The sequence below is a fragment of the Corynebacterium sp. genome (assembly GCF_030532965.1).
Classification (GTDB): Bacteria; Actinomycetota; Actinomycetes; order Mycobacteriales; family Mycobacteriaceae; genus Corynebacterium.
The window spans coordinates 57,672-115,342 of record NZ_JAUNKC010000006.1 but is presented as its reverse complement, the minus strand read 5'-3'; the positions used below and the strand labels follow the sequence as shown (position 1 = coordinate 115,342).

At 54.1% G+C, this 57,671-nt stretch carries 56 protein-coding genes (1 of these 56 only partly in view); 16 read left to right on the top strand and 40 right to left on the bottom strand.

The window, feature by feature from the left end:
* Positions 1-31 precede the first annotated feature (31 nt).
* From dapF to Q4D85_RS04790, 3 genes are read right to left on the bottom strand one after another with little or no spacing between them, the layout of a single operon-like run.
* Positions 32-931, bottom strand: coding sequence for a diaminopimelate epimerase (gene dapF, locus Q4D85_RS04800; protein ID WP_303198591.1), 900 nt, complete (start codon positions 929-931; stop codon positions 32-34).
* 60 nt (positions 932-991) lie between these two features.
* Positions 992-1,918, bottom strand: a complete 927-nt coding sequence (gene miaA / locus Q4D85_RS04795) for a tRNA (adenosine(37)-N6)-dimethylallyltransferase MiaA (RefSeq protein WP_303198589.1) — start codon at positions 1,916-1,918, stop codon at positions 992-994.
* Positions 1,915-2,325 carry a hypothetical protein gene (locus Q4D85_RS04790; RefSeq protein WP_303198587.1) on the bottom strand — a complete coding sequence of 137 codons (411 nt, stop codon included), beginning with the start codon at positions 2,323-2,325 and terminating at the stop codon, positions 1,915-1,917. The genes miaA and Q4D85_RS04790 overlap by 4 nt, the downstream gene beginning before the upstream one ends.
* A 595-nt stretch (positions 2,326-2,920) precedes the next feature.
* On the opposite strand from Q4D85_RS04790, the gene Q4D85_RS04785 reads away from it, so the two are divergent.
* Together Q4D85_RS04785 and Q4D85_RS04780 are read left to right on the top strand one after the other, a co-directional pair.
* On the top strand, positions 2,921-4,261 hold the full coding sequence (locus tag Q4D85_RS04785) for a DUF349 domain-containing protein (RefSeq protein ID WP_303198586.1): 1,341 nt from the start codon (positions 2,921-2,923) through the stop codon (positions 4,259-4,261).
* A 44-nt stretch (positions 4,262-4,305) separates the two neighbouring features.
* Positions 4,306-5,448 (top strand): GNAT family N-acetyltransferase, encoded by a 1,143-nt coding sequence (locus Q4D85_RS04780; RefSeq protein ID WP_303198585.1) that lies wholly within the window; start codon positions 4,306-4,308, stop codon positions 5,446-5,448.
* On the opposite strand, the gene Q4D85_RS04775 is transcribed toward Q4D85_RS04780, so the two are convergent.
* Positions 5,445-6,140 carry a hypothetical protein gene (locus Q4D85_RS04775; RefSeq protein ID WP_303198584.1) on the bottom strand — a complete coding sequence of 232 codons (696 nt, stop codon included), beginning with the start codon at positions 6,138-6,140 and terminating at the stop codon, positions 5,445-5,447. The two genes, Q4D85_RS04780 and Q4D85_RS04775, sit on opposite strands and share 4 nt — an antisense overlap.
* 68 nt (positions 6,141-6,208) lie before the next feature.
* The gene (gene miaB / locus Q4D85_RS04770; protein WP_303198607.1) at positions 6,209-7,756 is read right to left on the bottom strand and encodes a tRNA (N6-isopentenyl adenosine(37)-C2)-methylthiotransferase MiaB; all 1,548 of its coding nucleotides are present in this window, start codon (positions 7,754-7,756) and stop codon (positions 6,209-6,211) included.
* Positions 7,757-8,261: 505 nt separating this feature from the next.
* On the opposite strand from miaB, the gene Q4D85_RS04765 reads away from it, so the two are divergent.
* The gene (locus Q4D85_RS04765; protein ID WP_303198583.1) at positions 8,262-8,777 is read left to right on the top strand and encodes a CAP domain-containing protein; all 516 of its coding nucleotides are present in this window, start codon (positions 8,262-8,264) and stop codon (positions 8,775-8,777) included.
* Positions 8,778-8,835: 58 nt separating this feature from the next.
* On the opposite strand, the gene Q4D85_RS04760 is transcribed toward Q4D85_RS04765, so the two are convergent.
* The 3 genes from Q4D85_RS04760 to Q4D85_RS04750 all read right to left on the bottom strand — a co-directional run bounded on the left by Q4D85_RS04760 (position 8,836) and on the right by Q4D85_RS04750 (position 10,996).
* Positions 8,836-9,450: a regulatory protein RecX gene (locus Q4D85_RS04760; RefSeq protein ID WP_303198582.1), complete on the bottom strand. Its 615-nt coding sequence runs from the start codon at positions 9,448-9,450 to the stop codon at positions 8,836-8,838.
* The gene (recA, locus tag Q4D85_RS04755; protein ID WP_303198581.1) at positions 9,443-10,552 is read right to left on the bottom strand and encodes a recombinase RecA; all 1,110 of its coding nucleotides are present in this window, start codon (positions 10,550-10,552) and stop codon (positions 9,443-9,445) included. Before recA ends, Q4D85_RS04760 begins: the two co-directional genes overlap by 8 nt.
* Positions 10,553-10,789: 237 nt before the next feature.
* The gene (locus tag Q4D85_RS04750) at positions 10,790-10,996 is read right to left on the bottom strand and encodes a DUF3046 domain-containing protein (protein WP_303198579.1); all 207 of its coding nucleotides are present in this window, start codon (positions 10,994-10,996) and stop codon (positions 10,790-10,792) included.
* Positions 10,997-11,135: 139 nt separating this feature from the next.
* On the opposite strand from Q4D85_RS04750, the gene Q4D85_RS04745 reads away from it, so the two are divergent.
* The 3 genes from Q4D85_RS04745 to Q4D85_RS04735 all read left to right on the top strand — a co-directional run bounded on the left by Q4D85_RS04745 (position 11,136) and on the right by Q4D85_RS04735 (position 13,093).
* A complete protein-coding gene (locus tag Q4D85_RS04745; protein WP_303198578.1) occupies positions 11,136-11,711 on the top strand; it encodes a biotin transporter BioY in 576 nt (191 codons plus the stop codon).
* 78 nt (positions 11,712-11,789) lie between these two features.
* The gene (locus Q4D85_RS04740) at positions 11,790-12,482 is read left to right on the top strand and encodes an energy-coupling factor ABC transporter ATP-binding protein (RefSeq protein WP_303198576.1); all 693 of its coding nucleotides are present in this window, start codon (positions 11,790-11,792) and stop codon (positions 12,480-12,482) included.
* The gene (locus Q4D85_RS04735) at positions 12,479-13,093 is read left to right on the top strand and encodes an energy-coupling factor transporter transmembrane protein EcfT (RefSeq protein WP_303198574.1); all 615 of its coding nucleotides are present in this window, start codon (positions 12,479-12,481) and stop codon (positions 13,091-13,093) included. The genes Q4D85_RS04740 and Q4D85_RS04735 overlap by 4 nt, the downstream gene beginning before the upstream one ends.
* Before the next feature lie 65 nt (positions 13,094-13,158).
* Here the strand turns inward: Q4D85_RS04735 and Q4D85_RS04730 are convergent, their stop codons facing one another.
* From Q4D85_RS04730 to pgsA, 4 genes are all read right to left on the bottom strand, one after another.
* A complete protein-coding gene (locus Q4D85_RS04730; RefSeq protein ID WP_303198571.1) occupies positions 13,159-13,992 on the bottom strand; it encodes a PspA/IM30 family protein in 834 nt (277 codons plus the stop codon).
* Positions 13,993-14,112: 120 nt separating this feature from the next.
* Positions 14,113-14,436 carry a helix-turn-helix domain-containing protein gene (locus tag Q4D85_RS04725; RefSeq protein ID WP_303198606.1) on the bottom strand — a complete coding sequence of 108 codons (324 nt, stop codon included), beginning with the start codon at positions 14,434-14,436 and terminating at the stop codon, positions 14,113-14,115.
* Positions 14,437-14,514: 78 nt separating this feature from the next.
* Positions 14,515-15,045 carry a CinA family protein gene (locus tag Q4D85_RS04720; protein ID WP_303198570.1) on the bottom strand — a complete coding sequence of 177 codons (531 nt, stop codon included), beginning with the start codon at positions 15,043-15,045 and terminating at the stop codon, positions 14,515-14,517.
* Positions 15,046-15,051: 6 nt separating this feature from the next.
* The gene (gene pgsA / locus Q4D85_RS04715; protein ID WP_303198569.1) at positions 15,052-15,633 is read right to left on the bottom strand and encodes a CDP-diacylglycerol--glycerol-3-phosphate 3-phosphatidyltransferase; all 582 of its coding nucleotides are present in this window, start codon (positions 15,631-15,633) and stop codon (positions 15,052-15,054) included.
* A gap of 65 nt (positions 15,634-15,698) precedes the next feature.
* Here pgsA and Q4D85_RS04710 point away from each other — a divergent pair, with 65 nt between their 5' ends.
* Positions 15,699-16,001: a YciI family protein gene (locus Q4D85_RS04710; protein ID WP_303198567.1), complete on the top strand. Its 303-nt coding sequence runs from the start codon at positions 15,699-15,701 to the stop codon at positions 15,999-16,001.
* Positions 16,002-16,066: 65 nt separating this feature from the next.
* Here the strand turns inward: Q4D85_RS04710 and Q4D85_RS04705 are convergent, their stop codons facing one another.
* The 11 genes from Q4D85_RS04705 to Q4D85_RS04655 form a co-directional block, all read right to left on the bottom strand.
* The gene (locus Q4D85_RS04705; RefSeq protein WP_303198565.1) at positions 16,067-17,170 is read right to left on the bottom strand and encodes a TerC family protein; all 1,104 of its coding nucleotides are present in this window, start codon (positions 17,168-17,170) and stop codon (positions 16,067-16,069) included.
* A gap of 233 nt (positions 17,171-17,403) precedes the next feature.
* On the bottom strand, positions 17,404-17,793 hold the full coding sequence (locus tag Q4D85_RS04700) for a hypothetical protein (protein ID WP_303198564.1): 390 nt from the start codon (positions 17,791-17,793) through the stop codon (positions 17,404-17,406).
* Complete coding sequence (locus Q4D85_RS04695) at positions 17,786-18,310, bottom strand: hypothetical protein (RefSeq protein ID WP_303198563.1); 525 nt, start codon at positions 18,308-18,310, stop codon at positions 17,786-17,788. Before Q4D85_RS04695 ends, Q4D85_RS04700 begins: the two co-directional genes overlap by 8 nt.
* Positions 18,311-18,323: 13 nt before the next feature.
* Positions 18,324-18,740, bottom strand: a complete 417-nt coding sequence (locus tag Q4D85_RS04690; protein ID WP_303198561.1) for a hypothetical protein — start codon at positions 18,738-18,740, stop codon at positions 18,324-18,326.
* A gap of 82 nt (positions 18,741-18,822) precedes the next feature.
* Positions 18,823-21,867: a DNA translocase FtsK gene (locus Q4D85_RS04685; RefSeq protein WP_303198559.1), complete on the bottom strand. Its 3,045-nt coding sequence runs from the start codon at positions 21,865-21,867 to the stop codon at positions 18,823-18,825.
* Positions 21,868-21,942: 75 nt separating this feature from the next.
* On the bottom strand, positions 21,943-22,566 hold the full coding sequence (locus Q4D85_RS04680) for a TIGR03085 family metal-binding protein (RefSeq protein ID WP_303198558.1): 624 nt from the start codon (positions 22,564-22,566) through the stop codon (positions 21,943-21,945).
* A 59-nt stretch (positions 22,567-22,625) separates the two neighbouring features.
* On the bottom strand, positions 22,626-24,599 hold the full coding sequence (locus Q4D85_RS04675; RefSeq protein WP_303198557.1) for a ribonuclease J: 1,974 nt from the start codon (positions 24,597-24,599) through the stop codon (positions 22,626-22,628).
* A gap of 2 nt (positions 24,600-24,601) precedes the next feature.
* Positions 24,602-25,507 carry a 4-hydroxy-tetrahydrodipicolinate synthase gene (dapA, locus tag Q4D85_RS04670; RefSeq protein WP_303198555.1) on the bottom strand — a complete coding sequence of 302 codons (906 nt, stop codon included), beginning with the start codon at positions 25,505-25,507 and terminating at the stop codon, positions 24,602-24,604.
* Between the two features lie 183 nt (positions 25,508-25,690).
* A complete protein-coding gene (gene thyX, locus Q4D85_RS04665) occupies positions 25,691-26,443 on the bottom strand; it encodes an FAD-dependent thymidylate synthase (protein ID WP_303198553.1) in 753 nt (250 codons plus the stop codon).
* 3 nt (positions 26,444-26,446) lie between these two features.
* Entirely contained in the window at positions 26,447-27,190 is a 744-nt protein-coding gene (gene dapB / locus Q4D85_RS04660) for a 4-hydroxy-tetrahydrodipicolinate reductase (protein ID WP_303198552.1), read from the bottom strand.
* Positions 27,191-27,391: 201 nt separating this feature from the next.
* Complete coding sequence (locus Q4D85_RS04655; RefSeq protein ID WP_303198551.1) at positions 27,392-28,231, bottom strand: hypothetical protein; 840 nt, start codon at positions 28,229-28,231, stop codon at positions 27,392-27,394.
* A 291-nt stretch (positions 28,232-28,522) separates the two neighbouring features.
* Between Q4D85_RS04655 and Q4D85_RS04650 the strand changes: the two genes are divergently transcribed.
* Together Q4D85_RS04650 and Q4D85_RS04645 are read left to right on the top strand one after the other, a co-directional pair.
* Positions 28,523-29,104 (top strand): hypothetical protein, encoded by a 582-nt coding sequence (locus Q4D85_RS04650; RefSeq protein WP_303198549.1) that lies wholly within the window; start codon positions 28,523-28,525, stop codon positions 29,102-29,104.
* A gap of 114 nt (positions 29,105-29,218) precedes the next feature.
* Positions 29,219-29,632, top strand: coding sequence for a VOC family protein (locus tag Q4D85_RS04645; RefSeq protein WP_303198547.1), 414 nt, complete (start codon positions 29,219-29,221; stop codon positions 29,630-29,632).
* A 112-nt stretch (positions 29,633-29,744) separates the two neighbouring features.
* On the opposite strand, the gene Q4D85_RS04640 is transcribed toward Q4D85_RS04645, so the two are convergent.
* The 4 genes from Q4D85_RS04640 to Q4D85_RS04625 all read right to left on the bottom strand — a co-directional run bounded on the left by Q4D85_RS04640 (position 29,745) and on the right by Q4D85_RS04625 (position 34,734).
* On the bottom strand, positions 29,745-32,009 hold the full coding sequence (locus tag Q4D85_RS04640) for a polyribonucleotide nucleotidyltransferase (RefSeq protein ID WP_303198546.1): 2,265 nt from the start codon (positions 32,007-32,009) through the stop codon (positions 29,745-29,747).
* Positions 32,010-32,391: 382 nt separating this feature from the next.
* Entirely contained in the window at positions 32,392-32,661 is a 270-nt protein-coding gene (rpsO, locus tag Q4D85_RS04635) for a 30S ribosomal protein S15 (RefSeq protein WP_303198545.1), read from the bottom strand.
* Positions 32,662-32,794: 133 nt separating this feature from the next.
* Positions 32,795-33,757 (bottom strand): nucleoside hydrolase, encoded by a 963-nt coding sequence (locus Q4D85_RS04630; protein WP_303198544.1) that lies wholly within the window; start codon positions 33,755-33,757, stop codon positions 32,795-32,797.
* Positions 33,754-34,734, bottom strand: a complete 981-nt coding sequence (locus Q4D85_RS04625) for a bifunctional riboflavin kinase/FAD synthetase (RefSeq protein WP_303198542.1) — start codon at positions 34,732-34,734, stop codon at positions 33,754-33,756. Before Q4D85_RS04625 ends, Q4D85_RS04630 begins: the two co-directional genes overlap by 4 nt.
* Positions 34,735-34,793: 59 nt before the next feature.
* On the opposite strand from Q4D85_RS04625, the gene truB reads away from it, so the two are divergent.
* On the top strand, positions 34,794-35,714 hold the full coding sequence (gene truB / locus Q4D85_RS04620) for a tRNA pseudouridine(55) synthase TruB (RefSeq protein WP_303198541.1): 921 nt from the start codon (positions 34,794-34,796) through the stop codon (positions 35,712-35,714).
* Between the two features lie 3 nt (positions 35,715-35,717).
* On the opposite strand, the gene Q4D85_RS04615 is transcribed toward truB, so the two are convergent.
* The 9 genes from Q4D85_RS04615 to rimP form a co-directional block, all read right to left on the bottom strand.
* A complete protein-coding gene (locus Q4D85_RS04615) occupies positions 35,718-36,371 on the bottom strand; it encodes a 4'-phosphopantetheinyl transferase (RefSeq protein ID WP_303198540.1) in 654 nt (217 codons plus the stop codon).
* Positions 36,371-37,168 carry a metallophosphoesterase gene (locus Q4D85_RS04610; protein WP_303198539.1) on the bottom strand — a complete coding sequence of 266 codons (798 nt, stop codon included), beginning with the start codon at positions 37,166-37,168 and terminating at the stop codon, positions 36,371-36,373. The genes Q4D85_RS04615 and Q4D85_RS04610 overlap by 1 nt, the downstream gene beginning before the upstream one ends.
* Before the next feature lie 108 nt (positions 37,169-37,276).
* Positions 37,277-38,575: an MATE family efflux transporter gene (locus Q4D85_RS04605; RefSeq protein WP_303198538.1), complete on the bottom strand. Its 1,299-nt coding sequence runs from the start codon at positions 38,573-38,575 to the stop codon at positions 37,277-37,279.
* Between the two features lie 82 nt (positions 38,576-38,657).
* Entirely contained in the window at positions 38,658-39,689 is a 1,032-nt protein-coding gene (locus tag Q4D85_RS04600) for a bifunctional oligoribonuclease/PAP phosphatase NrnA (protein ID WP_303198537.1), read from the bottom strand.
* 32 nt (positions 39,690-39,721) lie between these two features.
* Entirely contained in the window at positions 39,722-40,174 is a 453-nt protein-coding gene (gene rbfA, locus Q4D85_RS04595) for a 30S ribosome-binding factor RbfA (protein ID WP_303198535.1), read from the bottom strand.
* 189 nt (positions 40,175-40,363) lie between these two features.
* On the bottom strand, positions 40,364-43,234 hold the full coding sequence (gene infB, locus Q4D85_RS04590; protein ID WP_303198533.1) for a translation initiation factor IF-2: 2,871 nt from the start codon (positions 43,232-43,234) through the stop codon (positions 40,364-40,366).
* A 116-nt stretch (positions 43,235-43,350) separates the two neighbouring features.
* A complete protein-coding gene (locus tag Q4D85_RS04585; RefSeq protein WP_303198532.1) occupies positions 43,351-43,704 on the bottom strand; it encodes a YlxR family protein in 354 nt (117 codons plus the stop codon).
* A gap of 121 nt (positions 43,705-43,825) precedes the next feature.
* A complete protein-coding gene (nusA, locus tag Q4D85_RS04580; protein ID WP_303198530.1) occupies positions 43,826-44,824 on the bottom strand; it encodes a transcription termination factor NusA in 999 nt (332 codons plus the stop codon).
* A 25-nt stretch (positions 44,825-44,849) separates the two neighbouring features.
* Positions 44,850-45,386: a ribosome maturation factor RimP gene (rimP, locus tag Q4D85_RS04575; protein ID WP_303198529.1), complete on the bottom strand. Its 537-nt coding sequence runs from the start codon at positions 45,384-45,386 to the stop codon at positions 44,850-44,852.
* Here rimP and Q4D85_RS04570 point away from each other — a divergent pair.
* The 3 genes from Q4D85_RS04570 to Q4D85_RS04560 all read left to right on the top strand — a co-directional run bounded on the left by Q4D85_RS04570 (position 45,385) and on the right by Q4D85_RS04560 (position 48,227).
* A complete protein-coding gene (locus Q4D85_RS04570) occupies positions 45,385-46,197 on the top strand; it encodes a DUF4439 domain-containing protein (RefSeq protein ID WP_303198528.1) in 813 nt (270 codons plus the stop codon). The two genes, rimP and Q4D85_RS04570, sit on opposite strands and share 2 nt — an antisense overlap.
* Positions 46,198-46,515: 318 nt before the next feature.
* Entirely contained in the window at positions 46,516-47,703 is a 1,188-nt protein-coding gene (locus tag Q4D85_RS04565; RefSeq protein ID WP_303198527.1) for a hypothetical protein, read from the top strand.
* A 164-nt stretch (positions 47,704-47,867) separates the two neighbouring features.
* Positions 47,868-48,227, top strand: coding sequence for a hypothetical protein (locus tag Q4D85_RS04560; RefSeq protein ID WP_303198525.1), 360 nt, complete (start codon positions 47,868-47,870; stop codon positions 48,225-48,227).
* A 118-nt stretch (positions 48,228-48,345) separates the two neighbouring features.
* Here the strand turns inward: Q4D85_RS04560 and Q4D85_RS04555 are convergent, their stop codons facing one another.
* Positions 48,346-50,103 (bottom strand): proline--tRNA ligase, encoded by a 1,758-nt coding sequence (locus Q4D85_RS04555; RefSeq protein WP_303198523.1) that lies wholly within the window; start codon positions 50,101-50,103, stop codon positions 48,346-48,348.
* Between the two features lie 151 nt (positions 50,104-50,254).
* Between Q4D85_RS04555 and Q4D85_RS04550 the strand changes: the two genes are divergently transcribed.
* A complete protein-coding gene (locus Q4D85_RS04550) occupies positions 50,255-51,442 on the top strand; it encodes an HNH endonuclease signature motif containing protein (RefSeq protein WP_303198521.1) in 1,188 nt (395 codons plus the stop codon).
* A 74-nt stretch (positions 51,443-51,516) separates the two neighbouring features.
* Here the strand turns inward: Q4D85_RS04550 and Q4D85_RS04545 are convergent, their stop codons facing one another.
* Both Q4D85_RS04545 and Q4D85_RS04540 read right to left on the bottom strand, forming a co-directional pair.
* Positions 51,517-53,112, bottom strand: a complete 1,596-nt coding sequence (locus Q4D85_RS04545) for an ABC transporter substrate-binding protein (RefSeq protein WP_303198520.1) — start codon at positions 53,110-53,112, stop codon at positions 51,517-51,519.
* The gene (locus tag Q4D85_RS04540) at positions 53,109-54,950 is read right to left on the bottom strand and encodes an acyltransferase family protein (protein ID WP_303198519.1); all 1,842 of its coding nucleotides are present in this window, start codon (positions 54,948-54,950) and stop codon (positions 53,109-53,111) included. Before Q4D85_RS04540 ends, Q4D85_RS04545 begins: the two co-directional genes overlap by 4 nt.
* Before the next feature lie 126 nt (positions 54,951-55,076).
* Between Q4D85_RS04540 and yaaA the strand changes: the two genes are divergently transcribed.
* Positions 55,077-55,829, top strand: a complete 753-nt coding sequence (yaaA, locus tag Q4D85_RS04535; protein WP_303198518.1) for a peroxide stress protein YaaA — start codon at positions 55,077-55,079, stop codon at positions 55,827-55,829.
* A gap of 13 nt (positions 55,830-55,842) precedes the next feature.
* Here the strand turns inward: yaaA and cobA are convergent, their stop codons facing one another.
* Complete coding sequence (gene cobA / locus Q4D85_RS04530; RefSeq protein ID WP_303198516.1) at positions 55,843-56,574, bottom strand: uroporphyrinogen-III C-methyltransferase; 732 nt, start codon at positions 56,572-56,574, stop codon at positions 55,843-55,845.
* A gap of 33 nt (positions 56,575-56,607) precedes the next feature.
* On the opposite strand from cobA, the gene Q4D85_RS04525 reads away from it, so the two are divergent.
* Positions 56,608-57,671 carry the 5' portion of a YdiU family protein gene (locus tag Q4D85_RS04525; protein ID WP_303198514.1) on the top strand. Its footprint extends 265 nt past the window's final position, so only the first 1,064 of its 1,329 coding nucleotides appear in the window; it begins with the start codon at positions 56,608-56,610; its stop codon lies beyond the right edge, outside the window.

Here is a 57,671-nt window from a genome sequence, read left to right as displayed (position 1 = left end):
TGGAGAAAGAGGGCGACTATTGTCTTTCGTTTTATGGCAAAACCGCTGTTTTCGAAACGACCCCTTCAGCGATGATTTTTGATGGTCCCCGGAGCTGCGATCCCGTTTCTGTTAGGGTTACGAGCACCTCGCCGCCAGGGACAACAACCCGAACACTTCCTAGGTCAATACCAGCATCAGCAAGAGCCGCACGTGCCGCAGCAACTGTGCCGGTGCCACAGGAACGTGTTTCGCCGACACCGCGTTCGTACACCCTCATGTGGCACATTGGAGTTTCCGTGTCAGTGGTCAAAGCAGTTAAAATCTCGACATTGACCCCCGCTGGGAAAAACTCCTGGTCGAAAACGGGCTGAACCAGCTCTAGGTCCGCTAAATCGCTAGCAGTTAAATCAGGAACCACGCACGCCAAGTGCGGGTTGCCCATATCGACACCTAAACCAGCAAAGCTGCGATCGCCGATCTCGCAGGTAGATATTCCAGTTACTACCGGTTCCCCCATTTCCACCGAAACATCAGCGGTGAGGTCGTCGCAGTTAAAGACGGTGGCCTCTTTCCCACCTGCGCGGGTGCCAATCGTAAACGAATCTGTGGTCACCAATCCCCGACTGCGAACGAAATGGGCAAAAACCCGGGTGCCATTCCCGCACATTTCCGCAATCGATCCGTCAGCGTTGTAATAATCCATGAACCAATCGGAACGATCAACACCCGCTGGGATTTCGGTGATCAGGCCAGCGTCGAAAAGCGCACCGGTTCGGGCTACCCGGAGCAATCCATCACCGCCAATGCCTGAGCGCCTATTACAAAGCGCGGCAATGAATTCCGGATGCAATTCCTGGTGGGCATCAGGATCACAAATAATCACAAAATCATTTTCTGTTCCGTGTCCTTTCAGAAACGGAAGAGTACCATGATCGCTACTAGCATTCATTGGGTTTCCTGCATCCTTCTATTTACGCAGCGGCTGTATCTCTGCCTATTGTAACGCTAATTATTTACCTACAGATCTGCGTTCTATCACTGCGGTTGCATGGGCTTGTGTATCCGTCGCCGCTGGTATCCAGGTAATCCGTGGATCCTTTTTAAACCAGCTCTTTTGCCGTCGCACATAGCGCCGTGTTGCGATCGTCGTTCGCTCTTCAACTTCCGCCCAAGAAAGCTCGCCAGCCATCGCCGCCAAAACTTGGGCGTACCCAATGGCGCGTCCCGCCGTTGAATCTGCAATCAAACCTTCCGTGTTGACTAACCGTTGTACTTCTTCGATAAAACCTGCTTGAAACATCTGGCGAGTTCGTTCTTCGATACGTGGATTCAACCATTCCGGAGTGGTTTCTAAACCAAGTAAAATGCTGCCCCATCGCGGCGGTGCGGTTTTGGAGGGCTGACTGGCTTTAAATGGCTGGCCGGTTAGCTCAATTACTTCCAACGCCCGAACGGTCCGGCGGGGATCTTTGTCTTCGATTATTTCGGCAGCTTCTGGATCCAACTTCGCCAATTGATTGTGCAATTCGTCGACTCCATGTTTCTCAAGTCGTTCTTCCCACTTGAGGCGCACGGTTTCGTCTGTGGGTGGAAACTGCCAATCGTCGATAAGCGACTGGACGTAGAGCATGGAACCACCAACTAACACTGGGAGCTTGCCGCGTCGACTGATGTCCTCAACAACCGCAACTGCTTCCGATTGAAAGCGCGCAACTGAAGCTGTCTCTGTAACTCGCCAAACATCAAGCATATGATGTGGTATTCCGCCGCGTTCGGATTCCGGAAGTTTAGCGGTTCCAATGTCCATGCCCCGATAAAGCTGCATGGAATCCACGTTGACGATTTCGCCACCATATTCCTGTGCTATTGCTATCGCCAGTGCGGACTTACCGGAGGCAGTGGGGCCTACAATCACTACGGGGACCTGTGGTTTCATGAGGTAGTCAACTCCCATCGTGCAACGTACCGACCGACGCCTAGCGAAAAATCGCTGGCGACGAGCTCAGCTTTAGTAACGTGCGGCACCAATCTGGTTAATTCGGACCAAATTCTAGGATCCAAAACTCCGGCTTGAACCATGCGTGCACGGTCGTACTGACCGCAGTACTTCTTCGGGTTCCCTAGGAATTGTTCACACCACTGATGAATTTCTGGCGCGTGGTCAAGCAGCGAAAGCGGAGCGCGTGCGGTTAACCCAGCACTACCGTCTACAACCGCCACGATCAGCCCTGGCGACAGCGCTGCAGTATCGGAAGCTGCAGTTTCCGGCACAGTGAAACCAGCCGATTCGAGAAAAAACCTAGCAATGAGTTCCGGCAGATAATTTCCACCTGAAACTGTCACATCAGGCGCACCCCAGGCAGCAAACGACCCAGTAATGTTCGTTTGGTAATCACTATCGTGAGAACACAGAATGCGAACAGATCGCTCCGATCCACGCGAACGTGTAGAAGCCAGAGATGACAAAAGGTCCGATACCGTTTCCCGGATTGCCATGCCGACGGAATCTCCGAAACCAAGACCCGGAATTATTGCAGGGCTTCCTGGAATTATTACCACTGTTGTAGGTATGCGTTCGTCATCGTGTTCCCTCACCTTCACTACCCTACCTTAATGGCCAATCCCCTAATCCGATCGACGGTTGTGGGATGGACGTCCGGTCAAAATTCGCTGGAAGATTGGTTGTTCGCAACACTCTGGCGTCCTATTTTTGACAATTAAACCAATAAAATTTGGGATTTTTCGGCGCCAACCATGACATACCTTCCGATTACGCGGTATGTTGGTCAATAGTGTTTGTTGGCATGTATGTCTGCGGACACGTTGCTCGCGTCATTGTTAGCTTGCAGTTTTGCCAGTAGTAAAAGTGATGCGAATTTCAGGTTAACAACTTCGGCAGCCGCGTCGCGCGGTACGAGATACTTTTAAGGAAACAGCCATGAGCACTCCCAATCCTCCGAAGCCAGGTCCACGTCCTGGTCCCCGGCCTGGTCCACGTCCTGGAGCTTCCGTTGCAGCTCCGGTGGTTTCTGCTCAGCCACCAGCGCAAGCAGCCCCAGCATCCGATCCGGCACAGTGGGGACGCGTGGACGACAGCGGTAACGCCTACGTTAAAACCAAGGACGGCGAACGGCTGATTGGGTCTTGGCAAGCCGGAACTCCCGCCGAAGGTTTGGCGCATTATGGTGCGCGTTTCGACGATCTGGCTACCGAAGTTGTCTATTTGGAAGCGCGGTTGGTCTCCCACCCTGGCGAAGCTAACCACCTAAAGGAAAAAGCCGCACAGTTACAACAGTCTCTGGCAGAGGCAGCGGTCATTGGCGACCTTGACTCGTTACATATTCGACTGCAAACCGTCATCGATAACGCCGATGCCGCAGGGCTCAAGGCCAAGGAAGAAAAACAAGCACGTCGCGCTGCAGCAATTGCCCGCAAAGAAGAGTTGGCAGCCGAAGCCGAATCCATCGCCGAGAGCTCCACAGACTGGAAGCACGCAGGTGATCGGATTCGTGAAATTCTCGAGGAATGGAAGACTATCCGCGGTATCGACCGCAAAACTGATGATGCTTTGTGGCGGCGATACTCTCGTGCACGGGATGCCTTCAATCGACGTCGAGGTGCACATTTCGCGGAGCTAGATCGGGGCCGGGCAGCTGCCCGTAAGGCGAAAGAAGAGCTTGTCGCTCAGGCGGAGCAATTGAAGGACTCGACCGATTGGAACGAGACAGCCCGTGCGTTCCGGCAGCTCATGGATCAATGGAAGAAAGCTGGCCGTGCACCGCGCGAAATCGACGACAAGCTGTGGGATGCGTTTAAAGCTGCACAAGACCACTTCTTCAATGCACGGCACGCGATCCAAGACGAACGTAATCGCGAGTTTGAGGCGAATGCTCAGGCGAAGCAAGCGCTATTAGACGAATACGATCGTTTGATCGATCCGGAAGGTGGTCTCGATCACGCCCGCCAGAAGCTCCGTGAGCTTCAGGAAAAGTGGGAAGAAATCGGTTTTGTTCCTCGGGCCCAGATCCGGGAGTTTGAAGATAAAATCGCCGAGCTTGAAAACCGTGTCACCCAAGCCGCCGACGCGCAATGGCGGCGCACCGACCCTGAAGCCCAGGCGCGGGCTGCGCAGTTCAGCGCACGGGTAGCCGAATTTAATGCTGCCGCTGACGCTGCGGAAGCCAAGGGCAAGACGAAAGAAGCAGAGAAGTTGCGGGCACAGGCAGCTCAGTGGCAAGAATGGGCTGATGCCGCGATCAACGCGGTGGAAACCCGCTAGTCCTGGGTCGTTACTACTTGCTACAGGCAGTTATGATGTTTGTCATGACTGCCTTTTTCCAATTTGAACAACCGCCGCTTGGTATCACAGATTGCGATCCAAGCGACGCATTGTTGTCGTTCGTATTCTCCGCCAATCTCGCCGCGCAGGACGTTTCCGGCGATACAGCAACCTCTACCTCGGCTGGGGCAGTCATCGAGTCACTGAAGGAGAATCCCCAATCGCACACCGTCATTTTGGCGGCAATAACCGGAAGCGCGGCAGCGACCGATTCTGCGATGTCCGCACTGAATTACCCCGTCATTTCGGCGTATACGGACTCGCCTACCTCACCGCTTGTCGACGCCGACCTACTCGGCTATATCGAGGCGTCAGTGCCGCTTCAGGCGCACACCAACGGCATTGACTGCGATGTGATTTTAGATGCCGAGATCGCCCCAATTCCGGGTGAACCTGGGGACGAAACCGAAACCGAGCACTGGTTGACTTTGCTTCATCAGACCAAGGAGTTGGCCAGGCGGTTAGACCGTCAGATAGTTCGGTTATGGCACCCAGTACCGCTCGCCGACGGTGATCTAAATCCACGATTTGCCCAGGCAATAGCTGAAGCTGGCTTCAGCCTCGCCCACGATGAAACCCACGGCTATATCCCCGTTATTGCTAAACGCGGGCTTCCACTGCCCATACTGCCAAACGGATATAGTTTTTGCAGCTATCTCAATCACGATCCGAGCCCTGAACTAGTTTCTGGGATGCTCACGCTTTTCGACGCCGCGAGCACCGATATACCCGTCGGCAACTTGGCGGTAGACCCACAACCATGGACGAAGCAGCGGCTAGAACAAGCGCGGGCCTTATTGCGTCGAAAAGCAAATGAAAACATCACCACGGTACTGCTGAAGGACGGCCACCCTATCGGCTTCTCCGACACGACCAGGCTGGCAGATTCAGATCCCACCGTTGCGGATCAAGGCTCAACCGTGATCGCAGAAAACTTTCGCGGAGCCGGACTCGGCACAGCACTAAAAGAAGCTAGTTTGATAACTACGGCCAACCAGTGGCCAGAGCTGGAACGCGTCTTTACCAGCAACGCCAACTCTAATGTGGCCATGTGCCGAATAAACCAACAACTTGGTTTTACTCCGCAAAGCCGTATCCAGGTGTATCAAGCGACCATCAACCGTTAATCGGCAGCCTCGTTAGTTTTCTTGTGCCGCGCCGCGGCTTGCTGCCGACGATCGTCGATAAACAGCGGATTCGTTTCGGGTGTGTTTTGCTGTTGACTAACCAAAGCAGCACGCTGAGCATAACCAACCTCGTCGAGGTTCTCGTGTTGTTGACGTTGCTGCGCTAACCGTACCTGTTCGTCGGACCGGCGAAGAATCATGTATGACAGCGCAAAGGTAGCAACAATTACCGCAGCTACTTCCAGCAGCAAGCCGATCCCCAACCCGGGACCGCCTGAAATCTCCTTGTCCTGCAGGCGCATCCACATTGCGAGAAGCGAACTGAACAAGGAAATGCCGGTGAGCAAAAACGAAATATTAGCGAAAATCGTGCGCCGTGTGAGGAGCAAACAACCACCGAAAACGACAACGCCCAAGGTGCCGACAATAACGAAGAATTCTTCTACAACACCGATTCGCAAGCCGAGTGCTTCGCCTTGGAGCGTGAGCACTTGCCAGCCACGAACCGCACCGCCATGCGGTAAGAGCAAGCCGATGACAAACAACACCCACGCACCGATCAGGAACTTACCGAAATACTCCAGCGAGAACTTTGCTGCCGCCTTCTTTTCCGCTTCAGCAAGTTCCTGGGCACCTAAAACCTCAGGCGTGGCTTCTTCATGTGCAATCGCACTTTCATTGTTTTCAGTCATTTAACACCTCGCAGGTAGTAAGCCAGTCGTTGAAACATCCGGATGTGTTGCATTCAGACACCAAAGTCTTAACAACCACAGCCACCATCTGAGCAACCAGCAACTGGCGGTGGCGTTGGTGTGCTCGCCGTTGAAATTCGCGGCATGCCCAACCCTACTCCAATTGGCGCGGTAGTAGGTGTCTTACCCGCTTCGCTCATATCGCCGGCTCGGGTACGTCGATGCGATGTCACACCGCTATCGGCGATCAGGTAATGAGGTTTCGCATCGGTAATGACTGTGCTGACGATATCGCCCGGGCGAATGGCACCATCGATGACGCCTTCCGATGCCGCAATAGGCATGAAATGCACTAACCGCCCGTCCCGAGATCGTCCAGTGAGTCGGTGTGTACGGTCGTTCTTTCGGCCGCCGTCAGCTTGAACGAGGAGTTCGACTTCCGTATCGACAAGATTGCGATTCTCTTCCAAACAAATTCGCTCTTGAAGCGCAATCAGTCGTTCGTAACGCTCTTGAACAACTTCTTTAGGAATCTGCTCAGCGTACTCCGCTGCTGGTGTTCCCGGCCGTGGTGAGTATTGGAAGGTATAAGCGCTAGTAAATCTTGCCTTTTCCACCACATCGAGGGTTGCCTGGAAGTCTTCTTCAGTTTCGCCTGGGAATCCCACGATGATATCGGTGGTGATAGACGCATGCGGGATCTTTTCCCGCACCTCGGCCAAGATATTCAAAAACTTCTTCGACCGATATGACCGACGCATTTCCTTCAAAATACGATCAGAACCCGACTGCAACGGCATGTGTAGCTGCGGACACACGTTAGGCGTTTCCGCCATTGCATCAATGACGTCTGAAGTAAATTCTGCCGGGTGCGGTGAAGTAAACCGCACCCGTTCCAAACCTTCAATATCGCCGCAAGCACGGAGTAGTTTAGAAAACGCCGACCGATCCCGATCTTCCGTTGGGTCGGCAAAATTAACCCCATACGCATTCACATTCTGCCCGAGCAAAGTCACCTCGATGACACCCTGCTCGACCAGCGCAGAAACTTCAGCTAACACGTCGCCTGGCCGACGATCCACTTCTTTTCCACGCAAAGACGGAACGATACAAAACGTACAAGTGTTATTGCAACCTACCGATACCGAAACCCACCCTGCGTAGGCGGATTCCCGTTTTGCGGGCAGAACCGATGGGAACTGCTCCAGCGAATCCACAATTTCAACTTCCGCCTGTCGATTGTGAGCCGCCCGATCCAGAAGAGTCGGCAGGGAACCAATATTGTGAGTCCCGAAGACTACATCGACCCACGGGGCTTTTTCCACGACGCGGTCTTTATCTTTCTGCGCTAAACAGCCCCCTACGGCAATCTGCATGCCAGGATTTTCCTGTTTTACACTACGAAGATTGCCTAGCGTGCCATATAGACGCATGTCCGCGTTTTCCCGAACAGCACAGGTATTAAAAACGATGAGGTCAGGAGTGTTGTCCCCCTCAAGCGGGACATATCCCGCTTCCTCTAGCAAACCCGATAAACGTTCAGAATCATGAACATTCATTTGGCAACCAAACGTACGCACCTCATATGTCCTGGGTGCGGTTTTGGCATTATCCACGGTTTTTTCTTCGCTAACAGCTGAAATCACAATTGCCCAGTTTAATCGGCGATCCACCTAAAACCCAAAGGCAATACCTGACACCACCAACGTTTCAAGGCGCCCTAAAAAATCCCCTCCCCCAAAATTCTTATTTAAAACTAAGGTTCGTTAAAGGTTAAGCCTTAAAAACCGGGTCGCACATTTAGGAAAAACCTGCATTATTTGCGATTGGCCCAATACTTTTAACAAAAACCAAACGCGGCCCACACGGACGCTGCCTGCCGATTTATTCCCTCCACCCCCACAAAGGGGGTTATAAATTTTTTTAGAATTTTCAATATATACAGGTAGTGGCACACTATTGCGATTTCCGTTATGAAAGTTGATATTTCAACCTATTCATTAATATATTTCTCAGCTTGACTTAATTTTTTAATCAGGCAATTATTCCTATTAGCAGGTTAACTACCGAATCAACCTGGTCTTTTAAAAGTCACGCCCTCAACGGAAGGACGTTCCGCCAATGCGTAATGTAAGTAAACTTAAGAAATTCACAGTTTCTGCACTGACGTGTTTTTCGATTGCCGCTTTCAGCCCTGCAGCACATGCGCAAAACCCATTCGACGCAGCGCTTCAGCAAGTACACAGTCTCGGCAACCAAGTGCGGTTTACCGCTTTTCCTGGTCAAGCAACCTCAATTGAACAACTTAAAGTTGATACATTCAATGAAATGAATCGCGTGCGCATCGCTCACGGCAAACGTCCTATCGCACGCGATCTTGGTTTTGAGCCGCAAGCCCAAGGGTGGGCACAGTACATGGCCGCCACGGGAACCTATGCGCATAGCATCCGTAATGATGGATCCGGAGAAGTAATCTGGACTACCGATCAGTGGAATGCCCAACTAATCATTGCCACTTTCATGGCTTCGCCTAGCCATAACCGTGCGTTAATGAGCGATGTCCCTAATATCGGCGGTATTGGCATTGCTCAAGGTTTCGGAAACCAGATCTACATCGTTATCCAAAACCGCTATTAAGCCAGCACTAGATCATGGCGCCCACCGAGCAAAAGGAGTGGGCGCCAATTTCGTTACGCTAAAGACTATTGCTTTCTAAAACACCAATTCTTTCCTCAATGGCCTGTTGGGCAATAGCGTAACTGTACCCTTCTGAGAATCCTCTTCGGGCTAGCATCCCTACAATTCGCCGCAGGTACTTATCCCGCTGTTTGTGATCGCAGGGGATCTCTTTAATCGAACTAGCCTTTTTCGTTGCTATTCGTTTAGCGACGTCTTTTTCGTCGTCCTCAGAGATTTGGGCCAAAGCAGCTTCGCGCTCGCTGCGTGAAACTCCTTTGGACTTTAGTTCGCGATCGAGCACCACGCGGCTTTTCCCACTGCGCTGGTGGCGTTGCCGCACCCATTCAGAAGCAAAAAGCGCGTCATCGATCAATCGGCATTCCGCTAGGTCGTCTAACACACTCTCCACTAACGTCGAATCGAAATCCAGACGCAGCAACCGGTCACGTAACTCCGAGCGGGAGCGGCCCCGCTGGTCCAGTAATAACAATGCCCTACGGCGTATTTCTTGCTTTCCCTTTTCAACAACAGGGTCGAACAAGTCACTGCCGTTTTCAAGATAATCAGCGAAAGCTTGTTGTGCTCGTGCCAATTTCTCCTGTTGAACTGAGGAACGAGACCTATTAGTCATCAGTCTCGTCGTCGAAGTCAATATTAGGGACCATATCGACAGGTTCGTCGGAAAGCTCATCAGCAGCCTGCGCGTATTCGCCAACTCCGAGCTTCTTCAGAATCTTCTGCTCGATCTCATTTGCCAATTCTGGATTGTTCTTCAAGTGCATACGCACTTTTTCTTTGCCCTGGCCTAGTTGGTCTCCTTCATAAGTGAACCACGAACCGGATTTCTTAATAATGCCATTGTCGACACCCATATCGATCAACGAAGATTCCCGAGAAATTCCCTCGCCATACATAATGTCGAACTCTGCAACTTTGAAAGGCGGTGAGACCTTATTCTTGACAACCTTCAGCTTTGTCCGGTTACCAATTGCATCTTGTCCGTCTTTCAACGTCTGAATCCGACGCACATCACACCGCACTGAAGCATAAAACTTCAATGCCTTACCACCGGTCGTAGTCTCCGGGGACCCGAACATCACGCCGATTTTTTCGCGCAACTGGTTGATGAAGATGGCAGTAGTACCGGAGTTATAGAGGGCACCCGTCATTTTGCGCAGCGCCTGGCTCATAAGGCGGGCCTGTAAACCCACATGGCTGTCGCCCATTTCCCCCTCGATTTCGGCCTTCGGGGTAAGCGCAGCCACCGAGTCAATAACAATAATGTCGATAGCACCAGATCGCACCAACATGTCTGCGATTTCAAGAGCCTGCTCACCGTGATCCGGCTGTGAAACCAGTAACGCATCGGTATCAACGCCGAGTTTACGGGCATATTCTGGATCAAGCGCGTGCTCCGCGTCGATAAATGCCGCGATCCCGCCTTCCCGCTGAGCACTGGCAATTGCATGCAACGCCACCGTGGTTTTACCAGAGGATTCCGGCCCATAAATCTCTACGATACGTCCGCGTGGGAAACCGCCGATCCCTAGGGCAACATCGATCGCGGTATTTCCCGAGGAGATCGCACGAATCGGCGGACGATTGTCGTCCCCAAGACGCATCACGGCACCTTTGCCAAAATCCTTTTCAATCAATGCCAATGCAGCATCGAGTGCTTTCTGCCGGTCGCCGCCAGCCGAAACTGCGGTTTTGGTGCTTTTCTTTGCAGCCATATCAAAATCCTTAATTTATATCTTGGTTGTTTGACACTGGAGGATTATCTGGGTCCTCATATAGTTAGACTCAACTTCTATACCGTTTGGTTCCCTAATGTTTAAGAAAACTTTCCGTGCTGGGTTGATCTATGTTGTTAAGATAATCAATCACTCTGACACGGAGTTATATTACACGCACAACTGTTCGAAATTCAACCGAAACGCGGCAAGCTAATCGAGGAATTACAACGGATTTTAGTCGTCGTTACCAAGGCGGCGCTCAGCTGGAATCTGGAAATCGTCACACATCTTTTCCCATACTTCCGCGGGATCCATCCCCTCTTCTATGAGGACATTTGGCGTTTTACCGGTTCCGGAAACAACATGGGAATGCACTATCCAGGCACCATACTGGTCCCCGAATTCGTCAGTTATTAGTTTCTGAAACTGAGTAAGCCGCATGAACCCCATTGTATCTATCGAATGAATCGGCCCGCTGATCCAAGGTGGCGTGTTAACTCCGACATTCACTACCCCCTTTTGTGTGGGGCAGGCGCCCCTGAAGTGGCTTGAACAATGTTTAGCAGTAATGTGTCCAGGTATGACAACACAAAAAACTTCTTCAAATACATTGCTTGATGTCGCATACATCGCAGTATTTGCAGCGCTGATCATCGTATTAGCCTTTGTTGCCATTCCCGTTGGTGCCGCTGGCGTCCCAATCGTTCTGCAAAATGCAGCCGTCATTTTGACTGGTCTCGTCCTCGGCCCCAAACGGGGGTTTTTGGCCGTCGCGCTATTTCTTGGTCTTGGACTAATCGGGCTTCCGGTACTTTCTGGCGGTAAAACGACACTTGCTGCCATCGCCGGCCCTACTGTCGGATACCTTGTTGGCTACCTCATCGCAGTTATCGTGGCTGGTTTGATCAGCTACGCGAGCCCTAAAGGAAAGTCCAACACACTTATCGCTTTCCTCATCGTAGCTGGGCTGGCGGCACTTGCAACTCAATATCTGTGCGGCACCATCGGCCTGATGATCCGTTCCGATATGACATTGACCGCAGCGGCAGCTGTTAATCTCCCCTTCATCATCCCTGATCTGGGCAAACTAGCAGCTGTCGTCGTAATCGCTTATAGCGTATTGATGGCGCTGCCTGACATTCGTAATCGTCGTTAAGTAAATTAATGTAAACCCAAGGCAATAAAATCTGCCTTGGGTTTTGTGTTTTACAAATTAAGTCGCGAAAGAAATCTTGTGCCGGAAATCTGTTTCGAAAACGTCAGCGTCCAATACGAAGAACGCGAAGTCCTCCGCAATGTCGATCTCACCCTCAGGGAGCATCGCATCGGGGTCATCGGGGCTAACGGTGGCGGAAAATCCACCCTCATCCGATTAATCAATGGCCTCGGCACACCCACGGAAGGAAAAGTGACCGTCAATGGCCTTGATGTCGCCAAAAATGGTAAACAAGTCCGGCGCCAAGTGGGATTTGTATTTTCTGATGCCGAAAACCAAATCATTATGCCTACGGTCGAAGACGACGTTGCCTTTTCACTTCGACGACTTGGCATAAAGAAAGCAGAGCGCCTAGAACGCGCTCACCACATGCTGGAACAATTCGGGCTTTTAGGACACGCGCAACACTCCCCTCACCTTTTATCTGGCGGACAGAAGCAACTGCTTGCATTAGCCGCCGTCTTGGTTTTGGAACCAGACATCATCGTGGCAGACGAACCAACTACTCTGCTTGACATGCGAAACCGCCGCAAAATCCGCGCCGTATTTGATGGCTTAGCACAGCAAATGATCGTGGTGACGCATGATCTCGATTTTCTTTCCGGATTCGATCGGGTGTTATGTGTCCATGACAATGGCATTGTTGCCGACGGCAATCCAGACGACGTAATCAGCTTTTATAAAGACCTAATGGCTGCGGAGGAACTATGATGCGGTCAATACCCTTAGGTGTCTATGTCGCTAGCAACAGCGTCATTCACAGACTTCCGCCGCTGCTCAAGTTCTGTTTTTTGATCGTCTTTATCGTCGGGACCAGCATTCTAATCTCCACGCCAACTGCCGCTGTCCTAAGCGTCGTCTGCGTCGCCGGACTATACGTTCTGGGAAAAATACCAGCCCGCATCGCATTCCAACAGTTATGGCCACCGCTACCAGTCTTGTTAGCATTGGGTGCGTTTCAGTGGTGGCAAAGCGGCATCGAAAAAGCCCTCGTCACCGTTTTCGTGATCTTCGCAGCAATTATGCTCGCCATGCTACTGACATTGACGACAACGATCGACGAAATGATGGAAGCCATGGAGCGAGCACTTCAACCCCTGGCCCGATTCGGTGTACCCGTTGACATTATCGTTTTGGCGTTCTCCCTCACGATGCGACTCATACCATTAATGTTGGCTACGGTTTATGAGGTTCTTGATGCACGAAAAGCCCGCGGCGCAGCCTTTTCCATAACGGCATTCGGCACCCCAGTGCTTATTCGATCCATAAAACGGGCCCGAAACATAGCAGATGCCCTCATGGCCCGAGGAGTCGGTGACTGAATAACCCCTTGTCAAACCTCGTAACTGTTAGAGGTTTGACAAGGGGTTATTTTACTGGTGAAAATTTAGCTTTCGCCGCGTAGCTCACGCATACGCTGCGCCACGGCGTCATCGGCTGCCGATGGTTGATCAGCCGGTGCTTCAATGGATTGCTGTGCGGAAGAAGAGCCTGAAGCCAGTTCGCCAGCCATCTGAGCACGGATCTGTTCAAGACGGGAATGGCCAGCTAACTGAACACTAGCTTGCTCAATCTCGACCATGCGTCCTTGGACAGAATTTTCTGCAAGTTCGGCGGTGCCAAGAGCATTTGCGTAACGACGTTCGATTTTCTCTCGAACTTGCTCCAGGTTAGGAGTATCACGCGAGGTAATAGCATTCATGGACTGGATCGACTCTGCGACCTTTTCCTGCATCTTAGCCTGCTCAAGCTGGCTAAGGAGCTTGGTGCGCTCCGCTACTTTCTGCTGCAATGCCATCGAGTTACGCTCGACCGCTTTCTTTGCTGCCGCAGCCTGCTGCAAAGCCTGATCGTGGAGTTGCTTCGTGTCTTCGACGGATTGTTCTGCTGTAACCAACTGGGCAGCGAAAGCTTCCGCAGCGTTTTCGTATTCAGTAGCTTTCTGCACATCGCCTGCTGCGCGTGCTTTATCGGCTAACTGAATCGCCTGCCGAGTGTTCGCCTGGAGCTTCTCAATATCTGCTAGACGACGGTTAAGCTGCATCTCTAATTGGCGTTGGTTACCGATCACCGCTGCTGCTTGCTGAGACAGCTCTTGATGTTGACGCTGTGCATCTTGAATTGCTTGTTGGATTTGAACCTTAGGATCAGCATGCTCATCGATCTTGCTGTCAAACAAGGCCATCAAATACTTCCAAGCCCGCACGAATGGATTCGCCATTACTGTTAAGCGCCTTTCTACTTTTGTATTTTATTTCTTAACCGGTGCCCATCATAGTGGAAAATGATGGCCTTTTTAGAGGAATGATGCGACTTTCTCGACGCAGCCACCAGATCCAAACTAAACGTGCGCCAATTCCTTTTCCACATTGCGCACCGCCATGGTACCTGCGGCTTCAATGAGAACATCCGAAACACTGGTACCCAACGCGTGGCATACGCTGGCTAAAAGTTCAGACGATACTTCCTTGCGTCCTCGCTCCAGTTCAGAGAGGTAACCAGGCGAGACTCGCGACGCTTCAGCAAGCTCACGTAACGTAATCCCTTTGTCTGCACGGAAGGCCCGTAAAGCCGAACCTAGCGCCTGACGCAGAAGAGGCTCAGGAGTTTTGGGGGTAGCTGTTGGTGCTACTGGCTTTTCAAGAACTGCGGTGTATTTCATCATCACTTAGTGTAACGGTAAACGCCGTCAGTTTGTTCCCGACAACCAAAAGTTCTTGAGTCTATACCGCTCAAGAAAGAATCACGTCGAATAAGACGATAGTTCCCTGATTAATAAACCAAGCGCGGCCGAGACTGCGGTGTGTCGAATCGTCGCCCGGTCGCCGATCAATAGCCGATGCACCGATTGCGGTGCTTCCGTCAGGAGATCGCCCGCGAGATAGGCGGAAATACTGTTGTCTGGTCGGGCAAGGCCTATCCACACCTCTCCCACCGGGTGCCCATCCTGCATATCAGGTCCGGCAACCCCAGACAATGAAATTCCCCAATCGGATAGGCAGGTCTTTTTCACGTGCTCTGCCATGTGGCGGACAGTCACTTCCGAAACCGGACCATTAGTAGCGAGCACGTCTTGCGGAACTCCCCCGATAACCGCTTTCAGCGGTGTTGCGTAGGTGACTAATCCACCGGTGAGAACCGCACTCGCGCCTGGAATATTAGCCACAGTCGCACAGAATAACCCAGCGGTCAACGATTCACAGGCGGAGAGCGTGTGCCCCATCCGAGTCATGGTGGAAACCACGACATTTGCTTGAGAGGAAACAGAAAACATTGTCGCTTACTTTTTCTTGATCTGAAATGAATCGTAGATGTATTGCACGCCAGTAACGACGGTTACGACGACTGCAATGATCATGACTGTCAACGCTACAAAGTGGAATGATGGTGGGAGCGGCAAAAGATATAGTGCCACCGCTAACGTCTGCAAGACTGTCTTGAGTTTCCCTCCTTTGGAGGCAGGAACGACATTGCCTTTTCGTAATTCCAGCATGCGCCAGATAGTGATTCCGATTTCGCGGATAAGAATCACCACGGTGATCCAGATCGGTAGAATGCCAGTGATATTTAGACAAATGAACGCAGTCGCCATCAAAGCTTTATCCGCGATCGGGTCTGCTATTTTGCCAAAATTAGTAATCAGTCCACGGGATCGTGCGATATCGCCATCAAGTTTGTCAGTGATCATCAAAGCCACAAAGCACGCGAAGGACCACAGCATCCAGGATGTGTGTTGACTTTCGCTTTTTAAAACCAACCACGCAAACAGTGGAATCGCTATGATGCGCAGACTGGTCAAGACGTTAGGCAGATTAAGATTCGAGGGTTGCTTATCTACCGCATTGGGCGAAGGCGTGTTCATAGCTTCTTAGATTACACAAGTAATTGGCCACAAATTTTTAAGTAGAACCCACTACTATCAGCTACATGACCGTTTTTGCTATTGAATACCAGTACAAAGCCGATAGTGAACTCATCACTGAGATTCGACCGGAGCACCGCAAATTCTTGTCCGGCCTCAAAGACGAAGGAAAGTTGATCGGTTCCGGCCCGTTCACTGATGGCGAAGGAGGTGCGCTCATTGTCATCCAGCTCGCTGATTCAGCAACGGTGGCCGACGCAACTGCCCTCATGGATAGCGATCCTTTTTATGTTGGCGGGGCGCTTGATGGGCGGGTTTTTCACACATGGAACCCGGTGCTAAATGTGTTTGGGTACCAGGCTCCCTAACAACTAATGGTGTGAGTGGCAGCATTGAAACGAACTGCCCCTCACACCACGTGTACACAGCGGGATTAGTCCGCTAATTTACCTTGGTTTTTCTTGTCTGCGACCACACTAGGTTCCCCATCAACTGGAACATCGTGTTCCGCATAATCACGGTTCCATTTGACGGGAACGGCACCTTGAACCTCATCACGCTTGGATTTGAGCAAGGATGCAAGTACCGAGATGGTCAGGATCGCAACGATAACAACCAACGACCATACGGTTGGAATTTCAAACACATGGACTGGTTCGCCACCGTTGATAAAGCCCAGTTTGTTCTCATGAAGTGCGTGAAGAATGAGTTTGATTCCAATGAAACCCAAAACCGCACCCAAGCCGTACGGGAGGTAGACGAGGCGATCTAGCAATCCATCCAAGAGGAAGTACATTTGCCGCAATCCCAAAAGGGCGAATGCATTCGTCGTGAAGACGATATATGGCTCGGCAGTGATGCCGTAAATCGCGGGAATGGAATCAAGCGCGAACATGATATCGACCATTCCAATAGCCACCAACGCGACAAAAAGTGGGGTTAGCGCAAATTGCCCTTTCTTGTGGACATACAGGTGGTCTTTCTCGTAACCTGCGGTAACGGGGATCACGCGCCGCAGCGTTTTAATGATCCACATGTCGTTAGGATCAGTTTCGGGTTTGTCGCGGATTTCATCGGCTATGAGTTTCACCGCGGTGTAGATGAGGAAGATTCCAAAGAGATAGAACACATCCGACCACAAGGAAATGGCGGCAGCACCAGCCAAAATGAAAACGAGGCGGAACACCAAGGCAAGCGCGATGCCGATAAGCAGTACTTTTTGCTGGTATTTCCGCGGGATCCGGAACGACCCCATGATAAGAGCAAACACAAATAGATTGTCGACGCTGAGCGCTTTTTCCGTGATATAGCCGGTGAAGAACTCGATGCCGTGTTGATGGGGATTGCCCGGCTCGCCCCAGGTAAACCATAAGAAGACACCGAAGGCGCACGCTAAGGCGACGTAGAACACCGACCACCACGCGGATTCTTTAAGAGTCGGTTCGTGCGGGGTGCGGACGTGTGAAAAGAAGTCGAAAATAAAAAAGCCAATTACCACGGCGATGGTAATTGCCCATACGGTTAGGTTCACTTCCATTGAAGTTACAATCCTCCGGTCTCATTCGTGAAAATAAACATGCGAATAGAGCCGGAGGTCTCCCCCGGTTAACATTGTGCTTTTCGACGGTTCACGGAATCGAAAAACTCAACATTAACCCAACGGAACCGGATCACCACAGAACCGAAATCCTGCAAGTCACGTGTTGACGATCCACGTTGTTTGTGGGGTACTCCCCTCCAACGTGAAGCAATGTTACCACAGAATAGGTTCTAATCCACCTGCCAGGTCGCGCGTGGTTTTTCGCCATCGATGAACCGTGCGAGCTCATCTAATGCAACGTCCAATTCCACAGTGTCACGGTTTGCATAGCAATCAGATTGCCCATTGGACAGAATATAGCCGCAGCTTTCACCAGTCGCGGATGCATCGATCAGATGCCGATATTCACCGCTATCTGACAACGTGCAGCACACCATAGCGCGTTGTCCATTGGTGACCACCGTGATGCCCCAAGCTGCATTATTACATTCGAAATTCGTCTCATGGAATCCGGATGCTAATCGTCGCCGAACAAGACTACTAGCATCAGCGCCGCTCACCACTGTGGTTACGGCACTTGTTTCCGCTATCCATATCTTCCGATCAGACGAACTAGACATAGTTCTGCATATACTCCGGTGTTCCCACTAAAACCGACTCGTAATACCGAGCTTTTTCCAACTCTTCTAAGTACAAATCCTCCGCGTCATCGTCGATATAATCCTGGCGTTCTTGCTCCACGTCTTCTTCCGTGAATCTCCGCCATGGAGCAATACCCAACCCGATATATACAGGTTCTTCACCTTCAGCATGCACCACCTGCTCAGTTTCTAGCTGCGCCAATGCTGGTGCAATTTCTTTGGCGGGGGTGCTAATAAAATCGATATCGGCTATCACAACGGATTCAAATGGAACATCTCGCAACGACCATTGGGTAGATACTACGCAATCGCCTTGAGTCTCAATCTGGAACGCGTTTTCTGCCGCGTAAACCAGGTTGTCTTCGCAGCTGACGTCGTCGAAAAGCTCCTTGAGCGCCTCAACGACTGGCGCTACCGGCGAACCTAGCGCGAAGGACACCTGTTTATCTTCGACGCTGATGATGACTTCCCGGCTACTTGTTACAAGTAGTTTCATGTTTTTATCACTCCTAATCCCATAGAACGAAAACAATGCGATAACCATCAGGAACAGCGGGAATATCGCATATCTCTTTTAACTTTGCAGGCAGTTCACAAACCCCATCTTGTTCCATATTCCCTACCCTGGCTTCTATATCCTCAGCAAACGCCGAGGTGCAGATAATCGCCGACTCTGCAGCAACTATCCCGTTTTCTTCTTCCATCTCGGTATCCGGGTGAGTTTCAATCCTGACCCACGCCACGTCATCACAAGCGTTGATCGCGCGCAGACGTGATTCGATCTCGGCTAGCGGTGGCCTGCCAAACCCCCATTGGTTTGGGGCGATCGACTCTTCTTCGTTATTGCCGTTAAAGAATTCGTCCAAGGTGATAGCTGGCATCTGGTACCCCACCATCCGGCGACCAACTTCGGCGCTGCTAATCATGCGCGTTCCTCACTTTCTGCAAATCATGCAAATGCCCCTGCATGGCAGTGTAGCCAACGCAAGGGGCACATGTGAGCAAAAACTAAAACGCGTTATTTGATGGGTTATAGGTCGCTTCCACAACCGAGGAGTCGGAATCTGAGGCTATGCCGCTGTCCTCAAATCCGTCTTCTTTTGGCACCTCGCGTGGATCGCCGCCCTTAAGCATCCACACGATGGTGTCCAATTCTTCGGGTTTGATAAGCACTTCCCGTGCTTTAGATCCTTCCGAAGGACCCACGATTTCACGCGATTCCATCAAATCCATCAACCGGCCTGCCTTTGCAAAGCCGATCCGCATCTTGCGCTGCAGCATTGACGTTGAACCGAGTTGCGAAGTCACCACGAGTTCCACCGCTTGCAGCAGGTCTTCCAGGTCGCCTCCGATATCGTCATCAATGTCGCGTTTCGATTCGGCAGCTTTGTCTTCTGTCACACCCTCGGTGTACTCCGGCTCGCCCTGGGACTTGGCAGCCTCAACCACTGCCTGGATTTCTTCATCGGTGACAAATGCACCCTGAATACGCTGTGGCCGACCACCCTGCGGAATAAACAAGCCATCGCCCATACCGATGAGCTTCTCCGCGCCAGCTTGGTCCAGAATAACCCGGGAATCGGTTAACGAACTGGTAGCAAAGGCAAGACGGGATGGCACGTTGGTTTTGATCAGACCGGTGACAACGTCGACCGATGGACGCTGCGTTGCAAGAACCAGGTGAATACCGGCCGCACGCGCCTTTTGCGTAATCCGAACGATCGAATCCTCGATCTCTTTCGGCGCGGTCATCATGAGGTCAGCCAGCTCGTCGACGATACAAACAATGTATGGATACGCTTTGTACTCGCGTTGCGAACCTGGCGGCGTTTGAATTTCGCCGCTATGAATCTTGCGGTTGAAGTCCTTGATGTGCCGCACTCGGGCGGACTTCATGTCCATATACCGCTGTTCCATCTCTTCAACCAACCACTGCAATGCAGCGGCGGCCTTTTTCGGCTGCGTGATGATCGGCGTAATCAGATGCGGAATCCCCTCATATGGCGTCAATTCCACCATCTTCGGGTCAACCAGAATCAGCCGCACATCCTCCGGGGTGGCGCGGGTGAGCAACGAGACCAGGAGCGAGTTAACAAACGCCGACTTACCGGAACCAGTGGAACCTGCTACCAGCAAGTGTGGCATTTTTTGCACGGAATGCGCCACAAATTCGCCTTCGATGTCTTTGCCCAAGCCAATAAGCATTGGGTCAGTATCACCGTGAATCTTCGGGGCATTAAGGACGTCGGCAAGACGAACCATTTCCCGATCTGTGTTGGGAACTTCGATACCCACCGCAGATTTACCCGGAATTGGGGTGAGCAACCGGACATTGTCCGTGGCCACTGCGTATGCGAGATTAGATTGCAGGTTCGTGATTTTCGAAACCTTCACGCCGGGGCCTAATTCGACTTCGTACCGGGTGACTGTCGGACCCCGGCTGAAGCCGACAACATGGGCGTCAACTTTGAATTCCGCGAAGACATCGGTGATCGCTTCGATCATGCGATCATTCGCCGCCGTTTGTGACTTCGGTGCCGCACCCGGAGTTAGCAGCGCGGTACTCGGTAATTCATACGGAGCATCAGCCGCCGGGAGCGTACGTGCCGCCGGTTTTTCTGCCGCAGTAGGCTGTGTTTGTTTTGCAGTTGGCGCGGATTGAAGTGACTTGGCGACTTCCAATCCGCGTTGCGCTGCCGTTACTGCATCGCTCGCGCTTTGCGACGCCGCACCTGCCGCCGCACCAATAACTCCCCCTGCAATGGCTGCGGTTGCGCCACCCGGGGAATCAACCTGTGAAGCAGACGCCGCGCTGTTCTTTCGGTTAGGTTTGCGCTCAATGACAGTGGTCGGTTCCACAGCTGGGAATTCATCGGTGTCTGTCAGTTCACGTTTCGGCTTAGGTGGAACACCGCCAAAAAGCTGAGTCGTCGGCTCAGCTGCCGGTTTCTGCGGCTCCCCGAAAAGCGCTTGCTGCACCGGTGGAGCATCGCTGGTGTGCTGCCCTGTTCTGCGACTGGAAGCGCGGGGACGCGGTGCCGACTGTGGAGCTGGCCGATAGGAAGCCTCGTGGCCCGACACTCGATCTTCTAAAGCCTGATCTACGTAACCGTAGTCATCGTCAAGGTCATAGTCATCTTCGGCTTCGCGTCGTTCAGCAATAATTTCACGGACGTAGTCCACCAGCTCCCGAACGCTAATTCCGGTCGCTCGAAGCGCACCGTACACGATGAGCAGGAATAGAAGCGGGATGGCTAAATACTCAGTGAAACCTACTGCCAGCGGCGCACCGATCGCCGTACCAATCGCACCGCCTGCTTGCATCCGACCAGACCAATCGCTGGGATTGCCAGCAAAAAGGTGCACCAAACCTAACATCGACACGATAATGAGTGCAGTGCCACCAATCACCTGAAGCCGATCGTGCGGCTGTGGTTGGTACCCCAGCATCAATGCCACTGCCAGCGCGACGAAAGCCACCGGCAGCACCAGCGCGCCCGCGCCGACCACCATATGCATCCCATAAGCGATCGCCGCACCAATAGGGCCTGCGATGCTAAACCATACTGAGGCGCCAAGTACGACAGCCAACGCAATAAGCAACAGCCCGATGCTGTCGGCATTGCTCTGGTGAGCTTTAGGTTCGGTTCCCGACCCCCGCTCGGAGCTGTCGGGAGAAGTTACATCTGTTTTTTCCACGTCAGTTGATTCAAAATCCTCAAATAAATCCGATTCGTCACTACGCTTATGCGGCACCACTGCTCGGGTAAGAGATCCTAACCCCTTGGCGGCAGCCCCAAACACCACGGCAATACCGGCACCAACAGGCTTAAGTGCGCTTCCGGTTCGTTCCGTTCCTGTTTCGGCTGCGCGACGCGCAGTGTTACTTCCCGCCACAACACGTGACCCCGATGTAGCCGCAGTAGTGCGGCTTGCCGAAGTGTTCGTGCGATTTGAGTTTCCACGACGGTTTGCCCGGGAACCCGGCCCCGTGGCGCCTTTTTTGGAACGTCCACCACGGGATGCAGTCGAAGAAGTGCGTGTGACAGTCATGCCCAAGAGTTTAGCTGTTCATTCAACATCTTTCACATACGCAACACTCTAAACACCAGAAAAAGAAAGTCAAGCCTAAACACTAGACCGGTGTAAACCGCCTGCGGGATCGGTGACGGTAACCTCAGCAACGTCGCGGCCGAAAATCCACAACACGATCTCACCAATGTCGCCTCGGATTGTCGCCACCTGTCCCCCAGCGTCCGCCACACCCCGGCGATCATGGACAACAACACGGGGCCAACCAGTAGGTTCCAGGATAACCGGAATCGTTGAGCGCTTCAGCATCACTTTTCCCGCAAACCTTGCTGCGTCGTAAAGCTGCGACTGGTCGCTTCGGGTAAAACTTCGCGGATGCGAGTCGGGCAACATTCGACGCACGTCTTCATGATGAACGAAATGCTCGGCAACGTTCATTATTCGATCGAGTTTCGCCAGCGGCCACAACCGGGAACCGCTCTCCCACTGCCGCACTAATGCATCAAAGGGTTCTTCTGCCAATTCGGCGGTTTTGTCGCGAAGTTTTTCCTGCGCCGGTGCAGCAAACATACCCAGCGCCGCCAGCGGATGATTCTCGCGGATTATCAAGTGAATTAATAAATCTTTAACAGTCCAGCCCTCGCATAACGTGGGTGCATCGGGACCGACGGCGCGCATGAGGGCGGCAAGGGCATGGCGCTCTGAAGCAGAAAAAGTCATGCCCCCAAGTCTAATACTTGGCTCGGACATGACTTTTCTAGCGACGAAAAATGACACCGTTACTGGCTTGGCCGGGACTGGCGAACTTCCTCATCCTCAACCGGTGAATGAACGTCGGAGCTCATTGGAACCACGGTCGGCATAATCATCGGTTTACGACGCCAGGTTTGCTCCACAAACCGGGAAACCTTGCGACGCAATTGCTGCACCATGCGGTACGGATCGTTTTCGCCTTCAGCGGCCAGATCGTTCATGGTGTTTTGGACAAGCTCGGTAACTTCCGGCATCATCGCTACAGCGTCCTCGGAGAAGCCCTTTGCGATAACCGATGGTCGCTCCAGAAGGCGGCCGGTGCGGTTGTCGATCACTGCGGTAATGGCAATCAAGCCACCTTCGCCCATCGAGGTACGATCGTCCAAAACTTCTTGGTCAATATCGCCCATGGTCACACCATCGACGTACAGGTTACCCACTGGGATTTGGCCGACCACTGAAGCACGGCCATCAACCAGATCCACCACGACACCGTTCTGTGCAAGCACCACGCGGTCGCGTTCGACACCAGTTGCGATCGCTAGTTCCTTATTCGCGCGAAGGTGGCGCCACTCGCCGTGAACCGGCATCGCGTTCTTCGGGCGCGCAGCGTTATAGAGGAACAATAACTCGCCGGAATATCCGTGCCCTGAGGTATGCACTTTCGCGTCTTTACCCGTAATGACGGTTGCGCCAATTTGGGCCAGCATATTGATAACACCGAAGACAGCTTCTTCGTTTCCTGGCACCAGGGAGGAGGACAAAACAATAACGTCGCCATCACGTACCGTGATCTGGCGATGCTCACGACGCGCCATCCGGGACAACGCCGCCATCGGCTCACCCTGGGTACCGGTGGTGATTAGCATGACCTTATGCGGTGCCATCTTGGAGGCGTCGTCCATGGTCACGATCGTGCCGCGCGGTGCCTTAAGGAAACCGAGCTTCTCCGCGATTTCCATATTGCGGATCATGGAACGACCGTTGAATGCGACCTTTCGGCCAGCAGCCACTGCCGCATCCACCGCCGCCTGCACGCGATACACGTTCGAGGCGAAACACGCGAGGATAACCCGCTGCTTGGCGTCAGCTACGATTCGCTTCAATGTTGGTGCAATATCCGATTCGGAACTGGATACACCTGGGGTGGTAGCGTTCGTGGAATCGCATAGGAACAGGTCGATTCCCTCGTCGCCGAAGCGCGACAACGCAGGCAGATCCGTTGGTCGACCATCCGGCGGGGTTTGATCTAGCTTCACGTCGCCGGTCATGACGACAAGACCAGCGCCGGTCTTGATCGCGACACCGAGACAATCCGGAATCGAGTGATTGACGGTCCAGAACCGCAAATTAAATGGGCCGCGATTCTCATTCGACTTTTCAGTAACCTCAATGAGCTTCGGCCGTTGGCGATGCTCCTGGCACTTCGCCCGAATCAACGCGAGGGTGAACTTGGAGGCAATGATAGGTAGATCAGGTCGCAGCTTCAACAGCCACGGGATAGCACCGATGTGATCCTCATGGCCGTGGGTCACGACTAGTGCCTCAACTTTATTGATTTTTTCCTCAATCGGACCGAAATCCGGCAAGATCAAATCGACACCGGGCTCGCCAGACGACGGGAACAACACACCGCAGTCAACGATCAAAAGCCGATTGTTGTATTCGAAAACCGTCATATTACGGCCAATTTCCGAGATACCGCCTAGGGCATAAATACGAAGCCCGTTACGTGGCGCTTTGGGTGGTTGCGGCAACCGCCCTGTTAAATCCGCACCCTGCATCGACTTGACGACGTTTCGGCGGCCGCGGTTCTCGCGGTTCGCGGAATTATTGTCGGTGCGTTTCGAATTCCGAGACCGGCCACCTGACCGGTTCGACGATTTCTTTTCCTGTTTTTCGCCTTTTTCCTTTGGCGCTTGAAATACAGGGGTTTCTGCAGCCTCCGGAGATCCCGCCTTTCGGGTCACTTTCCGGGAACGACTACGAGGTTCAGTCATTGTTATAAAACTCCAGCTTTTTCCATGTCTTGTCTCAATGCCTCGTATTCGGACTCATTTGGTGCCACAATCGGCAATCGGGGATCGCCTACGGTAATTCCTTGAAGGCGCAAGCCAGCTTTAGCCATAGTGACTCCCCCTAACCGACCTTGCGCAGCTACCAACGGCGCTAACGAAGCATTGAGCTCACGTGCGGCGATGAGATCGCCGTTATTGAATAGTGTGTGCATTTCGCGCAATCGAGCGGGGGCTAAATGCCCAATCACAGACACAAAACCTGTCGCGCCTACCGATAACCACGGTAAGTTCAACGGATCATCCCCGGAATACCATGCGAGTCCAGTTTCCTGAATCAAGCTGGTGGATTCCGCGATGTTTCCCTTAGCATCTTTAACAGCCTGGATTGTGTCCAATTCCGCTAACCGGCGCAGTGTATCGGGCATAATCGGCACCACGGAACGCGGTGGAATGTCATATACACAAATCGGCAGCGCGGTAGCGTTGGCTACCGTTGCGAAATGCTGGTAAATACCCTCTTGACTCGGCTTGGAGTAATAAGGAGTAACAACCAAAAGCGCGTCGGCACCTGCTTCGGCAGATGCTTTCGCTACTTCGACCGACACGGCGGTGTTATAGGATCCAGCACCAGCGATCAGCTTGATACTGTCCCCCACTTCCCGCCGAACGGTCCTGAGCAGGTCCATTTTCTCATTGAGAGTGGTAGTCGGTGATTCGCCGGTGGTGCCGGCTAATACTAAGGAATCAACGCCGTTATCGACAAGATGCCGCGCTAATCGCGCCCCTTGTTCTAAATCCAATTCACCAGTGGTGGTAAACGGCGTAACCATAGCGACGGAAATCGTGCCGAAGGTCTCGGCTCCCGTCGTTGCTACCAAACCTGTGCTCATGAAAGACAAGGTTACCCGCTTTTGCCCGATTCGTAGGAATTATCCCCGTTTTTCGCACGGGTTTGTCTCGCTTACCCCCATCCCGTATGACGAGAGAAGCGTAGATTTCATCCGCGCCAACGGTTCGGCAATCGAGGTGGGAAAACACGGTATTCGCCACCTCGCGCGGGTTTAATATCTTTCTCAAAAGTCCGCAACATATGGGCTCGTTGCCATTTCCGAGCCGTCGGAAAGCGTAGCGATGTGGAAGTCGCCAAACACAACGGGAGCTTTTTCCTTGAGTTTTTTCAGGCACTCCACCGCTAATCGACGAATTTCGACGTCCGCATGTTCCGTTGCCCGCATGCCGATGAAATGGCGCCAGGTACGGAAGTTTCCGGTGACGACGATGCGGGTTTCAGTGGCATTGGGAAGAACGGCCCGAGCTGCTTGACGAGCTTGTTTCCTCCGCAACAGCGCATTGGGTTCGTCGGCAAGTTTTTCTTCCAAGGCTGCCAATAATTCGTCGTAGGCAAATCGGGTTTCATCGATAGCCTGTATAAACAACTGCCGCAACCGGTCGTCTTCAGCAATTAGTGGTGGAACAACTACCTCAGCTTGGTTGGTATGGACAAACCGCTGGGACAATTGCGAGAAACTGAAGTGGCGGTGACGAATAAGTTCGTGGCTCGCCGACCGGGACAGACCCCGTATGTACAGTGTAGCCGTCGGGTGCTCCAACAGTGCCATGTGCCCGACTTCCATAATGTGGCGAATATAGCCAGCATTAGTGGCGGTACGGGGATTTGGTTTATCGAAAGTCTCGTAACAAGCACGACCCGCGAATTCTACGAGCGCTTCCGGCCCTGTAGTATCCGTCTCCCATGCAATGTCTGTTGGGGCAAAAAACTCCGAACACGCCAGTAGCTCTACCCGCAATTGTGATTCCAACGCCATTTTCTACAACCCCAAAAAGTGTTCCAAACCGACCGTTACGCCAGGGTGCTTGCTGATCTCCCGCACCCCTACCAAAACTCCTGGAACAAAGGACGTCCGATCGTAAGAATCCTGACGAATGGTCAGTGATTGGCCCTGCGCACCGAAGATCACTTCTTCATGGGCAACCATCCCGGTCATTCGCACCGCATGGACCGCAATACCGTCGACGGTTGCGCCACGCGCCCCATTCAATGATTGCTGCGTGGCGTCAGGCATCGGCGGCATATTCGCTTCTCGACGCGCGGCTGCAATCCCCTCTGCGGTGTGGATCGCGGTGCCGGAAGGTGCATCAAGTTTATGTGGGTGATGGTATTCCACCACTTCGGCGGAATCGAAAAATCGAGCAGCCTGGCGGGCGAATTGCATTGTAAGCACGGCGGAAATTGCGAAGTTAGGTGCGATCAGGCAGTGCGCATTTCCAATTTCGCACCACGACTCGACCTGTTTCACACGTTCTGGGGTAAAACCGGTGGTGCCCACTACACAGTGGATTCCGTTCGTGAGACAGAATTCCAGATTTCCCATGACGACGTCGGGGGTGGTGAAATCAACAATGACCTCGGCGCCGGCGTCGACAAGCGATTGCAAGGGATCTTCCCGGTCAATCTCGGCCACTAGATCCATATCGTCAGCGGCAGTAACTCCTTCGCATACGGCCTGTCCAACCCGGCCCCGAGCCCCAACTACCCCAACTTTGATTGCCATCTTATGCTCCTTATTCAAGCGGTTATCACCAATAGATTAAAACACTACCCGGATCGAACCGCGACAAGCACCGCTTAGCCGGATCCGTCGATAAATTTCTTTAACAACCCCACGAAAACTTCCGGATTTTTAGTCCCGGATAAAGCTTCGTGTCCGGATTCACCTGCGGTAGACTACGCGCAACAACACGAAGCAGTAATGCTAGTCACTGGCTTTTAAAAGAGCATTAAGCCGCTGGTAAATTGCACGCAATCTCTCATCGCGACTGTCTGCCAACACAGTAAGCAAATCGTCATGGATTTCTATCTCTGCATCGAAAGCAAAGGCAGATTCGCGCCGTTTACAGTACTCTTCTGCCAGAGCCAATGCCGAGTCTTGTTCGCGCTGGACAAGAAGGGTTAGCGCCTCAGCTGCCACGTCTGAGTCTACGGTTTCGGCAATGGTGATAAGCAAGGGATCAACCTCTTCAAACGGATATGGTCCATACTCAAGTGCAAATAACGCCCACGACACTGTCTCCGAAGAATCAGGGTCTTGCCCAGGTCGCCGCATCTGCTGAAGAACGTAATCGGCGAGAAAACTGCGAGGCGGCAAACTTGCAATGGCAAACAGCAATGAAATACGGGTATCACGATCGTCCCGGTCGCAGGCCGTGCGGATTGCCGGTTCAAACTGGCAGAAATCTTCCTCCCCCAATAAACCATTGGAATACAGGTGACCGAGTGCACAAATAACAGACGCAACAACCGCCTCATTATCACTGCACAGCAGCCGGGTAAGGATGTCTTGAATACGCACAATGTCATCTCTGGTTAATTCCGCCTGCGGCTGGCCAACGATGAAGGCCATCATTTCCCACGACCGGGGATCGAACTTTGAGGAAAGCTTCTCTTCAATGACCTGGGCGATCGCGGAAAATTTTTCATATTGGAGCTGCCGCCCAGCGGCATATCGCAGCTGTTCATCCTCATGCGTAGTCCAGGCCCATAATTGCGCTGAATCAGCGGTTTTGCACAGCTGGTAACAATCGAGAAAATCCACGGCACCCTCCGATCCCTTGATGAGGTCAAATGATAGCAAAATCGCTGGATGGATGCCGTTTTGGCAACCAGCAACTAAAACTTAAAATGTGATCCTAACAAGTACTTCACCGCCATACTTTTACCTGAAATATCGGCTAATCACCGCAATCATTTCTATCCACTGACAATCAAGGAGTCGACACCCATGCGAAAGCAACTTTTAGTTTTTGCCTCCATAATCCTCACTGCTACTAGTGTCTCCGGTTGTGGATTAGTACCCTGGCTTTTTTATCATCCAAATTCTGACATAGTGACCCACGACCCAGACTTCATCTACGACGATGAGCAAACCGAAGAAAAACCAATAGAATTTCGTTCAACCCCAGGCGAAGCGGGCGGCTTTGATTGCACCGAATCTCATTGCGCCGTCAACTTCGACGTCATTGACCTCAAATTCGCCGACTCCTGCGAAGACTTGGGTATCCCCAGCGACAGCGAAGAATACTCCTCCACCCATAACGGAAACCAACTTCTCATCGTAGAGGCTTCCCTTGAATTAGATCAGGACCTGTCCTTCGAGGCAGAAAACTTCAATTGGAATACGGAATGGGCCATTAAAACCCCCGACGGTTTCACAGAACCGCTCGAGTCCGCCTTGGATTGTGTCTTGGACCCACGGTTCGACAAAGAATGGCTGCTAGAAGGCCGACCGGGACACAAGGTTAAAACAGTAAACATGTACACACTGCCACCAAATGACGGCAATATCTACCTTCTACATGACACCCAGAAAGCCTCCTGGCAATGGCCACTGCCGACTGAGAAAACCGTCGGCCTTGCTCCGCCCCCGAATGCTGATCCTGTCAACCTTCCGGACTTCCAGTTGGCCTGATACCTCGGCTGTCCTTCTTTCCGTAACCGCTTCCACCAGTGGTTTGCAGGCATGGTAATGGGGAATGATCTAAGATCGGCCTCACGGCTTTTATCGCATAAAGAAAGGCTACCGATGGCGACCTTAGCTACATATATTTCATTTCCCGGCACCGCCGCCGACGCTTTTACGTTCTATCAACAGGTTTTCGGCGGCACCCTTGATCTCATGAGGTACTCCGATTTCCCACCGATGGAGGGAATTCCATTTACCCCCGACCCCAACGCAGTGGCGCACGCCGTTCTCACTCTCGAATCCGGCACGATTGCTGGCGGTGACAACGCGCCGGGTGAGGAACTGGAACTCAGAGGTACCGCATATTCCCTTCTGATTGAAGCCACGAGTGTTGCGGAGGCGGAGGCGTTGATTGACAAGATGGTCGCCGGTGGCGGTGAAATCGCCATGCCGTTTGAGGTGGCGCCGTGGGGCGGGCACTACGGTCAGGTTCTTGATCCATTCGGCGTGCAGTGGGCGTTTAGCGTCGAATAGTGCCGCAAGATGTTTGGGCATCTTTCACAACGAAGTGACATTACGAACGCCCGGCAACCACGAGAATACGTGGTTGCCGGGCGTTATTGATGTCGTCTGGCGCTAGTCAGGTTTAGCTATCTTGGCTAAGCCCCAGCGAGATCTTGCCGCGGTTGTCGATATCAAGGATTTCTACCTCGATTTTCTCGCCAACCTGTACAACGTCTTCGACTTTCTCTACTCGCTTGCCGTTACCAAGCTTCGAGATGTGAACCAGGCCGTCGCGCCCTGGAACCAGCGATACGAAAGCACCGAAGGCGGTGGTTTTCACCACGGTTCCTAGGAACCGCTCGCCCACCTTTGGCAACTGCGGGTTAGCAATGGCATTGATCTTTTCGATCGCAGCATCGGCTGCCTCACTATTAGCCGCGGAGATATAGACGGTACCGTCTTCTTCGATGGTGACCTCAACACCGGTTTCTTCCGTGATCTGGTTGATGCTCTTACCCTTTGGGCCGATCACTTCGCCGATCTTAGAAACTGGAACCTTGATGGAGGTGATACGTGGTGCGTATTCGCTCATCTCGTCCGGGGTTGGGATGACCTCGGCCATTGTGTCCAGGATATAAATGCGGGCGTCGCGCGCCTGAGACAATGCCGCAGCTAGTACTTCGGAGGGAATTCCATCAAGCTTGGTGTCCAATTGCAGCGCGGTCACAAAGTCGGCGGTGCCTGCAACTTTGAAGTCCATGTCGCCGAAGGCGTCTTCAGCACCGAGGATATCGGTGAGGGCAACGTAGCGGGTTTCGCCGTCGATTTCGTCGGAGACCAAGCCCATTGCAATACCGGCTACCGGAGCCAGCAACGGCACACCGGCGTTAAGCAGCGATAACGTGGAGGCGCAGACAGAACCCATGGAGGTGGAACCGTTGGAACCCAAAGCTTCCGAAACCTGACGGATAGCGTACGGGAATTCTTCCCGGGAGGGGATCACTGGCACAAGCGCACGTTCTGCGAGCGCACCGTGACCGATTTCACGGCGCTTTGGTGAACCGACGCGGCCAGTTTCACCGGTGGAATACGGTGGGAAGTTGTAGTGGTGGATATAGCGTTTCGATGTCGTTGGGGTAAGCGAATCGATTTGCTGTTCCATCTTCAGCATATCCAGGGTTGTGACACCCATGATCTGGGTTTCGCCACGCTCGAACAGCGAGGAGCCGTGGGCGCGTGGAATCAGTTCTACTTCCACCGAAAGATCGCGGATGTCCTTGACGCCGCGCCCGTCGATGCGGAATTCTTCGGTGAGGATCATGTGCCGAACGATCTTCTTCATCACTGCGTTGTAGGCAGCGCGGATTTCCTTCGCGGCGTTTTCATTCTCGTCGAAGCGATCAATCAGGTCAGCTTCGATCTTCTCCATGTATTCGTTGGTGGCATCGTCGCGCTCCGCCTTTGACTTGATGGTCAAAAGCTCCCGCAACTTCTTGGAGGCTTTCTTTTCCACTGCCTCGTAGATGTCGTCGGAATACGGTGGGAACAGTGGGAATTCTTGGGTTTCCTTTGCCGCCAATTCGGCCAGCCCTTCCTGGGCGCGGCACAGAACCTCGATGAACGGCTTCGCAGCTTCAAGGCCTTGAGCGACCACTTCTTCGGTCGGGGCAGGCTTTCCGTCTGCGATTTGCTTGACGACGGACTCCGTGGCACCGGCTTCCACCATCATGATGGCAACATCGTCGATGGTCTTCTTGCCCACCTTCTTGGACACAATACGGCCTGCTACTACCAGTTCAAACAGTGCTTGCTCATGTTGCTCGTGGGTTGGGAATGCGACCCACTGTCCCTTGGGATGCTCGCGGTCTGCGATCAGCGCCATGCGCACGCCACCAACCGGGCCGGAAACCGGCAGGCCGGACAGTTGGGTTGCGGCGGATGCACCATTGATCGCCACGACGTCGTACATGTCCTTCGGGTCCACCGACAAGACGGTGACAACTACCTGGACTTCGTTGCGTAGGCCCTTGACGAAGGTCGGGCGCAGCGGCCGGTCGATGAGCCGACATGCGAGAATCGCCTCGGTGGATGGGCGACCTTCGCGGCGGAAGAAGGAGCCTGGAATGCGGCCCGCGGCGTACATTCGCTCTTCAACGTCGACGGTGAGTGGGAAGAAATCGAATCCTTCGCGCGGTTGTGAGGATGCTGTCACCGTCGATAACAGCATCGTGTCGTCGTCAAGATAGGTGGTAACAGATCCACCTGCTTGGCGGGCTAGTTGCCCGGTTTCGAATCGAATCACGCGGGTACCGAAGTCCCCATTGTCGATGATGGCTTCCGCCTCGGTGATCCCAAACTCTGGGTCTTCTTTAAAAGAAATCAGTTTTTTTAGATTTTTGTTGCTCACTATGCACGTCTCCTCTTTGACATTCGTGCTTATCGACGGTCATCGGTGCCGTCTTAGGGGTTTTGTTTGTTATTAAATCTAGGCAACGAGGTCAGAGTATAGCACGTAACGTGCACTTATGAGAACTTCTTATTCATGCTTAAAAGACCTTTCAGCAAAGCCGCACCCCACTAACGTCGACAAGCACAAATTTCTTCGCATTTACCAGCGCAAACACTACGCGCGCCCCGGGGAATCGTTGCTTTATACTGCCAGCAACCCCAGCAATCCACCCCCACCCCGTCGCTTGGCAATCAAGAATAACGAAACCGCCTTGCACAACTCACGAAGAGCGCAAGGCGGTTTCGACACACTACAAGGAGTGTCGTATGCAATCGCTTAATTAGCGGCGCAGACCCAACCGGGAGATCAGATCACGGTACCGGTCAACGTTATTAGCAGCCAGGTACTTCAGCAGGCCACGGCGGCGACCAACCAGAAGCAGCAGACCACGACGGGAGTGGTGATCGTGCTTGTGGAACTTCAGGTGCTCGGTCAAGCTGTTGATGCGGGAGGTCAGCAATGCAACCTGTGCCTCTGGCGAACCGGTGTCGGTCTCGTGAAGACCGTACTCAGCGAGGATTGCTTTTTTCTGCTCTGAGCTAAGAGCCATGGAAATACTCCTTGTTTTTCAGTCCACATTAACCTTATATAAACCAGCAATTATCCTGGTGATTCTCAACTGCTGTGGACCACAGTAAAAGAAACCTCAAGGATTGTAGCACGCTAAAGTCTGATCCCAGTAATCAGCTCACTGCGGGTCGAGTCAGCTGCATAAGCCGGTTCATCAGCTCCGACACGAAACGCTCAACGTCAACGCCGACCGCAACCCGTGCGTTTTTAACCGGGTCGTTCAGGCGAGTTTCGTCGCCAATCGTCCGACCCCGGGTCGGACCATCGCAGTCGACTTTCATATTGAGCGGAAGAAGCGTGACCAATGATGGATCGACTGCAACCGCTACAGCCAGCGGGTCATGCAAACCGCAACCACCCAAATGTGGCGCAACGGTGTCGTAGGCTTTGATGTAGTAGTCGACGGCATCTGCTAAAAAGAGCGCACCTGGTGTGTTTTGTGTCCGCCACTGCTTCGTTTCTTCGTAGGTAAGCAGGGTTTGCAGCGTGACATCCAAACCGATCATGGTGACGTCGGCGGCTTTCCGCAAAACAATATCGGCGGCTTCCGGATCCTGGATAACGTTTGCTTCCGACCAGGCGTTGACATTGCCTGGCGCGGTCAGCGCTCCGCCCATGAATACAATGTGTGCGTTTTGGGCAAATTCAGATGATTTTTCGATAGCCGCGGCGATGTTGGTTAATGCGCCGGTGGGGACGATAACGAGGTCGTCGCCGTGTTGGCGTACTGATTCGATGAGGAAGTCCACGGCTGAAGTTTCTTGGGCAGTGCTGGTGGGATCAGGGATGGTGACTTCACCGATTCCGTTTGTGCCGTGGATGAAGGCGGAGATTTCGAGAACTTCGAAGGAGTCCTTTTTTCGGGCGTGGCTGATGCCGGAGAAAACTGGTATGTCTGGGCGGCCGAATAGTTCGAGCAGTGCGAGGTTGTTGCGTACTCCGGTTTCGACCAGGACGTTGCCGTAGGTTCCGGTGACGCCGATGAGTTCTAGTTCGGGTGAACCAAGGGCGTAGGCGAGCGCCATTGCGTCGTCGATGCCAGTGTCGAGGTCGAGGATGATCTTTTTGGGGCTCATGGATTCTCCATTTCTTCGGTTTCTAGCGCTTTATGTACGAGGGTAATGTCGTTTCGGATTGCGTCAAGGAGTTCGTCAACGTTTGAGAATTTCTCCATGCCCCGGATGTAGTCGACGAATTCGACTTCGACGGTGTGTCCGTACAGGTCGGCGTTTCGCCCAATGACGTAGCTTTCGACGCTGCGGCGGGCGTCGCCGAAGGTGGGGTTGTGTCCCACTGAGATTGCGGCTGCGTAATCAATTCCTTGCTGCATGTCGCCGTCGACGGGTGCGTCGGAGACGATCCGGAACCAGCCTGCGTAGACGCCGTCTTTGGGTAATGCGACGGATTCGGGGAAATAGAGGTTGGCGGTGGGAAAGCCTAATTCTTTTCCGCCGCGGCCAGCTCCGCGGACTACTTCGCCGCGGACTTTGAAGGTGCGCCCTAGTGCCCAGTTTGCTTCGGCTACTTTTCCTTCGGCCAGGAGCTGTCGGATGAGTGTTGAGCAGACGGTCGCGCCGTCGTCGATAAGCAACCGCTGGACGTGAATCTCCACCCCGTGTTTTTTACCGAGTTCGGCTAAGGTTTCGGTGGTTCCTGCTGCGTTGTGCCCGAAGGTGAAGTTTTCGCCCACGACGACGACTTGGGCATTAAGGGTATCTAGCAGGATGGTGGTGAAGAATTCTTCGGGGCTCAATTGCGCCATCGCTGCATTGAAGGTCATGGCGAGCATGTGGTCGATGCCTTCCGCGGCGGCTAGCTCCGCCCGGTGGGTTACTGTGCCTAGAAGCGGTGGCATTTTGTCTGGCCGCAATACGGCAAGTGGGTGGGGGTCGAAGGTGAGTAAAATTGTTGCTAGTTTTAGTTCCTGTGCCCGGCTGGTTGCCGCAGCTAACAGGGTTTTGTGCCCCCGGTGCATTCCGTCGAATACTCCGATGGTAACTACGGTTTTTCCTAGGTTTTCCGGTACGTCGTTAAATCCACGCCAAATATCCACAGGCTTAAGATTACGTTATGAAATCGCAAACGCCATACAGTGCGCTTAAACTTTCACCTATGAGCTTTGATGAGCCCCCTGTGACCCAACCCGATCCGCTGGCCACTTCTGGCCTGGTGGTAGTGGATAAACCGGCTGGCATGACCTCGCATGATGTGGTGGGAAAACTGCGGCGGGCATTTAAAACGAAACGGGTTGGACATGCGGGTACCCTTGATCCGATGGCGACCGGGGTTTTGGTTGTCGGCATTGAACGGGGAACGCGGTTTTTGGCGCATATGGTGGCTGCCACGAAGGCGTATTCCGCTACCATTCGGTTGGGGGCATCGACCACCACGGATGATGCGGAGGGCGATGTTATTACCCGCTGTTCCCCTGCTGCGATTACACAGGCGGATATTGCGGCTGCGGTCGCAGACCACACGAGGGATATTATGCAGCGACCAGCTGCTGTGAGCGCCATTAAGGTCGCCGGTAAACGCGCCCATGAGCGAGTGCGTGCCGGTGAAACTGTGGAATTGCCGGAGCGTCCGGTGACGGTTTCTCGGTTTGATATTACAAACGTTGTTGCGTCGGAGGAGTTTATCGACGTTGATGTTGTGGTTGAGTGTTCCTCCGGTACCTATATTCGGTCCCTGGCCCGGGATGTGGGCGCCCAGCTGGGGGTTGGTGGTCATTTAACGGCATTGCGCAGGTTAGCGGTTGGGAATTTCACCCTGGCGGATGCACTGCCGCTTGCGGACATTGAAGAAAACCCCCGACTTTCGTTAAGCCTGGATGCGGCGCTCGTTCGGTGTTTCCCGGTGCTTGAGGTAACTGCAAGCCAGGCGTTGGATCTATCGATGGGTAAGTGGCTTGAGCCGCGCGGATTGCGTGGTGTTCATGCTGCGGTGGCACCGAACGGTCAAGCAGTTGCGCTTGTGAAAGAATCCGGCAGCCGCTTGTCGACGACCTTCGTTGCCCGGCCCAACACGTTGTAGCGGCTAATACACGGCCGTTGCCGCGATGATATAGCCGTCGGTTATTTCCCAGCGGCCTTCGATAAACGGCACCGGGGTGGGTCGCACCAAAAGGTACGACACGAAGCTGCCGTCATCACGTAAGTCGATTTCGGCCTGTTCAAACCCCAGCCAGCGTCGGGTGAGTGGGAACCACGCTTTATAGGTGGCTTCCTTTGCACAAAACAACAACCGGTCGGCGCAGTCGATGCCGCCGGAGCGCAATCGATCTAACTGCGGCAGTTCGCTTTCGCGCGCAATGGAATCGGCGACACCGTCCGGAAGCGGATTTGCTGGCTCGGCATCTAATCCCATGGAGCGCACCAACAGCCGCGGCGCGACGACTGCCGCCCGGAAACCATCGGTGTGGGTTAACGAACCGGACACCGATGCGGGCCACAGCGGCATTCCTTTTTCACCCCGCAAAATCGGGTTGTCGGATTCCCGGTGCAGCTCCTTTAGTGCCTGTCGAGCGCACCAGCGGGCGTCGCCAAATTCCGCTTTGCGGACATCCACCGCATGCGCCACCAATGCGCGCTCCAGCGGGTGCAGCAAATCGAACCGGCTGAGATCTGTCGACCCGAGTGGAACTTTCAGCATGGCAAATTTAGCCGAAGCTGGGAAAAGATCAGGGTTCATCACTCCACCTCCAGCACCGGATACGGCCACGGACCTAAATGCCCCGGCGATTGCCATTCCCTCGGGTAACCGAGGGAGACTTCGATGTGGCGCACACCATCAACGACAGTTTCACCCGGGGTATGCAAATGCCCGAAGATGACCGCTTGGGCGTCGTATCGTTGCGCCCACGTGCGGGTATGACGGGTTCCGCACCACAATCCAATCTCTGTGTATTTCAGCTTGTTAACCGGCTCGACCACAAGTGGCCAGTGATTGATGAGGATCGTCGGCCCCATGATCCGCGAAAGCCGCTTAATCGAATATGCCAACCGGTCCCAACACCAGGCCCGGATATCAACAAACGGTGCGATGGCGAATTCATCGGTAAGCATAATGCCCCGCTCCCGGGCAGCTGCGACAGCCTGTTCGACGGTTAACCCAGGCTGGCGGAAGGAGTAATCGTACAAAGTGAATAACGGGACAATTGTCACACCGTGGAAAACCGGATACGGATCCTCAGGGGTTAACACGTCGATCTTGCGACACGCCTCGCACAATTCGTCGTATTTAGCTCGCCCCTGAAACCGATCCGTTGAGCGGGAAAACAACTCATGGTTGCCCGGCACCCATATAACTTTGGCAAAGCGTTTGCGAAGCTTGTGCAAAATCTCGATCACCAGCTCGGTGCGTTCAGCGACGTCACCGGCAACGATCAACCAATCCCCCGGATCGCGCGGCACAATCCGGTCGATTGCTGCCCGGTTTTGTTTTACCGCAGCGTGCAAATCCGCCACTGCCCACAACGTTTGAGTCACCAGCCCGCTCACACCTCCTCGTCTTCTTTTTAAATCTAACCACACAGCTAGGACATTCAGGCCCCACTGCCCCACCGCGCGGCAGTTCGGCGTCGAAAAGCACAGGTACTATGTCGCCCAGCGCATCGACTGAAACCGCCAACCGCACGCAACCAACCGAATGGTCATAAAGGCCACCAGACCCCACCACACCCCCACCAAACCGGTGTCTAGCACATACGCCAACCATATACCCGGTACGTATCCACAGGTGGCAGCAACAAGCGTCGTCGAACGCAGAAACGCCGCGTCGGCCGCACCCAATAAAACGCCATCCAGGGCAAAGACCACACCACCCACCGGAACCAAAAGAACCAGCTGCCACCACGGGCCGGAAAGAGCAGAAATCACCGCAGAATCAGACGTGAAAATCATCGGCACCACCGAATAACCAACAGCCAACACCGCAGCCAATACCAACGAAAACGCCACGGAATACACCACCACTTTCACCCCCACCGACCGTGCGACCGCAACCCGACTAGCCCCCAACGCCGCGCCCACCATCGACTGCGCAGCGATCGCCAGCGAATCCAAAACCAAGGCGATGAAGTTCCATAATTGCAACAGCACCTGATGCGCGCCCAACGCAGCCGCACCAAACCGGCCCGCCACCGCCGCTGCTGAAATCAATGCCACTTGGAACGCCAACGACCGCAGGATCAAATCCCGGCCCAATACCAATTGCTTGACGATAATCGACCATTGCGGCAACCACGACCCCGAATGCACCCGAAGCAACGCACCCAAAAAACACACGGACGTAATCAACGTCCCAATCAACGTCGCCCACGCGGATCCGATCAAACCATATGAGTGAACCAAAATAGGAATCAAAATCGCGCCGGGAATAATCCCCGCCAACGTAAAAATCAAGGGTGCCCGGGTATTTTGGATGCCGCGTAACCACCCGTTTCCGGCCATGTCTACCAGCACCAATGGGATAGCAAAGCTCACTACCCGCAACCAAGAGGTGGCAAGCGCTGCGATCTTTTCATCATTCGACAGCCACAGCGTGAAAACTGGCGCACCACACCACATAACCCCTAGCAACCCCACGCCGATAGCCACCGCAACCCACGTTGCTTGCACACCTTCCGATACTGCCTCATCACGCCGACCAGCCCCATAAAGCCGCGCGGCTCGAGCGGTCGTGCCGTAGGACAGAAACGTTAATTGTGTTGTCACTATCGCGTATAACGTCGTTCCCGTGGCCAACGCCGCGAGTAACGTTGCGCCGCCGTATTGCCCCACCACGGCAGTATCAAGGAGAAGAAAAAGCGGAGTGGCGATGAGCACCCCTAATGCTGGCAACGCCAACGCAAGAATGCTACCCGCGGTTGGGGATACATCAGATTGATTACGCACTCAGGTCCTTTCACAATATGCGCGTTAAAAACAGGCAGTTCAATACCTGAAACCCTCCGCTTAAGGTATCAATTCAGCCATCTTACGGAAGCACAGAACAAAACTGGGAAGCCTGTTCGACAATCAAGCGAATGATATGGCTCGCGGGTGCCTCCAACCTGAATCCAGCGGAACGCAAATGTCCGCCGCCGCCCAATGCCTGAGCAAGCGTCGAAACATCGACCGTATCCGAACGCAGGCTAACGCCGTTCAGGCCAGGTTCATATTCCTTAATCACCACGCAAATATCGGCTTCTTCAATGCCTTTAATCATCTCGGCGATTGACTCCACCGCACCGATGGATGCTTGCTGAACCTTGTCATTGCTAATTTCCGCCACCACAATGGTGTGGCATCTCGAATGCACCACGGATAATTGGGATAAAACAGTACCAATCACCTTTAAATCGGTTACCGAGAATCCGCCGAATAATTGGTTGCCGATGGCGCGGATATCGAGGCCCGTGTCAACCAATTGCTTCGCCATTTCGTGCATGACCGGACGCCCCCACCGGAACCCTTGAGTATCTGTGAGCAGGCCTGCATACAAACCGTGCGCTATGTCCCTGTCTATTGCGACATCCAACGCCCTTAGCCACTGCCAAATTATCGTCGTGGTGGATTCCGCACGATAATCAATCAGATTAACACCGGCGCAACCAGGATTGGAGGCATGATGATCAATCAAAATCACGTCCGACATCCGAGCCACCACTGGATCAGCAACAGTCCCCAACCGTGAGGCTGAACCACAATCCACCACGATGATGACTTCACATTCCGGCAGGTCGCCGTCAATCAATTGGATGTGATCCGCACCGGGAATTGTCATTAACGCTGAATCGATCGGCTCGGTCTGGCCTATAACCCCAATGGCGGTTTTATCCAAGGATTCTAAGGCCTTCACCAACGCGGTCACCGATCCGATGGCATCGGCGTCCGGGGTGTGATGGCCAACGACACAGAACGAGGAATGTTCATGCACTTTAGCGGTCGCTTCCGCCCAATCTGATGTATCCACTGCCGACAGCGGCTTAAGGATTGGCACTGCGCCCAGATATGACGGAAATTCCATCGCGACCTCTTTAATGCGTTACAAGATTTCAACTAGCGGTTGTCTTCCTCAGCTGAAACATCAGTTTTATAGGGGTTTGCGTCCCCGGCTGGGGTCGCATTTTTGCGTAACTCTGCAAGTTCCGCGTCACGTTGCCGGGCACGTGCCAATAAGTCTTCCATCCGGGCGGATGTTTCCGGCACGGTGTCTAATTCGAAACTCAACGTCGGGGTGAACCGGACGCTTAGTTGCTCGCCGACTATGCGACGCAGCTGTCCACTGCTTCGGCGCAAGCCTTCAGCTGCGGCTTCCACATCGGGCTCGTCGGAAAGCTGCATGCCGCGCACTGTGTAAAATACCGTTGCATCATGCAAGTCACCCGTAACCCGACAGTCTGTAATCGTGACAAATTGCAGACGGGGGTCTTTAATTTCCCGTTCGATAGCAGAAGCCACGATGTGCAAGATTCGCTTCGCCATTCGTTGGGCGCGTGCGGGATCAGCCATGAGTTTTTCTCTCCTTGAAAAGTGCATCGCAGAAGAATGCACGCTTATATTTTTGGTTCTTTCTTTAAAATCGTAGTGTTTTCACTCTAAAAAGTTTAGGCGTTTTCCACTACTGAGGGCGTAAATTGGCCCCAACCTAACAACGATCAGGTGGGGCCATTTTCAACGACGATTTACTGCGTGTGGCAGTTAGGTACGAGGTACCTCGACTTGTTCAAACACCTCAATGATGTCGCCGACTTGAATGTCTGGGTAGGACAGAACCATACCGCATTCGTAACCAGCCGTAACCTCAGTGACATCGTCCTTTTCCCGACGCAACGAGTTGATAGTTGCGTCAGCTGCCACGACGTTTCCGTCGCGGACCAGCCTGATAGATGCACCACGACGCACCTTGCCTTCGTCGACCTTACAACCAGCGATGAGGCCGACTGCGGAGGCCTTGAAGATAGCACGGATCTCAGCCTTACCGACTTCGCGTTCTTCGAAGATCGGCTTGAGCATGCCGCGCAACGCTGCCTCTACTTCTTCAATCGCACGGTAAATGACGGTGTAGTACCGTACATCGACGCCCTCGGAATTTGCTTCCTCAGTAGCCTTACCTTCCGCGCGAACGTTGAAGGCAATGATGACAGCATCGGAAGCTGCAGCCAACGACACGTTGGTCTGAGTAACGGCACCGACACCCCGGTCGATGATGTTCAGCTGAACCTCATCGTCAACATTGATCTTCAGCAATGCCTCTTCCAGAGCTTCCACCGAACCGGCATTATCGCCCTTGATAATGAGGTTGAGGGTGGACTGTTCCTTCAACACCGCATCGAGGTCTTCCAAGGAGACACGCTTATGGGTGCGAGCCGCCAAGGCATTGCGCTTACGGGCGTTGCGCTGGTTAGCAATCTGGCGAGCCACGCGGTCGTCTTCAACCACCAGCAGGTTATCGCCAGCACCTGGCACGCCGTTGAGGCCTTGCACCTGAACCGGCCGTGATGGGCCAGCTTCCTTAACGTCGTTGCCGTATTCGTCAACCATGCGACGCACGCGGCCGAAGGTGTCGCCAGCAACAATGGAATCGCCAACCCGTAAGGTACCACGCTGGACGATAACGGTTGCCACCGGACCGCGGCCTCGGTCAAGGTGTGCTTCGATGGCTACACCTTGAGCCGCCATGTCTGGGTTAGCGCGAAGATCCAACGCCGCGTCTGCGGTCAAAGTCACTGCGGTAAGCAGGCCATCGATATTGATGTTCTGCTTAGCAGAGATGTCCACGAACATGGTGTCGCCACCGTATTCTTCCGGAATCAAACCGTATTCGGTCAACTGGCCCCGGATCTTATCTGGGGACGCACCTGGCTTATCGATCTTGTTCACGGCAACCACGATCGGTACATCGGCAGCCTTAGCGTGGTTAATGGCTTCCACCGTCTGTGGCATTACGCCGTCGTCGGCAGCAACTACCAGAACCGCGATGTCGGTGGATTTAGCACCACGGGCACGCATAGCGGTGAAGGCCTCGTGACCTGGGGTATCCAGGAATGTGATCGTGCGCGACTCGTCGTCGACCGTCACTTTCACCTGGTAGGCACCGATTCCCTGGGTGATACCACCAGCTTCACCAGAACCAACGTTGGCCTTACGGATCGTGTCCAGCAACCGGGTCTTACCGTGGTCAACGTGACCCATGACGGTAACCACCGGTGGCCGAGACTCGAGGTCTTCCTCTGTGCCGGCGTCTTCACCGAATTGAAGGTCGAAGGACTCCAGCAATTCACGGTCCTCGTCTTCGGGCGACACGACTTCAACCACGTAGTTCATTTCGTCGCCCAGCAACATCAAGGTTTCTTCCGAAACCGATGCGGTGGCGGTCACCATTTCACCGAGGTTAAACAGTGCCTGCACCAGTGCTGCGGACTCCGCGCCGATCTTATCGGCGAAATCGGACAGCGATGCGCCGCGCGCCAACCGTACAGTTGCGCCGCCACCGTCTGGAAGCCGCACGCCACCGATGACGTTTGGAGCCTGCATTGCCTCGTACTCGTTACGCTTCTGCCGCTTCGACTTGCGGCCTTTACGCGGCGCGCCACCCGGACGACCGAATGCACCTGCGGTTCCGCCGCGCCGACCGCCGCGGCCTGCTCCGCCGCCGCGACCGCCGAAGCCGCCACCCTTAGATTCTGGGCCAGCGCCGCCGCGACCGCGTCCACCATTGGCCCGGCTTGGCATCTGCCCTGGGCTCGGCTGACTTGGCATCATCGCAGGCGAAGGCCTACGTCCGCCACCCTGCCGATCGGAACCGGCCTGTGCTGATTGTCCTTGCGGCCGTGGAGCCCGATCTCCGCGAGATTCGCCTTGGCCACCCCGACCGCGACCAGCGCCACCTGGGCGTGGCCCACGTTCCTGACTTCCGCCTTGACCACGGGCTGGGCCGCCTGGCCGCCCACCACCCGGGCGTGGTGCAGGACGCTGTTCGCCGCCAGTGGAGAATGGGTTATTCGCCACACGTGGCGCGCGTGCGCCAGGCTTCGGTCCTGGCTTCGCCTGTGGTCGTGGCATCGCCCCAGGGGTTGGTGCGGAACCACCAGGCTTCGGGGCTGCAGGCTTTTCCGAGCCACTGAAAGCAGGCGTTTGTGGCTTAGTTGCGGCAGGCTTTGCCGCTTGTGCTGGTCCAGGCTTTGGACCTGGTTTCGCTGCCTGTGCAGCAGGCTTTGCTTGTCCGGGTTTTGGTCCGGCAGGCTTGGCTGCCTGTGCTGGGGCAGGTTTCGCTGCTTGTGCAGCTGGCTTGGGTGCAGCTGGCTTTGCGGCTGCCTGAGCGCCGGGCTTCGGGGCACCTGGTTTAGGGGCTCCTGCAGCTTTGGCGGGTTCTTTTTCTTTCGGTGCTTCGTCTGCCGGGGTGATCCCTAGCGAGGCGTAGTGTTCCTTCATCCGCTTCACCACTGGCGGTTCAATGGTGGAGGATGCGGTTTTAACGAACTCGCCCTTTTCTTTCAAAGTGGCTAGTAGTTCTTTACTGGTTACGCCGAGTTGTTTTGCTAGCTCGTGTACGCGTAGCTTTCCGGGCACTTTTCTCCTTGTGTTCTTCGGTGAAAAGCGGCATCGTGCCCGGATTTCCGGGCCTAGATGCGGTTTTCCACCTGGTTGATGTGGACGTTCATCGCTGATGCTTCATCGTAGGCTCATCAGTGTTCGGTCTTCTTTCTTTTCTCTAGGTCCAGCGGATTCGCTGCGAGGTACTTACGTACAGGACCGGTGTCTACCTGAGCAGACACCCTAAGCGCACGACGAAATGCGTTGCGCTTTTCTGCTAGCTCAACCGCCTCGAGAGTGGGGGTGATCCAACAACCACGCCCGCCGAGACTGCGGTTAGGATCGGGAACAAGAACGATCTCTGCCGATTCCGGTTGTGCCGCCACAACCCGCAGTAATTGGCTGTCGTGGTGTCGAGTTTTATGAGCGATACAGGTTCGGATTCGGATGGGACGGCGATGTTTCGTTGTGCTTTTCGACGACACACTCGACCCGTTACTACCCATCCGGCTCCTTCATGATCAACTTCTGCCGCTATTTTGCCTATTGGCAATTCACTCGAGACTTTTAAGCCTTGACAAGCTTAGCTTAAATGACAGTGCAAAAGTTAATTTGAAACCCGAATGTTTACGCGGCATCCGATCGGATGTCGATTTTCCAGCCCGTTAACCGGGCTGCCAGACGAGCATTTTGTCCCTCTTTACCAATGGCCAAGGACAGTTGATAATCAGGAACAGTCACCCGAGCGGTTTGCGCTTCCAGGTCGACAATCTCTACGTGCACCACCTTCGACGGCGCCAATGCGTTACCCACATAGGCGGCTGGGTCTTCGGAGAAATCGATGATGTCGATCTTCTCACCGCCCAGTTCCTTCATAATGTTATTCACCCGCTGACCGCGTGGCCCGATGCAGGCCCCCTTGGCATTGAGACCCTTCGCTGTCGCCCGAACCGCGACTTTTGATCGGTGGCCTGCTTCGCGTGCGATGGAAACGATCTCGACAGAACCGTCAGCTACTTCCGGGATTTCCAATTCGAACAGTTTACGGACGAGTTCTGGGTGAGTACGGGAAAGGTTGATATTGAGATTGCGACCCGCGTTATTGACACCGACCACGTAGGACTTCACCCGGTCGCCGTGTTTGAGTTTTTCCCCGGGCAGTTGCTCGGCGGGCAGAAGTACACCGTCTTGCCCGTCGGCTTCGGTTCCCAAATGAACGATGACGATTCCGCGTTCGTTGGCGTAAACATCTGCTTGAACAATGCCCGAAACTACTCGCCCTTCATATTCGGAATAGGCATCGTATGCTTGGCGGGTCTCTGCTTCCCGCAGCCGCTTCACGATGGAATCGCGCACGGTTGATGCCCCAATGCGGTCGAAATTAGCAGGCGTGTCGTCGTATTCGGTGACGACGTTTCCTTCGTCGTCAAGCTCACTGACAATGACCGCAACCTTGCCGGTTGCAATATCGATATCAACACGGGCTTTGGTGCCTTCTTCAGCCGGAGCGTCTTTGAACTCTCGGTAGGCAAACATCAAAGCACCGGCGATGGTTTCAGTTAATTCCCTAACCGGAATCCCTTTTTCGGCCTCAATATTTTTCAGTGCTTGGACATCAATATTCACTTGTTAGTGTTCCTCTCGCTATGCGTTAGCGCACAACATCGTCGTAGGTAGCTGCAGCCAATTCGAGTTCGTCGGCCGCAGGAGTAGCGAACTCAATTTCTACCATTGCTTCTGGGTGATTGGCTAATTGAATGGACTCGACAACTAGTTTCTTCCCGTTCTTAGAGATAACGGCAACAGCAGTCTCATCGTCATTGAGCGCACCCACGCGAACAGTGCGTTTCTTTCCTTCCTCGGTTATCGTAACCAACCGGCCACGCTGCCTACGCCAATGACGCGGATGAGTAAGCGGACTATCCAGGCCCGGGGTGCTGACCTCCAAGGTATATCCTGGACCGAAATTGAGATTGCCTGTTTCTTCTTCCTCGTCGAAACAGGCGGAGATTTGTTGCGTGATTTTCTCCAATACTTCCGATCCTGGGCGATCGTCACCATCAACCGCGATAGCTACCACCGACTTTTTGCCCGCCCGCGTTGTACGCAGCCGCTCTAGGTCGAGGCCATGCTCAGCGACGATGGGGGCCACAAGTGTGGTTAGTGTTTCGACAGAAGGAAAAGCCATGTCCGCCATGCTAGTACAATTAGCCGACATGACTCGACGTTTGTTTATTTGCGGCATGGTACTTTTAACCCTTTCCGGCTGCGCGGCACCCGAACCAGATCCGGCCTTAACCAGCATCTATAAGCAAACTTCCGATTCATTAAAAGAACCAGTGCTGGCTGAAATTACCCGGCTTTGTGGCCATTTTGAAGACGGAAGCGTCCCCGAATCCTGCGATCCTAATAAATCCCCCATCCCAGTCGCGAACCCCGGAACCGCCGGAATTGAAGAACAATTGTCGCAGGTTCCCCAAGAATCCCTACCCGTTGTTGTCGAGGTCTACAGCCAAACCTACGCCTTGACCCCAACCCCTGAGCGCCCCTCGCAGCTTTTCGACGGCATTGACTTCACCTCCTTCATTGAAGACACCGGTGCATCAGCCACCGCCGACAAATCCGCAGTAGCATCAGCCATCGAACGCGAATTGGGTGTTCTGTACACGATCGGCACCATCCGCGCCTTTGCCGATAACCCCACCCGCGACCGGTTGGATGATCTTGAAGATCAGCACGAAAAAGTCTTGGCGGCGCTGACAGAAAACCTCACCACGGCTGCCAATCCACCCGCGATCCCGGCCGGGTATCAGATTCCAAGCGATATCCTGCCTCCAGACCAACCTTTGACTAACAATCAGGACGCTATTGGGGCCGTCGAAAAGCTCACCGAAACCACCGAAGCCTTTTGGCGAAGGACCGCCGAAACCGCCCAAACCACTCCCTGGCGCATCGGAAGTATCAGAATCGCTACACTTTTGTCAACCCCTAATGGTTAAAAATAGCACACCCGATATACCCCTATTTTCACAGCAGAAACGCATATTTGCTGCATATAAACGAGAAAATCCTTAGAAAATAAAACCGTCAATAAATCGCGTTTTACTTGCCTAGCCGCTAAAATGTCACAAATGCTATGTGAATATTGAGTCGTGGAATATAAAAATATATAACAAGAAAATTAACTAAAACTCATAGGCTAGACAGCCAAATAATGTGCCATTTATCAACCTAATGTCATATCATCAAGCACAGAACCGAGTAGCCCACCGGCAACGAGGAAGTTGCACAACCTAGAAAAAAGACTGAAGAAAATAATGAGCAATCCAGAACGCAACACAGAATCATCCCTGCCACAGCGCCCCGGCACCCACGCCGCGAAATCCGACGACACCGTCGTGTGGCTCGATTCCGAAGCAACTAAGCACTCCGACACCCGGTGGGCGGATCAAGCGAACAAGAGCACCCCTGAGAAGCCAGCAACCGGCACTGCATCAGGAGCAAGCTCCGAAACCGCACGGTCGAGCACACACCCTGCAGCCAAGCCAGCCGCAGCTGCCACCGCCCCCACGCAACGACCTACCGCCGCCACCCCGCAGCAACCCCAAACCCCAATGACTCAACCTGCCGCGAAACCCGCAACGCCTCCCGCCCCAACAACGCCACGGGCAACCGTGCCGAGCACACCTGCCCCGGCACCTAAGGCACCAGAGGCACAGCCACAATCTAAGCGGCATTTCGAGCTGACCCAGGAAACCACGGTCACCTTCGAAGGACGGCGTCTGCACCGTATCCGGGCCACCCAGGACATCCCGCAGCACGACGTCCTGGCTGGCGATCTGGGCGGCTGGGTCGAAAGCATCGAAAACCTCGCCGACAACGCCTGGGTCTCTAACGACGCCTGGGTGCAGGGCACCGCGCGGGTCTACGGCGACGCACTCATCGCTGATGATGCTCGCATCTACGACAACGCCAAAGTCTACGACCGGGCTGTTGTCCGGGGCGACGCACACGTGCTAGACAACGCCGAGGTGTACGGTAAGGCTGAAATCTACGGCCAGGCCAATATCTCCGGCAACGCCTGGGTTCACGGCCAAGCCCGTATCGCAGGAAACGCGCACGTCTACGGTGCCGCCGTGGTCGAAGGCTCCGCGATTGTTTCCGGAAACGCAGAAATCTACGGCAGCGCTGAGGTGTCCTCCAATGCCGAAATCCTCAATTCCACTCACCTGATGTACGTCGCCAACATCGCAAGCCACCCGCGTAGCATCACCATCTTCCGCACCACCACCGGTTACGGTGTTCGCGTCGCAGATTGGGAAGGCCGTATCGCCGAGCTTCTGCCAGCGGTGAAGATTTGGGCAAGTGAACACAACCTACAGCCTGAAGAAAAAACCCAATGGGTCAACGAATACAAGGCCATTGAGAAGCTCTTCCGAATCCGCATTGAAGCATGGGAAGAGGAGCGCAACCGGGAGCGTATCGAAAACGCCGTAGAGCTTTAACTTCTCTCACCTAGGCAACGGGAGGCGGGGCACCCCTGCCTCCCTTTTTGCATCAATGTGCCTGTGGGTGGCGTTAAAAGCTAAGGGAAAAGCGCCTCACGTCATTCATTGACAAGTAAACGTCACAAACGCGCAATGAGCGTTTTATTGCTCCAAAGCGCATTGTGGTAGCTGGTCATTCGTTGGGTGACTCCGCGGCCTTCGCGGTGGGAGAAGAACGCCTAAAAAGCGTTCGGGCGGCGGTTTCTTTAAACGCTCATTTCGTCCACAACATCGCGGGGCTTTCCGGTGATCAGGTCGTGTTCGATGATTCCGAATACCCTATTCCGGTGCTGCGCTTCTATTCAGAAGCTGGCTACCAAAGCATGGCAGAAAAGACAACGTGTGGGACGAACTACGCCACGATGAAATCCGGCAACCCGAAGTTCGTCGATAAGCATGTTGTAGGAACTGGCCATGCCGGTGTGACGAATGGGCTTGATGGCGGGCGTCTTACCCGACACCCGCCCAAAACGTTGGCGTAACTTAACGACTGTGTGATCGGCTTTATCGGCACATTCAACAGCTTAAAACGCGCGGGTGATGACAAACTACAAGAGGGCACCAGCAAAAACCTGATGCCCCATTGGGGAAATATATAAGTTAGCGTGCAAGCAACTTAAGAAGCTGGGAGACAATGTCGTCGGCCGCAACCGATAGAGTCTCCCCACCCCGCACACGCAGCTCGACTACTCCATCCGCAAAGCTCCTGCCGATCACCACAACAAACGGCATGCCGAGCAATTCAGCGTCTTTAAATTTTACGCCGGGGCTAACCTTCGGCCGGTCGTCGAAAAGCACCTCGATGCCCGCCACATCCAGCTCGGACACGATGCGATCACCAGCAGCGACTGCGGCCTCATCCTTATTCGCCACAACAACATGCACATGATACGGCGCTACAGCTACGGGCCAATTCAGGCCTTTTTCATCGTGGCGTTGCTCGGCCAACACCGCCATTAACCGGGAAACCCCAATGCCGTAGGAACCCATCGTCGGGATTGCGCGTTTACCGTTCTCGTCGAGAATCTGCACATCGAACGCCTCGGTATATTTCCTGCCTAATTGGAAGATGTGGCCGATCTCGATGCCTCGTTCCAGCGTGAGCACGCCCTGACCGTCCGGCGCCGGATCGCCCTCGCGCACCTCGGCAGCCTCGATAAAACCATCCACCGTGAAGTCACGACCAGCAACCAGACCAATCACATGCCGTTGAGGCGCATCCGCACCGGTTATCCACGAAGTGCCCTCGGCCACGCGGGGATCGGCAAGCACCGTCACACCATTAGCAGCCAGACCGCGAGGACCGACATACCCCTTAACCAGGAAAGAGTTCTTTGCGAAATCCTCCTCGACTGCCAATTCAACCTCTGCAGGCTCCAATGATGCCTCGAGACGCTTGACGTCGACTTCCCGATCGCCAGGCAACAGGATACCCGTCAACTCCCAGTCCTCAGCGCCTGGTTGCCGCACCTTGACCACCAAGCACTTCAATGTGTCCGCCGCGGTAACATCCCGGCCGGAGACTGTAATTCCTGCGTTATTAGCCCACGCTACCAATGCCTCGATTGTTTCCGATTCCGGCGTAACGTATTCCTGCGCGTCTGGCTGACCGGCGATTTCAATAGCAACGCCAGGTTGCGTTACGACCGCCTCAACGTTCGCCGCGTAGTCACCGTCAGTCGCCCGAACGAATGTGTCCTCCCCATTGGGAGAAACTGCCAAGAACTCTTCCGAAGCCGAACCGCCCATAGCGCCAGAGGTTGCCTGACAAATGACGTATTCAACACCCAGCCGATCAAAAATCGCCTGATATGCCTTGCGGTGCGCGGCGTAGGACTGTTCCAAACCAGCATCCGTCATATCGAAGGAGTACGAATCCTTCATCACGAACTCCCGGCCCCGCAAAATACCTGCCCGAGGCCGTTCTTCGTCACGGTACTTCGTCTGGATCTGGTAAAGCGTAACCGGGAAATCCTTATACGATGTGTACAAGTCTTTCACCTGAGCAGTGAACATCTCCTCGTGGGTAGGCCCCAAAAGCATGTCGACGTTTTTACGATCCTTGAGCCTAAACAAAGACTCCCCGTACTCAGTCCACCGATTCGTCTGTTCATACGGTTCCCGAGGCAGCAGCGCAGGAAACAACAACTCCTGTGCACCAATGGAATCCATCTCCTCGCGCACCACAGCCTCAATTTTGCGCAACGTCCGCAACCCCAACGGCAACCAGGTGTACACACCGGGAGCGACACGGCGGATATAACCGGCGCGGACTAGAAGCTTGTGGCTAGGAACTTCAGCATCAGCTGGATCTTCGCGCAGTGTGCGCAGAAACAGCGTAGAAAGACGAGTAATCATGGTTGGTAATAATAGCAGCCCCCGCATTGGGGGAATTCATGCAGAGCACATTATTAGTTAGACTCACCGAAACCCCGGTTTGGTTCCCCCAATTGACAAACTATCAGCAAGAAATTATCTGGCGTGTGAACTGGGAAAATATTGCTTAAGAATGTTCTCATTTCGCTTGCTATCGCTTTTCGACGCCTCTACCGTCAAAACCATGGGCGTACTGCTGAACCGTTACCGCAATCTCACCAGCCACGGTGCTGAGTTGCTGCTTGAAATCAAAACGGAACAACCAAAACCGGAAGACATTGCCCAAGCGCTCGGCGACACCTTCAATAACGCCACGAAACTCATCCGCAATGCCCGTTTCTTCACCACCGCAGAGCTTCACGAAGCTGCGGCCGCACGGTTGAGCGTCGAAAAGCTTGCAACCATAGCCAAATACTGCCGCAAACTGTCCAACCTCGGGGTACCCCGTGACAACATTTGCACTGAATTCCTCCGCTACGGCGCATCCGCCACAACCGACGAATTGGGGGAATACATGCGGATTCGCGTAACTAAACTCAACGAACAACTCGCCAATAAACCCCGCGCCAGCTACGCCCGCTTCAGCAAAACGCCCGATATCGACGGCATGCACCACGTCATGATGAAACTGACCAGCGAACAAGCAAACCGCATGCTCACGGCACTTAACGACGAAGCCAAGGCGCTCTTTCACCAACATCACGCCAGCAGCATTGAGGAAGCACGCGCTCAGCTTATCGTTAATCGGGTCAGCACCCCCGCCGCCGGCAGCACACCAGACAACCACTATGGCCCGCTCATTCTCATCCCGCTCGCCGAAACCGTCGAACACATCGACGGAACTGTAGCAACAACAACCGGCGGGATGATCGATCTCGCAGAATACGCCGACCTCATTCTTAAACCCCACGGTTACACTACAATCGCGTATAAAACCACAACGGACACTATCGAGCTCAGCCCACCAATCCCCATCCGGCAACGGCTCGCCAGCGACGAACAACGTCTCATCTCCATCGCCGGACACCTCATGTGTGTACACCCCGACTGTCGTATCCCAGCGCAACACTGCCAACAGCATCACATCACGGCTTTTTCCCAAGGCGGAGCCACCGAACAAAACAACTTGGCACCACTATGCAAACGCCACAACATGGAAAACGACGACAATCCAGCCAAACCTAAAAACGGCAGAATTGAAAAAGATCTGACATCCGGAAGAATCGGACATCGCCGAACCCCCACCAGTCCCCTTCGGTTTAACCGCGCACCGATCATTAACAAAAGCTTCTACGAAGTAGCACGCAGGCTACTTCATTAACTACATCGCAACTAGCACACCGGGTCTGCAGACACCTTGGCAGACCCGGTATAAGGCGTGCCGAAACGCGAAAATTAGTGCAGTCGCCAGTCCTGGGGGACGAAACCGCTTGTGGGATCCACGCCAACGAGCGAGTCGCGCACCGCCACGAATTTCTCCGGAGGAGTTGGAAGCCAAATCAACGGCTGCTCAGAGGCAACTGCATCGATGTAGGTAGGAGTTGTCGCATCCTCACCATTGGAGAAAACGGAAGCTTCAATCGCAGCGTCGACCTCGAGAGCGGAAAAGGAACCCACATTAGCGCGGCCGGAGGTGGAAAGAATGTCCTCGCCTGTAGCCGCAATTGGGAATATCCATGCAACACTGTTTGTGAAAATCCCCAATTGCCAGGAGCATTCAACCACTTGCTCACATTCGGCAAGCATTTCAAACGGATTCTCGGTGGTTTTTAGCTGGAGTTTTATTCCTGCTGATTCAAAGTCTTTTTCCAGAATTGGGAAGATCTTGTCGCTGAAGATTCCGGTAGGCGCGGCAATTTCCAGAGCTAGTTCTTGCCCTGTTTCCGCTCCACCACCGCATTTATCAGCTTCACTGCAGTGGAATCTACCGCCGCGTTTTACCCAGCCGTTTTTCTCCAGTATTTTTTTCGCGCTCGTTGGATTATATGTCGACGAACATGGTTGATTGGGGTTCGTTGGAGTTGGCCCACATCCTGGGAGGGCGTGCCCGTTCCAGACTGTCTTGATAATTTTCTGCTGGTCGACAAGTTGTTGTATAACACTTCGGATATACATTTCCCCAATGAGGGGGTTGGTCATATTCGGCACCATATAGTTAATTGCATGCCCATACCGTGGCATGATCGTAAACCCAGCATCTCGTAGTTCGTTCAGAGCACCCGGATCGGTATTGGGGGGCAGTGTTTGGTAGTCGGCGGTGTGGTGCCGGTCGTTGGCGGCGCTCAGGATGACCGTCGGGATAGTGGGTTTATCGAGGCCGTCGTAATTGGGGTTGATGGTGAGCGTTGTGGTTTCCTGTACTGAGTGTGCTGCCATAACGTACGGCCCGTTGGTGGTCTTCCAGCGTGGTTGATTGGGGTTGGCAGCGTCGGCTGTGATGGCCTCGAGTAGTTCAGTGGGTGTGAGGGTATTGGTGGGGTTCCAAGCGTGTTGCGGCAGCGGGGTGATGCGGTTGAGTTGGTTCCCGATGAACCAGGTCGGATTGTAGGCTTGGTCGGCCGTGATGGTGAAGGTATCGTGGCTGAGAATCGTCAGTTCGGTGACGGTTTCTGGCAGGGTTTGTGCGGTGTTCGACAGTTGCCACCATAGTTCGATGTCGTTGGTGGTGATGGGGGTTTGGTCGGACCAGCTGCGGTTGTGGAGCGTGATGGTGTAGGTGGTTCCGTCGGGGCTAATGTCGGTGACGTTGCCGAGTGAGCGCACGGTGTCGAGGTGGTACCGGTTGGTGCTGTGTGGCAGGTAGCTAAAGAGCGGCTGGTACAGCAGCGTTGTTAGCGGGTGTGGTTGCTGTTCTAACGGGTTGATTGAGGCAAAGGGCTCCGTGGCAACTGTGATTGTGGTGGGTGTCGGAGCAGGTGAGGTTGGCTCGGGGCTGCACGCAGTCAAGGCAGCGAGGGCGGTACTTACGATAAAGATGGCGTGTTTTTTCATTGTCGGGGTTTGTCGCAGGTAGGGGTTTCTGGGTTTCGGTGGTTTGCCCATTGCACGAGGGCTTGGGTGATAGCCTCGGTGTATTTTTCGGCTCCGATATCCGTGGGATGTATTTCGTCGTCATGCAAAATGGCAGGGTCCGCCTGGGCTTTGCCACACCAATCGGCGATGTACAGGTTCGGGTATTCGGCGTGCGCGGTGCGGATGTTGTCGTGTGATTTAAGGATCCATGGTCGGTCGCCGAAGGGGGTGACGAGAATTGCGATGCGGTCGGGGCCGAGGATTGTCATTGTGGTTTCTACTGCATTGAGGTCAAGTTCTGCGTTGGTGCCGAAACCTAAGATGACGATCGGGTCGAGGGCATCTTTCGCGTCGAGACTTCTAAGAATGTCGGGGGCAGCATCGATATTGCGGGAAACCTGAGCATCGACGTGGATGTGTGGGTAGCGGCGTTTAAGGGCGTCGCTACTGGCTAGCATGACAGAATCCCCAATGGCGGTGAGCGCGGCGCTATCCGGAACGGGATGCGGGCCGGGACTTAGCTTGACGACGTTCGCCGGTCCCGCAGGTGCCGCAGTTGTTGTCGTTGCGGCTGCGGATAGTTCTTTAAGCTGCCGTTCCAGGGCGGTTTCGTTCGGGGATTGTATTATCGCAATTCCGGCCGTCATGAGCAGGGTTATACCGGTCCCGATGATTATCAATCTGGGTTTGGGGCGCAGTATGTTCCAAATGTGGCGATATCCGTGGCGTCGGATGGGGGTTTCTACCCAGGTGTAGCTGAGGTGCGCTAATGAAAGAGATGCAACCAGGGCGATGATTGACCGGACGGGATGGTGGGTCAGGGCGGTGATGATGACGTACACAGGCCAGTGCCATAAATAGAGGGAAAATGATATTTTTCCCAGCCACCGCGTGGACTTCGTATTGACGAAGGCATGGGCTGGTCCTTGTTGGTGCAGGATCGAATACAACAGCATCATCGTGAATAGGCTTGCTGCCAGAAGCCCACCTCGGTACGTGAATGCCGAGGTGTCGGGTGTGAAACACACTAAGGCTACCAATCCGATGAGCCCCACAATCCCCATCGCGGGGGCGTGCCGGGTAGGCGTTACCGGCCAGGAGTCGGTGTGGGGATCGGCGGAGGTGCTCGTCGTAAAGCAGGCTAGTAAAACCCCAATGAGGAGGCCGAAGGAGTGCGTGTCGGTGCCGTAATACACTCGGGTTGGGTCAAGCTCTGGGGAATAGAGGATCTGCATCGCGGCGTACGAGGCGCAGCATAAACCGGCGCTGGCCACAATCAACGCTGCACGAGACTGTCGAAGTAGCACCACCACGAGCAATGGGAAGAGCACATAGAATTGCTCCTCCACGGCCAGCGACCAATAGTGGGCGAAAATCTGAACCCCGAAATCGGCGAAATAGCTTTCGCTTCCGGCGATTTGCATCCAGTTGTTCACGAAAGCCAAAGTCCCAATGAATTGGGGTTTTAAGCCCACCGCCGGGTCGCCACCAACCAGCCCCGCTGCGGCGGTGCCTATCACCAGAACCACGATGGCGGCTGGCAGGATGCGCCGAGCCCGACGGAGCCAAAACAACCGCAGATCGATGCGGGAATTCACCGCGTATTCGCGCAGAAGCAGTGAGGTGATGAGGAAACCTGACAGGACGAAGAACATATCGACCCCGAGGAAACCACCGGGGGCGATGGTGCCAAAGAAGTGATAGAGAACCACCGAAAGTACTGCCAACCCCCGCAATCCGTCGATTGCGGATACTCGCCGCAATTGGGCTTTTCGCGGGGTCTGGGTTGTAGGTGGTTGAGCCACATCTAAAGCCACCGGTTACAATCCCCCTTTTAAACTGCCATGATTTTTCGTTACGTGCGGTTCTAGGTTAATTGGTCGTGTGGGAAAACCAGAATCTAGCACCACCTGTGGGTGTAGATGGGTATAGAGTTGGATTTCATGTTAATTATTCTGCCCCCGTCCGAAACCAAGGCCGCAGGTGGTACCGGTGCGCCACTTGATTTGTCCACGTTGTCGTTTCCCCAATTGAATGGGGTGCGGGAAGAGATCGCGGCGGATCTTATCGCGCTGCCTGAAGAAGAAGCCCTTGCCACATTGGGGATTTCCATAAAACTTAGTGCATTAATCGCCGTGAATCAGGAATTGTTCTCTGCGCCGACAATGCCAGCTATTTTCCGGTTCACCGGTGTGCTTTTCGACGCCCTCGATGCCACTTCCCTACCGCCATCAGCCTTGGAGCGACTAGCGGTGGGCGACGCGTTGTTTGGACTGCTAAAAGCCACCGACCAGATCCCCAATTATCGGCTTTCCGGTGGAACCAAGCTACCTATCGCAGGTTCTGGTGAGTCGGAAAAACCGCCAACGATGAAAAAGCGGTGGGGGTCGAAGATTTCCGAGGCGATCGCGGATTACCCGGGGCTTGTTGTTGATCTTCGCTCCGGCACGTACCAACAATTGGGAAAGGCGCCCGGCGCTGTCACAGTCCGGGTGGAGTCGGTGGCTGCTGATGGTAGTCGAAAAGTGGTGAGCCACTTCAATAAGCACTACAAAGGGCTGGTGGCGCGGGCATTGGCGTTAGCGGAGACTGCGCCAACGTCACTGTCGCAGGTGCGCACCGTTTTGGAGGAATCCGGCATGGTGATTGAATCGACGCCGGATTCGTTGGAATTGACGTTGGTGGTCGAAGCATAAACCAGGTACCAGATTAAAGCCCGGCAACATCCCCAATGATGTAGACAGCCGGCGGCACTATATGCTCGTGTTCTATGACGTCGGCGAGGCTTCCGAGGTCGCAGCGGAAGCTGCGCTGGCTTTCGGTGCTGCCTTCTTGCACCACGACGGCGGGGGTTTTGGGGCTGCGTCCGGCGTCGATAAGCGTCTGGGCGATGGGGCGGGCGTTTTTCACGCCCATGATCACGGCGAGGGTGCCGCCGGTTGCAGCTAGCGCTTCCCAGTTATTCAATGACAGCGGGTGGCCAGGCGGAACATGCCCGGAGATGACGGTGAAGCTGTGGACAATACCGCGTTGGGTAATCGGTACGCCTGCCATGGCGGGAACTGAGATCGCGCTGGTGACACCTGGGATTACTTCGCAGGCGATTCCGTGTTGCGCCAAATAAGTGAGTTCTTCGAATCCCCTACCAAAAACGTACGGGTCGCCGCCTTTAAGCCGCACGACTTTCTTCCCGGCTTGTGCGTGTTCAACGAGCAGATCGTTGATTTTTTCCTGGGCGACTTGTTTTCCGTACGGAAGTTTAGATACATCAATGAGTTGTTTGGTGGATAAGTCGCACAGTTTGTCGAGCTCAGTGGTTGGACCTAAGTGGTCGGCCAGAATCACATCGGCTTCGTTGAGGCGGTTCATGCCACGCACCGTGATCAGATCCCAGGCGCCGGGCCCGCCGCCGACGAGGCTGACAGTAGGGGGTGTAGTCATGGTGAATAAGCATATCGCCGTTAGAGTAAAACTATGAACCCGCATGTTGAGCTCAAGCACGACCTCGCCACTGCCCTGCCGTGGTTGGTGTCCCCGGCGCGACTGGCCGATTTTCCCCAATTGGAGGAGGTAGTCGTTAATTCCCCGCTGGGTCAGGATTTAAACCTCCCCATTGGGCATTTGCATAAGCTTTTGGTTATGCCTGGGCATGCGATGGCGTATTCCGGCCATCAATTTGGCCAGTTTGTTCCGCTATTGGGCGATGGCCGGGCTGTGTTGTTAGGCGAGGTTCCGGTTGAGGGTAGGTTGGTTGACCTGCATGTTAAGGGTTCCGGCCGCACGGTGTTTTCGCGTGGTGGTGACGGGTTGGCGCCGCTTGGGCCGATGTTGCGGGAGTTTTTGCTTTCGGAGGCGTTGCATGGATTGGGGGTTGCAACATCGCGGTCGTTGGCGGTGTTTCGTACCGGTGGCCAGGTGCAGCGTCGACAGGCGGAGCCGGGTGCGTTATTGGTGCGGGTTGCTGATTCGCATATTCGGGTTGGTTCCTTCCAGTTTGCTGCGTTGCGGGGTGTGGAGGAGGTTGCCGCATTGGCTGATTATGTGATTGCTCGTCATTTTCCGGGGGTTGATTATGTGGGCATGTTGTCGCAGATTGTGCGTCGTCAAGCGGTGACGGTTGCCAAATGGATGCGGTTTGGGTTTGTGCATGGGGTATTGAATTCGGATAATACGACCGTCTCGGGGGAAACGATTGATTTCGGGCCGTGTGCGTTCACGGATGTTTTTGATTCCGCGGCGGTGTTCAGTTCGATTGATGCTGCGGGCCGCTATCGGTTTGGTAATCAGCCAAGCATGGTGGGGTGGAATATTGCCCGGTTGGCGGAGTCGTTGATCCCGTTGATTGGGGTGACGGCTGCGGAAGAGGCGGTGCGGGAGTTCGGGCCGCGGTATCATCAGGCGTTTTATGGTGAGCTGGCGGCGGCGTTGGGGCTTCGGTGGGATGATTCTGCAGGCGCCGTGTCGGAGCTTATCGACGACTTCCTGGTGGTCATGCAGACCGAAGGCAAGGATATTACGCTCACGTTCCGCCAGTTGGC

Excerpts from the sequence above, each read along its gene's own strand:
- Q4D85_RS04545 (WP_303198520.1), bottom strand. The coding sequence starts at position 53,112 with ATGAAAAAACACGCCATCTTTATCGTAAGTACCGCCCTCGCTGCCTTG.
- Q4D85_RS04700 (WP_303198564.1), bottom strand. The coding sequence starts at position 17,793 with ATGTCTAGTTCGTCTGATCGGAAGATATGGATAGCGGAAACAAGTGCC.
- Q4D85_RS04730 (WP_303198571.1), bottom strand. The coding sequence starts at position 13,992 with ATGGCGAATCCATTCGTGCGGGCTTGGAAGTATTTGATGGCCTTGTTT.
- dapA (WP_303198555.1), bottom strand. The coding sequence starts at position 25,507 with ATGAGCACAGGTTTGGTAGCAACGACGGGAGCCGAGACCTTCGGCACG.
- rimP (WP_303198529.1), bottom strand. The coding sequence starts at position 45,386 with ATGGCTTTTCCTTCTGTCGAAACACTAACCACACTTGTGGCCCCCATC.
- yaaA (WP_303198518.1), top strand. The coding sequence starts at position 55,077 with ATGTTAATTATTCTGCCCCCGTCCGAAACCAAGGCCGCAGGTGGTACC.
- Q4D85_RS04775 (WP_303198584.1), bottom strand. The coding sequence starts at position 6,140 with ATGACTGAAAACAATGAAAGTGCGATTGCACATGAAGAAGCCACGCCT.
- Q4D85_RS04785 (WP_303198586.1), top strand. The coding sequence starts at position 2,921 with ATGAGCACTCCCAATCCTCCGAAGCCAGGTCCACGTCCTGGTCCCCGG.
- Q4D85_RS04780 (WP_303198585.1), top strand. The coding sequence starts at position 4,306 with ATGACTGCCTTTTTCCAATTTGAACAACCGCCGCTTGGTATCACAGAT.
- Q4D85_RS04550 (WP_303198521.1), top strand. The coding sequence starts at position 50,255 with ATGTTCTCATTTCGCTTGCTATCGCTTTTCGACGCCTCTACCGTCAAA.
- rbfA (WP_303198535.1), bottom strand. The coding sequence starts at position 40,174 with ATGGCTGATCCCGCACGCGCCCAACGAATGGCGAAGCGAATCTTGCAC.
- Q4D85_RS04555 (WP_303198523.1), bottom strand. The coding sequence starts at position 50,103 with ATGATTACTCGTCTTTCTACGCTGTTTCTGCGCACACTGCGCGAAGAT.
- Q4D85_RS04760 (WP_303198582.1), bottom strand. The coding sequence starts at position 9,450 with ATGACTAATAGGTCTCGTTCCTCAGTTCAACAGGAGAAATTGGCACGA.
- thyX (WP_303198553.1), bottom strand. The coding sequence starts at position 26,443 with ATGGCGTTGGAATCACAATTGCGGGTAGAGCTACTGGCGTGTTCGGAG.
- Q4D85_RS04735 (WP_303198574.1), top strand. The coding sequence starts at position 12,479 with ATGATGCGGTCAATACCCTTAGGTGTCTATGTCGCTAGCAACAGCGTC.
- Q4D85_RS04570 (WP_303198528.1), top strand. The coding sequence starts at position 45,385 with ATGTCCGCCATGCTAGTACAATTAGCCGACATGACTCGACGTTTGTTT.
- cobA (WP_303198516.1), bottom strand. The coding sequence starts at position 56,574 with ATGACTACACCCCCTACTGTCAGCCTCGTCGGCGGCGGGCCCGGCGCC.
- dapB (WP_303198552.1), bottom strand. The coding sequence starts at position 27,190 with ATGGCAATCAAAGTTGGGGTAGTTGGGGCTCGGGGCCGGGTTGGACAG.
- dapF (WP_303198591.1), bottom strand. The coding sequence starts at position 931 with ATGAATGCTAGTAGCGATCATGGTACTCTTCCGTTTCTGAAAGGACAC.
- rpsO (WP_303198545.1), bottom strand. The coding sequence starts at position 32,661 with ATGGCTCTTAGCTCAGAGCAGAAAAAAGCAATCCTCGCTGAGTACGGT.
- Q4D85_RS04675 (WP_303198557.1), bottom strand. The coding sequence starts at position 24,599 with ATGACTGAACCTCGTAGTCGTTCCCGGAAAGTGACCCGAAAGGCGGGA.
- Q4D85_RS04710 (WP_303198567.1), top strand. The coding sequence starts at position 15,699 with ATGACCGTTTTTGCTATTGAATACCAGTACAAAGCCGATAGTGAACTC.
- Q4D85_RS04695 (WP_303198563.1), bottom strand. The coding sequence starts at position 18,310 with ATGAAACTACTTGTAACAAGTAGCCGGGAAGTCATCATCAGCGTCGAA.
- Q4D85_RS04630 (WP_303198544.1), bottom strand. The coding sequence starts at position 33,757 with ATGAGCCCCAAAAAGATCATCCTCGACCTCGACACTGGCATCGACGAC.
- Q4D85_RS04685 (WP_303198559.1), bottom strand. The coding sequence starts at position 21,867 with ATGACTGTCACACGCACTTCTTCGACTGCATCCCGTGGTGGACGTTCC.
- Q4D85_RS04585 (WP_303198532.1), bottom strand. The coding sequence starts at position 43,704 with ATGGGTAGTAACGGGTCGAGTGTGTCGTCGAAAAGCACAACGAAACAT.
- Q4D85_RS04725 (WP_303198606.1), bottom strand. The coding sequence starts at position 14,436 with ATGATGAAATACACCGCAGTTCTTGAAAAGCCAGTAGCACCAACAGCT.
- Q4D85_RS04705 (WP_303198565.1), bottom strand. The coding sequence starts at position 17,170 with ATGGAAGTGAACCTAACCGTATGGGCAATTACCATCGCCGTGGTAATT.
- truB (WP_303198541.1), top strand. The coding sequence starts at position 34,794 with ATGAGCTTTGATGAGCCCCCTGTGACCCAACCCGATCCGCTGGCCACT.
- Q4D85_RS04565 (WP_303198527.1), top strand. The coding sequence starts at position 46,516 with ATGAGCAATCCAGAACGCAACACAGAATCATCCCTGCCACAGCGCCCC.
- Q4D85_RS04750 (WP_303198579.1), bottom strand. The coding sequence starts at position 10,996 with ATGCGGCTTACTCAGTTTCAGAAACTAATAACTGACGAATTCGGGGAC.
- miaA (WP_303198589.1), bottom strand. The coding sequence starts at position 1,918 with ATGAAACCACAGGTCCCCGTAGTGATTGTAGGCCCCACTGCCTCCGGT.
- recA (WP_303198581.1), bottom strand. The coding sequence starts at position 10,552 with ATGGCTGCAAAGAAAAGCACCAAAACCGCAGTTTCGGCTGGCGGCGAC.
- Q4D85_RS04690 (WP_303198561.1), bottom strand. The coding sequence starts at position 18,740 with ATGATTAGCAGCGCCGAAGTTGGTCGCCGGATGGTGGGGTACCAGATG.
- pgsA (WP_303198569.1), bottom strand. The coding sequence starts at position 15,633 with ATGAACACGCCTTCGCCCAATGCGGTAGATAAGCAACCCTCGAATCTT.
- Q4D85_RS04615 (WP_303198540.1), bottom strand. The coding sequence starts at position 36,371 with ATGAACCCTGATCTTTTCCCAGCTTCGGCTAAATTTGCCATGCTGAAA.
- Q4D85_RS04765 (WP_303198583.1), top strand. The coding sequence starts at position 8,262 with ATGCGTAATGTAAGTAAACTTAAGAAATTCACAGTTTCTGCACTGACG.
- Q4D85_RS04720 (WP_303198570.1), bottom strand. The coding sequence starts at position 15,045 with ATGTTTTCTGTTTCCTCTCAAGCAAATGTCGTGGTTTCCACCATGACT.
- Q4D85_RS04600 (WP_303198537.1), bottom strand. The coding sequence starts at position 39,689 with ATGGAATTTCCGTCATATCTGGGCGCAGTGCCAATCCTTAAGCCGCTG.
- Q4D85_RS04645 (WP_303198547.1), top strand. The coding sequence starts at position 29,219 with ATGGCGACCTTAGCTACATATATTTCATTTCCCGGCACCGCCGCCGAC.
- Q4D85_RS04680 (WP_303198558.1), bottom strand. The coding sequence starts at position 22,566 with ATGACTTTTTCTGCTTCAGAGCGCCATGCCCTTGCCGCCCTCATGCGC.
- Q4D85_RS04745 (WP_303198578.1), top strand. The coding sequence starts at position 11,136 with ATGACAACACAAAAAACTTCTTCAAATACATTGCTTGATGTCGCATAC.